This window comes from Pseudomonas sp. ACN5 (assembly GCF_002303975.1).
GTDB lineage: Bacteria > Pseudomonadota > Gammaproteobacteria > Pseudomonadales > Pseudomonadaceae > Aquipseudomonas > Aquipseudomonas laurylsulfatiphila.
The window spans coordinates 173,014-230,684 of record NZ_MRCP01000004.1; the positions used below are offsets into that span (position 1 = coordinate 173,014).

The 57,671-nt window shown below is 57.2% G+C and carries 42 protein-coding genes, 1 tRNA gene and 6 pseudogenes (1 of these 49 running past the window's edge); 27 read left to right on the top strand and 22 right to left on the bottom strand.

Annotation, left to right across the window (positions count from 1 at the left end):
• The 3 genes from BSF40_RS09435 to BSF40_RS09445 all read left to right on the top strand — a co-directional run.
• Positions 1–306 carry the 3' portion of a YoaK family protein gene (locus BSF40_RS09435; RefSeq protein WP_095964915.1) on the top strand. Its footprint begins 456 nt before the window's first position, so the window shows 306 of its 762 coding nt (coding positions 457–762); its start codon lies off the left edge, out of view; the stop codon is at positions 304–306.
• A gap of 208 nt (positions 307–514) precedes the next feature.
• Positions 515–1,345 (top strand): universal stress protein, encoded by an 831-nt coding sequence (locus BSF40_RS09440; RefSeq protein ID WP_095964916.1) that lies wholly within the window; start codon positions 515–517, stop codon positions 1,343–1,345.
• A gap of 369 nt (positions 1,346–1,714) precedes the next feature.
• Positions 1,715–2,725 carry an isocitrate dehydrogenase gene (locus BSF40_RS09445; RefSeq protein ID WP_095964917.1) on the top strand — a complete coding sequence of 337 codons (1,011 nt, stop codon included), beginning with the start codon at positions 1,715–1,717 and terminating at the stop codon, positions 2,723–2,725.
• Between the two features lie 103 nt (positions 2,726–2,828).
• Here BSF40_RS09445 and map read toward each other — a convergent pair whose 3' ends face one another.
• The 10 genes and pseudogenes from map to BSF40_RS09505 all read right to left on the bottom strand — a co-directional run.
• Positions 2,829–3,617 carry a type I methionyl aminopeptidase gene (gene map, locus BSF40_RS09450; RefSeq protein ID WP_095964918.1) on the bottom strand — a complete coding sequence of 263 codons (789 nt, stop codon included), beginning with the start codon at positions 3,615–3,617 and terminating at the stop codon, positions 2,829–2,831.
• Between the two features lie 388 nt (positions 3,618–4,005).
• Positions 4,006–4,236, bottom strand: a complete 231-nt coding sequence (locus BSF40_RS09455) for a hypothetical protein (RefSeq protein WP_046031598.1) — start codon at positions 4,234–4,236, stop codon at positions 4,006–4,008.
• 1,687 nt (positions 4,237–5,923) lie between these two features.
• Positions 5,924–7,207 carry a C4-dicarboxylate TRAP transporter large permease protein DctM gene (dctM, locus tag BSF40_RS09460; RefSeq protein WP_095964919.1) on the bottom strand — a complete coding sequence of 428 codons (1,284 nt, stop codon included), beginning with the start codon at positions 7,205–7,207 and terminating at the stop codon, positions 5,924–5,926.
• On the bottom strand, positions 7,204–7,836 hold the full coding sequence (locus tag BSF40_RS09465; protein WP_095964920.1) for a TRAP transporter small permease: 633 nt from the start codon (positions 7,834–7,836) through the stop codon (positions 7,204–7,206). Before BSF40_RS09465 ends, dctM begins: the two co-directional genes overlap by 4 nt.
• A 59-nt stretch (positions 7,837–7,895) precedes the next feature.
• The gene (dctP, locus tag BSF40_RS09470; RefSeq protein WP_256589458.1) at positions 7,896–8,828 is read right to left on the bottom strand and encodes a C4-dicarboxylate TRAP substrate-binding protein DctP; all 933 of its coding nucleotides are present in this window, start codon (positions 8,826–8,828) and stop codon (positions 7,896–7,898) included.
• Positions 8,829–9,229: 401 nt separating this feature from the next.
• Positions 9,230–10,204 carry a TerC family protein gene (locus BSF40_RS09475; RefSeq protein ID WP_095964922.1) on the bottom strand — a complete coding sequence of 325 codons (975 nt, stop codon included), beginning with the start codon at positions 10,202–10,204 and terminating at the stop codon, positions 9,230–9,232.
• A 773-nt stretch (positions 10,205–10,977) separates the two neighbouring features.
• Positions 10,978–11,205 (bottom strand): hypothetical protein, encoded by a 228-nt coding sequence (locus BSF40_RS31740; RefSeq protein WP_141249722.1) that lies wholly within the window; start codon positions 11,203–11,205, stop codon positions 10,978–10,980.
• A gap of 657 nt (positions 11,206–11,862) precedes the next feature.
• Positions 11,863–13,236, bottom strand: coding sequence for a Na+/H+ antiporter NhaA (gene nhaA / locus BSF40_RS09485; RefSeq protein ID WP_095964924.1), 1,374 nt, complete (start codon positions 13,234–13,236; stop codon positions 11,863–11,865).
• 993 nt (positions 13,237–14,229) lie between these two features.
• Positions 14,230–15,312, bottom strand: a complete 1,083-nt coding sequence (locus tag BSF40_RS09500; RefSeq protein ID WP_095964926.1) for a 2OG-Fe(II) oxygenase — start codon at positions 15,310–15,312, stop codon at positions 14,230–14,232.
• A 513-nt stretch (positions 15,313–15,825) separates the two neighbouring features.
• A pseudogene (locus tag BSF40_RS09505) lies at positions 15,826–16,810 on the bottom strand (IS110 family transposase); the annotation flags it as partial.
• Positions 16,811–17,079: 269 nt separating this feature from the next.
• On the opposite strand from BSF40_RS09505, the gene BSF40_RS09510 reads away from it, so the two are divergent.
• Positions 17,080–17,406 carry an ArsR/SmtB family transcription factor gene (locus BSF40_RS09510; protein ID WP_371918073.1) on the top strand — a complete coding sequence of 109 codons (327 nt, stop codon included), beginning with the start codon at positions 17,080–17,082 and terminating at the stop codon, positions 17,404–17,406.
• A gap of 38 nt (positions 17,407–17,444) precedes the next feature.
• Positions 17,445–18,515, top strand: coding sequence for an NAD(P)/FAD-dependent oxidoreductase (locus BSF40_RS09515; protein ID WP_095964928.1), 1,071 nt, complete (start codon positions 17,445–17,447; stop codon positions 18,513–18,515).
• Between the two features lie 53 nt (positions 18,516–18,568).
• Here the strand turns inward: BSF40_RS09515 and BSF40_RS09520 are convergent, their stop codons facing one another.
• Positions 18,569–19,786: an MFS transporter gene (locus tag BSF40_RS09520; protein ID WP_256589447.1), complete on the bottom strand. Its 1,218-nt coding sequence runs from the start codon at positions 19,784–19,786 to the stop codon at positions 18,569–18,571.
• A gap of 122 nt (positions 19,787–19,908) precedes the next feature.
• Between BSF40_RS09520 and BSF40_RS09525 the strand changes: the two genes are divergently transcribed.
• The 11 genes from BSF40_RS09525 (at position 19,909) to arsJ (ending at position 28,549) form a co-directional block, all read left to right on the top strand.
• Positions 19,909–20,406, top strand: coding sequence for a MarR family winged helix-turn-helix transcriptional regulator (locus BSF40_RS09525; protein ID WP_095964929.1), 498 nt, complete (start codon positions 19,909–19,911; stop codon positions 20,404–20,406).
• 64 nt (positions 20,407–20,470) lie between these two features.
• Entirely contained in the window at positions 20,471–20,974 is a 504-nt protein-coding gene (locus tag BSF40_RS09530; protein WP_095964930.1) for an arsinothricin resistance N-acetyltransferase ArsN1 family A, read from the top strand.
• 14 nt (positions 20,975–20,988) lie between these two features.
• A complete protein-coding gene (locus BSF40_RS09535) occupies positions 20,989–22,344 on the top strand; it encodes an FAD-dependent oxidoreductase (protein ID WP_095964931.1) in 1,356 nt (451 codons plus the stop codon).
• Between the two features lie 329 nt (positions 22,345–22,673).
• The gene (locus BSF40_RS09540) at positions 22,674–23,087 is read left to right on the top strand and encodes an arsenate reductase ArsC (RefSeq protein ID WP_095964932.1); all 414 of its coding nucleotides are present in this window, start codon (positions 22,674–22,676) and stop codon (positions 23,085–23,087) included.
• Positions 23,088–23,096: 9 nt separating this feature from the next.
• Entirely contained in the window at positions 23,097–23,459 is a 363-nt protein-coding gene (locus BSF40_RS09545) for a metalloregulator ArsR/SmtB family transcription factor (RefSeq protein WP_095964933.1), read from the top strand.
• A gap of 36 nt (positions 23,460–23,495) precedes the next feature.
• Positions 23,496–23,966 carry an arsenate reductase ArsC gene (locus BSF40_RS09550; protein ID WP_095964934.1) on the top strand — a complete coding sequence of 157 codons (471 nt, stop codon included), beginning with the start codon at positions 23,496–23,498 and terminating at the stop codon, positions 23,964–23,966.
• 17 nt (positions 23,967–23,983) lie between these two features.
• Positions 23,984–25,057 carry an ACR3 family arsenite efflux transporter gene (gene arsB / locus BSF40_RS09555; protein ID WP_095964935.1) on the top strand — a complete coding sequence of 358 codons (1,074 nt, stop codon included), beginning with the start codon at positions 23,984–23,986 and terminating at the stop codon, positions 25,055–25,057.
• Complete coding sequence (gene arsH, locus BSF40_RS09560; RefSeq protein WP_095964936.1) at positions 25,050–25,766, top strand: arsenical resistance protein ArsH; 717 nt, start codon at positions 25,050–25,052, stop codon at positions 25,764–25,766. The genes arsB and arsH overlap by 8 nt, the downstream gene beginning before the upstream one ends.
• Before the next feature lie 12 nt (positions 25,767–25,778).
• A complete protein-coding gene (locus BSF40_RS09565) occupies positions 25,779–26,291 on the top strand; it encodes a cyclin-dependent kinase inhibitor 3 family protein (protein ID WP_095964937.1) in 513 nt (170 codons plus the stop codon).
• A 23-nt stretch (positions 26,292–26,314) separates the two neighbouring features.
• Positions 26,315–27,319 (top strand): ArsJ-associated glyceraldehyde-3-phosphate dehydrogenase, encoded by a 1,005-nt coding sequence (locus BSF40_RS09570; protein ID WP_095964938.1) that lies wholly within the window; start codon positions 26,315–26,317, stop codon positions 27,317–27,319.
• A gap of 9 nt (positions 27,320–27,328) precedes the next feature.
• On the top strand, positions 27,329–28,549 hold the full coding sequence (gene arsJ, locus BSF40_RS09575; protein WP_095964939.1) for an organoarsenical effux MFS transporter ArsJ: 1,221 nt from the start codon (positions 27,329–27,331) through the stop codon (positions 28,547–28,549).
• Between the two features lie 14 nt (positions 28,550–28,563).
• Here arsJ and BSF40_RS09580 read toward each other — a convergent pair.
• From BSF40_RS09580 to BSF40_RS09615, 6 genes are all read right to left on the bottom strand, one after another.
• Positions 28,564–29,726, bottom strand: a protein-coding gene (locus tag BSF40_RS09580; protein ID WP_095964940.1) for an IS3 family transposase whose coding sequence is annotated in 2 segments (ribosomal slippage) — positions 28,564–29,471 and positions 29,471–29,726 — 1,164 coding nt in all. Because the reading frame shifts where the segments join, the coding sequence is not laid out codon by codon here.
• A 260-nt stretch (positions 29,727–29,986) separates the two neighbouring features.
• A complete protein-coding gene (locus BSF40_RS09585; RefSeq protein WP_095964941.1) occupies positions 29,987–32,482 on the bottom strand; it encodes an arsenate reductase (azurin) large subunit in 2,496 nt (831 codons plus the stop codon).
• Positions 32,483–32,497: 15 nt separating this feature from the next.
• The gene (locus BSF40_RS09590; protein WP_095964942.1) at positions 32,498–33,016 is read right to left on the bottom strand and encodes an arsenate reductase (azurin) small subunit; all 519 of its coding nucleotides are present in this window, start codon (positions 33,014–33,016) and stop codon (positions 32,498–32,500) included.
• An 875-nt stretch (positions 33,017–33,891) separates the two neighbouring features.
• A complete protein-coding gene (locus tag BSF40_RS09600) occupies positions 33,892–34,251 on the bottom strand; it encodes a helix-turn-helix transcriptional regulator (protein WP_095964944.1) in 360 nt (119 codons plus the stop codon).
• A 174-nt stretch (positions 34,252–34,425) separates the two neighbouring features.
• A complete protein-coding gene (locus BSF40_RS09605; protein WP_095964945.1) occupies positions 34,426–34,917 on the bottom strand; it encodes an antitoxin Xre/MbcA/ParS toxin-binding domain-containing protein in 492 nt (163 codons plus the stop codon).
• 483 nt (positions 34,918–35,400) lie between these two features.
• On the bottom strand, positions 35,401–36,051 hold the full coding sequence (locus BSF40_RS09615; protein WP_095964947.1) for a hypothetical protein: 651 nt from the start codon (positions 36,049–36,051) through the stop codon (positions 35,401–35,403).
• Between the two features lie 815 nt (positions 36,052–36,866).
• Between BSF40_RS09615 and BSF40_RS09620 the strand changes: the two genes are divergently transcribed.
• The 6 genes and pseudogenes from BSF40_RS09620 to BSF40_RS09640 all read left to right on the top strand — a co-directional run.
• Positions 36,867–38,018, top strand: coding sequence for an efflux RND transporter periplasmic adaptor subunit (locus BSF40_RS09620; RefSeq protein ID WP_172435684.1), 1,152 nt, complete (start codon positions 36,867–36,869; stop codon positions 38,016–38,018).
• Positions 38,015–38,701 (top strand): ABC transporter ATP-binding protein, encoded by a 687-nt coding sequence (locus tag BSF40_RS09625; RefSeq protein WP_095964949.1) that lies wholly within the window; start codon positions 38,015–38,017, stop codon positions 38,699–38,701. The genes BSF40_RS09620 and BSF40_RS09625 overlap by 4 nt, the downstream gene beginning before the upstream one ends.
• Positions 38,701–39,912 (top strand): ABC transporter permease, encoded by a 1,212-nt coding sequence (locus BSF40_RS09630; RefSeq protein ID WP_095964950.1) that lies wholly within the window; start codon positions 38,701–38,703, stop codon positions 39,910–39,912. The genes BSF40_RS09625 and BSF40_RS09630 overlap by 1 nt, the downstream gene beginning before the upstream one ends.
• Positions 39,912–41,108 (top strand): ABC transporter permease, encoded by a 1,197-nt coding sequence (locus tag BSF40_RS09635; protein ID WP_095964951.1) that lies wholly within the window; start codon positions 39,912–39,914, stop codon positions 41,106–41,108. The genes BSF40_RS09630 and BSF40_RS09635 overlap by 1 nt, the downstream gene beginning before the upstream one ends.
• Before the next feature lie 140 nt (positions 41,109–41,248).
• Positions 41,249–41,353, top strand: a pseudogene (locus BSF40_RS31750) (helix-turn-helix domain-containing protein); the annotation flags it as partial.
• Positions 41,354–41,484: 131 nt separating this feature from the next.
• Positions 41,485–41,817, top strand: a pseudogene (locus tag BSF40_RS09640) (Presumed portal vertex protein); the annotation flags it as partial.
• A 76-nt stretch (positions 41,818–41,893) separates the two neighbouring features.
• Here BSF40_RS09640 and BSF40_RS09645 read toward each other — a convergent pair.
• On the bottom strand, positions 41,894–42,271 hold the full coding sequence (locus BSF40_RS09645) for a hypothetical protein (RefSeq protein ID WP_095964952.1): 378 nt from the start codon (positions 42,269–42,271) through the stop codon (positions 41,894–41,896).
• A 1,386-nt stretch (positions 42,272–43,657) separates the two neighbouring features.
• Here BSF40_RS09645 and BSF40_RS32640 point away from each other — a divergent pair.
• A tRNA-Arg gene (locus BSF40_RS32640) sits at positions 43,658–43,760 on the top strand.
• 86 nt (positions 43,761–43,846) lie between these two features.
• On the opposite strand, the pseudogene BSF40_RS09650 reads toward BSF40_RS32640, so the two are convergent.
• The 3 pseudogenes from BSF40_RS09650 to BSF40_RS09660 form a co-directional block, all read right to left on the bottom strand.
• Positions 43,847–44,080 (bottom strand): annotated as a pseudogene (locus tag BSF40_RS09650) (serine recombinase); the annotation flags it as partial.
• Positions 44,081–44,153: 73 nt separating this feature from the next.
• Positions 44,154–44,327 (bottom strand): annotated as a pseudogene (locus BSF40_RS09655) (arsenical resistance protein ArsH); the annotation flags it as partial.
• 4 nt (positions 44,328–44,331) lie between these two features.
• Positions 44,332–44,577, bottom strand: a pseudogene (locus BSF40_RS09660) (arsenic resistance protein); the annotation flags it as partial.
• Positions 44,578–44,614: 37 nt separating this feature from the next.
• Between BSF40_RS09660 and BSF40_RS09665 the strand changes: the two are divergent.
• Positions 44,615–44,908: a hypothetical protein gene (locus BSF40_RS09665; protein WP_095964953.1), complete on the top strand. Its 294-nt coding sequence runs from the start codon at positions 44,615–44,617 to the stop codon at positions 44,906–44,908.
• Positions 44,909–45,586: 678 nt separating this feature from the next.
• Entirely contained in the window at positions 45,587–56,038 is a 10,452-nt protein-coding gene (locus BSF40_RS09670) for a peroxidase family protein (RefSeq protein WP_095964954.1), read from the top strand.
• Between the two features lie 366 nt (positions 56,039–56,404).
• Here the strand turns inward: BSF40_RS09670 and BSF40_RS09675 are convergent, their stop codons facing one another.
• Positions 56,405–56,947: an alpha/beta hydrolase gene (locus tag BSF40_RS09675; protein WP_095964955.1), complete on the bottom strand. Its 543-nt coding sequence runs from the start codon at positions 56,945–56,947 to the stop codon at positions 56,405–56,407.
• On the opposite strand from BSF40_RS09675, the gene BSF40_RS09680 reads away from it, so the two are divergent.
• Together BSF40_RS09680 and BSF40_RS32690 are read left to right on the top strand one after the other, a co-directional pair.
• A complete protein-coding gene (locus BSF40_RS09680; protein ID WP_095964956.1) occupies positions 56,946–57,347 on the top strand; it encodes a hypothetical protein in 402 nt (133 codons plus the stop codon). The genes BSF40_RS09675 and BSF40_RS09680 overlap by 2 nt on opposite strands.
• Positions 57,347–57,484, top strand: coding sequence for a hypothetical protein (locus tag BSF40_RS32690; RefSeq protein ID WP_172435685.1), 138 nt, complete (start codon positions 57,347–57,349; stop codon positions 57,482–57,484). The genes BSF40_RS09680 and BSF40_RS32690 overlap by 1 nt, the downstream gene beginning before the upstream one ends.
• Positions 57,485–57,671 lie beyond the last annotated feature (187 nt).

Below are 57,671 nucleotides of genomic sequence, written 5' to 3' on the forward strand. Positions count from 1 at the left end.
GCCGAAATCCGAACGACGCACATCACCGGCATCATCACGGATATCGGCATTGAGTTTGGAAAACTGTTTTATTGGAATGCCGTCAGCACATCGACACATCCAAAAGTACTCGCCAATCGGACCCGGCTCAAAATACTGATACTACTCGCGCTGAATTTCTTCTTCGGCGGCGTAGTGGGGGCATTTGGGTTCAAGAACATTGGTTACATCTCTACGGTACCGCTCGCGCTGGTTCTGGTGACGCTGGCGATCGTGCCGGCCTTTGACGATGTCAGGCTGCTTGTCCGCCGTGTCATGCGAAAGTGAGCCAATGACTTTTGATGAGTGTGCCGGCAGAGGGCATTCTAGGCGTTGCTATACTGGAATTTAACTACGTCGCAGCGGACTTGGTGCACAGCGGGTAAACCCATTCGTAGGCACGCTAATAGCGATTCTCTCGCTCGAACCAGGCACCTTCGGTTATAGCCTGTGCAATCTTGGTCGATTCTTCAAGATCGCCGAGAAGAGGGTATAGATGACCCACATATTGGCCTGTATCGACAGCGCAGATACTTCTCCGGCGGTTTGCGATTACGCCGCCTGGGCCAGTCTCAACTTTGTATTGCCATTAACCCTCCTGAATGTTGTGGACCGCCCCGCGGGCGAAGAGATACGGCCCGCAAGCCTGGCGCACGTGCTGGAAGCTCTGTCGATGGACGAAAAACGCCATGATCTGGCGTTGAAGCAAGGCTTGATCATGCTGCAAAACGCTCGAGAAAGAGCAATCGCCGATGGCGTAAAGCAGCCAGAACTTCGTCAAAACGACGGAGAACTATTGAGTCGGTTACTCGAGATGGAAACTGACATGCGCTGGATAGTCATGGGAAGACACAGCTCAATCTGTCCCCGACTCAACCAGCTCGAAACCATCATCCATGCCCTGCACAAGCCGATCCTGGTTACCCCTTCCTCCTTCAACCCGCCCCGAAGCCTGATGCTAGCTTATGACGGGAGCGAGGAGACGCACATGGGGGTGGAAATGCTGGCGGCGAGTCCCGCTCTCACAAAACTGCCCGTGCACCTAGTCATGATCGCCGCCAAGACGTCGAAGAATCTGGAGCGACTGGATGCGGCAGAAGCCATTCTGCAATCAGCCGGGTGTGATGTGCGGACCGCTATCCGTGGCGGAAGAGTGGAGCTCGCCTTACAGTCCTATCAGACCGAACACGATATCGGTCTGATGATCATGGGCGCTTTTGGTCATTCGCGAGTCCGCCGATTTTGGCTTGGTAGTACGACTTCAAGAATGATCCGAGCCGCAACTCGTCCGCTTTTATTCCTGCCTAAAAGCTACCTCAACATGTAGCGCAGACGTTCGAACACCTTACCGTCATCAAGATGAAAAACGTTCCTTGCCACCACATATGATTAACATTCTATGTTAATGTCATTCGCATCTTCGACGGAGCAAATGACAGCACGCTTGATCCGGTAGCTCGTCCCGTAACAGCCACACCCTTGAGTAGTTTTGTGCGGTGCGAGATCTGACACCCACTCAGGTCGCTCGTCAATTGATCCGCGATGACCCGTGCAGTCACGGCGCGGAGGATGAAACACAGCACACTGCCGCGGTGAACGCCGTCAGACAGTCAATGCCAATCAGCAGACTCGTGACACCAGTCTCAATGACCCAATCAATACAGCAGGCTGACAACGCGCTGTTAAGGAAGAGACCATGAGAACCATCGCAATTATCAAGGGTGACGGAATCGGCCCCGAAATCATGCAAGCGACACTACGCGTACTCGATGCCCTTGACTGCAATCTTCAGTACGACTTCGTTGAGGCCGGTTTGGAGGCCTTGCAGCAGCATGGGCAACTGATGCCTCCCGTGTCCATCGAGACGATTGCCAAACATGGCGTCGCACTCAAAGGCCCTCTGACAACGCCGATTGGTCGCGGTTTCTCATCGATCAATGTCCACCTTCGCCGCCATTTCGATCTCTACGCCAATGTCCGACCAGCGATCAGTTTCCCAGGGACCCGTTCGCGCTTCGAAGATATCGACATCATCACGGTGCGCGAAAATACCGAAGGAGCGTACCTACCAGAAGGACAAAGTATCTCGGAGGACGGCGAAGTCGCTCTGGCAAGCATTCGTGTCACACGCACCGCTTCCGAACGCATCGTGCGGTACGCGTTCGAGCTGGCTCGTAGCAAAGGTCGTAAAAAAGTTACCGCGGTGCACAAGGCCAATATCATCAAGTCTTGCTCCGGTTTGTTCCTTGAGGTTGCGCGAGAGGTTGCCGCAAGTTATCCGGAAATCGAATTCCACGAGATGATCGTCGATAACGCTTGTATGCAGTTGGTGATGAATCCCCATCAATTCGATGTCATTGTCACCACCAACCTGTTTGGCGACATCCTTTCAGACTTGTGTGCAGGCCTGGTGGGTGGATTGGGCTTGGCGCCTGGCTCCAACATCGGCGCCGATGCGGCCATCTTCGAAGCGGTCCACGGCTCGGCACCGGACATCGCCGGCAAGAACATCGCGAACCCATGTGCATTGTTGTTGGCTGCCGCAGACATGCTTGATTACCTGGGCATGGTGGACAAAGGGACACGCATTCGTACAGCTATCCGCGTTGTGCTGAAAAGCTCCTGTGATCAAGTGACACCCGATATGGGAGGAACCGGTACAACGGAGTCCTTCGCTGACGCCTTGGTTGCCTACCTGCGTGACTAGATAGTGGAGTAATGAAACACACGCTCCACCCGCGTCGCCAGCTCAGTACGAGCTGGCGATTTTCTACCTGTGCTCCAACCTACCAGTAGGACAGTCTGCTGGATTAAATCTTCATACACTCCAAGGGCTGATCCGGCCACGCAGTCAACACCTCAAAGCCATCGCGGGTGACCAAGACCATATGCTTCCACTGGGCCGAGAGCGAAAGATCCTTGGTGATCACGGTCCAGCCATCCCCCAGCGTTCTTACACCGTGCTTTCCAGCATTGAGCATTGGCTCGATTGTGAAGATCATGCCCGGTTTCAGTCTCACGCCTTCACCGGGGTTGCCATAATGACGGACCTGTGGCTCATCGTGGTAAACCATGCCAATGCCATGTCCACAGTAGTCACGTACTACGCTATACCCTTCACGGTGCGCCACGGTTTGAATGGCGTGACCGACATCACCGAGCGGGGCACCAGGGCCTACTGCATGAATGCCGGCACACATCGCCTCATAGGTCGTGTCCACCAGCCGACGAGCCTCTGTGCTTGGCTCGCCGACAAAATACATGCGGCTTGTATCACCGAACCAACCATCCTTGAGCACCGCAACATCAATATTGAGGATATCGCCATCCGAGAGTTCTTTATCTGACGGGATTCCATGGCATACGACATGATTGATGGAGGTGCACAAGGTTTTGGGGAAGCCGTGATAACCGATATTGGCTGGAGTGGCCTTCTGCACATTGACAATATAGTCATGGCAGAGCTTATCAAGCTTATTGGTCGAAACCCCGGGTCTGACATGAGGCGCAATCATGCTCAGAACCTCCGCAGCCAACTTTCCCGCAGTTCGTGACATAGAAATTAGTGCAGGCTTCATAGTGTTACCTTTTACCCTCATTATGAACACCAGAGACTGGTTGGGCGGGTGCTCATTCGCCGAACGCTGTGCAATTGCTGGAACGCAACATGAAAACTAATTGGAATTACCAAGTTCCACAGTACTCTACGGAAGAAAAACAATATTTTGTTATCGTAACTTTAGCGCTAATAGAAAGTCATTAAGTATTATTACTTGTTGCAACCGCGCGTGTAGGCGGACGGCAATGCACGAGGGTATGAGTGCGGAGCTTCAATACGCTCTTTTAGCTTTGCTGCGTAATCTTTTGCACCCTGCTCATCGCGGAATTGAATGCGCCTGGTTCCAATACACACGGACCATAGTTCTTCACTCTGACTAGACAGATACTCGATTCTGACTGACATGACGACACTCCAAGGAAAAAAATTCAAAAATGAATTTCAGCAACCTTGATACCGATTTCTCGCAGCTCATGAATCAAATCATCAAGGTACCGAAAGGGTTCGATTTCTTCGTTGTCATTGACCAAGAAGAAGCTTCTTCCTGCATCCTTTTTAAAAAAGACAATCCACTCCTGGGTATTGGCCGGGTTGGCAATCAAATGGGTATCAAACTGAATGCCTTCAGCGTGTTTGGTTTTTACGTCCTCACGTTTCATACGGGTCTCCAAGCGCTCACAGTATTGCTGTTCTCATGCATGAATTTGCCTCCCGGCAATCGATCAAAAGACCTCGCCCGTGCCTGAAACAAGGGCGGGTGATTGCCTTTCAATTATCACTGGATGATAATATTATGCACATATGACCCCTTGGAGGCTAGTCATGCGCAGGACTGTCGAAGTACCTGAGCCACGTGGGTCCGAGTAGGTCCACCCAATGCCGTGGCTTTGAAGGCGTGCGAGCATGCGGTCGGTTTCCGGCGATAACAGGATTTGCCGGCCAGATAGAGACGACCAAGGGGTACTGATAATAAGTAGCGAGCTATCAATTCTAGGCCTATTGTCTGCGCAGGCTCCGAAATGGCTTACTGGATCGTGATGATTGCCACCTTGAAGAACACATTATTGGCGTCATGCGCAAAGGCATCAGATGAGTACCTCACAGACACGGATCCTCCTTGCTTTTTAATTCAACGCGTACGATTTCTGAATTTTAAGGACCACAATCATCATGCGGAAAACAGAAATTGAGAAGTGCCTCCCGCTTAATGCTCCGACCCTGGAGCCTGGGCAACGACTGTTGGTTTGCCTTGAGCAATGCGTCGTCGTACAACAGCGAGAAACGAAAATTTATCAAGTTGTATTCGACTGCAAATCACCCAAAACAATTCGGATTTTTTGGGCAGAAGATGAGTGGATTTTCATCGGCAGGCATAAGCAAGATGCTGAGAAAAATCTTTCACTGGAGACCTTTGTATCAACGCTAAGAACTGGACTAAAGACTGTCTGACGATAAATACGGTTTTGATTTATTGAGGTAAATCAAGACGCATGCAGTTGACCGTTCACTACTGATTTTTCTTCGCCTGCCCAAGTAGCACAACGATGGGGCTCGAAAGCGCCTGCTCCAATTCGGCAACATGATTCTGGCATTAGGGCTGGCAAGGTATCGTGGTTCTGCACAACCACTCCCATTCGTTCCCGGAAGCTGCGGTTCTTTTTACGAGCTGTAACTCTGACCTGATGAGCGGATTCCGGTCGAACATAAAGATGGGTTTCTACATACTTCGGAGTTTCAGCGATGAGAGTGGGGAAGCGAGATTTTTAACACTGATGGATCGCCTACTACCTCCTTGCTCTGACTGACTTGGGTGCCCTTCGGCAAGCGATCGGGCTCATTATTTTTTAGGCACACAATGCGGCGCGGTAGAGATCACCATATTTTTTTGGTTGAGGTGATACGTCATCTATCGCTGGTCAGCTCGAATACAAACAAGTGGTCAATGGGAATGCAAACGACTGGTCAAGTCGAATGCAAATAGGTGGGCAAGTCTGTGCAATTACCCAGGTGATCGTAACGCCAGTCTTTTGGAGGTATTGATCTACTTTTTTTGAGTCACTAGTAGGGCGTCTACTAGACCGAAGCAACCAGGCTTCGCAAAGCATCTGTGTCGATGTACCGTTTGCCTTAACCAAAGATATTGTTTTGCCCAGATTGTCGGGTTCTGCAGTCGACCGGATGGTTTGCCTTGATACCGTGGTTATTGCTAGGCAAACTGGACAAGGACCAAAGGATTTGGTTCCCCTTCGACAAAAAGCCCGCCAAGTGCGGGCTTTTTGTTTTCTGGAAAATTGTTTAGCTCATGGCAAAAAATGCGTTCGTGAAATGTGGGGCTGAGGCAGAAAGTCAGCTCATGCCCAGCCACTCAGGCAGCACCAGCGAAATCCAGGGCACATAGGTAATCAGCACCAGGAACAGCAGCAGGATCATCAGCCAGGGCATCGCGGCCCTTATGGTTGCGGGCAATGTCATACCGGTCACCGCCGAGGTGACGAACAGGTTCAGGCCCACCGGCGGCGTGATCAGACCGATCTCAAGATTGACCACCATGATGATGCCAAGGTGAATCGGGTCGATGCCCAGTTTCATGGCGATGGGGAAGAGGATCGGCGCCAGGATCAGGATGATGGCCGACGGTTCCATAAAGGCGCCGGCAATCAATAGCACGATGTTCACCACCAGCAGAAACATGACGGGCGTCAGGCCAGCCTCGATGACCCAGGCAGTGATCTGCTGCGGGAGCTGTTCGGTGGTCAGGACGTGGGCGAAGAGCATGGCGTTGGCGATGATAAACATCAGCATGATGCTCAGCTTGGCAGAGTCCAGCAGGACTTTGGGCGTTTCACGAAAGGTCAAGTCCTTGTAGACGAACAAGGCAATGAAGGCCGAGTAAACCGCTGCCACGGCCGCCGCCTCAGTCGGGGTGAACATCCCAGAATAGATACCGCCCAGGATGATGAGCATCAGCAACAGGCCCCACATGGCTTGGCGTGCGGTACCCATCAACTCCCGAAATGTCGCGCGCGGCAAGGCGGGCAGGTTTTTTTTAACGGCGACAATATAGATCGCCACCATCAGCGCTGTTCCCAGCAACAGACCTGGCACCACGCCGGCCATGAACAGCTTGCCGACGGAGGTTTCAGTGGCGGCGGCATAGACCACCATCACGATCGAAGGGGGAATCAGGATGCCCAGGGTCCCGGCATTGCAGATGATCCCCGCGCCAAAGGCTTGCGGATAACCGGAGCGGACCATGCCGGCAATGGCGATTGAACCTACTGCGGCCACAGTCGCCGGACTGGAGCCGGAGAGGGCGGCGAACAGCATGCAGGCCAACACCGCGGCGATGGCCAGGCCTCCGCGAATATGCCCGACACAGGCATTGGCAAAGTCAATCAAGCGACGGGCAACACCACCGGTGGTCATGAAGGCGCCGGCGAGCAGGAAAAACGGAATGGCCAGCAGCGTGTAATGCTCCGAGGTCTCGAACAGCTTGATCGCCAGCGAGCGCACCGAATCGGGACTGAAGAACATGATGGTCAAGGAACCGGCCAGACCGAGGGAAATGGCGATGGGAACGCCGATGAACATCAGGACGAACAGGGCCACGAACAAGAAAGCAATGGTCATGACTTGTCATCCTCGTGCTCGGCGAGTTTCAACGCGTCAGCGGCTTCGTCGGCCAGGCCTAAGCCCGTCTGGCGGTTCTGCAGGATGCGCAGGAGAATTTCAGCGAAGCGGATGAAGACCAAGGCAAAACCCAAAGGGACGATCAATCCGATGTGCCATTGCATGATGCCAAAATGGCCAAGGTCCTCGGCGCCGATGCCTGCATTCATCAGGGTCTGAATCCATTCGAAGCTGGCTACGCTGAGCAGCCCTGCATAGGCCAAGCAGCACAGGCAGGCCATAATGCCTATGTACTTTTGCACCGATCGGCTGGTCAGCCTGACGAGTGCGTCAACACCGATATGCCCGGCCGTGCGCACGCCATAGGCCAGCCCGAAAAAAATCAGCCAGCCAAACAGGGCCTTGGTCAGGGCTGTGCTCCAGGTCATCGCCTGAGCCATCCCCATGATTTCGTCGCCAATGGCGAACAGCGGGACGCTTGCACCTGGCCAACGATCGGCAAGCCAGTAGAAAAGGCTGTAGAAATTGTTGAGGATCACGTAAACGAACGTGATCAAGGTCATGGCGGCCAGAAGGAAGACGATAAAGCCTTCCTCGAAGTGTTCCCAGATTCGCCGAAGCGCTTTCATGGATGGCATCTCACGTCGAGTGACGACTGGCAGGCGCCCCGGCAGCACCTGCCTTGCGATCATTGAGCCTTGTTGGCGGTTTCGGCTGCGGAGATCAGCTCAGGGCCAATATCGCCTTCAAACTTCTTCCATACCGGTTTCATCGCTTCTCGCCATTGCTCGCGTTCTTCCGGTGTCAGGGTGATGATTTCAGTAGTTTTGGCCGCGATTATGCGCTGCTTGTCACCCTCATTGAGTAGTTCCGCTTCCTTGTTCACCTGAGCAGTGACCTCAACAACAATCTTGTCCAGTTCGCTGCGAACGTCCGGTGGCAAGCCGTTCCAGAATTTGGTGTTGGTGATCAGCATGTAATCCAGTACACCGTGGTTGGATTCGGTGATGTACTTCTGCACCTCATGCATTTTCTGGCTGTAGATGTTCGAGTAGGGGTTCTCCGCACCGTTGACCACACCGGTCTGTAGCCCCTGATAAACCTCGGCAAAACTCATTTTGCGTGGATTGGCGCGCACCGCCTTGAACTGTTCTTCAAGCACGGCAGACGCCTGCACCCGGAACTTCAGGCCACGGGCATCGGCGGGGACACGCAGTGGCTTGTTGGCCGATAGTTGCTTCATCCCGTTGTGCCAGTAGGCCAGGCCGGTGATGTTTTTACTTTCCATGGACTTGAGCAGTCCCTGACCCTGCGGGCTCAACTGGAAGCGGTTGACGGCGGCAATGTCATTGAATAGGAAGGGCAGATCGAATAGCTGGAGGGTCTTTGTGTACTGTTCGAACTTGGCCAGGGACGGCGCAATCATCTGCACATCTCCCAGCAACAGCGCTTCCATCTCCTTGCCATCACCAAATAGCGAGGAGTTGGGATAGACCTCGACCTTGACCTTGCCAGGCAAGCGTTCCTCTGCCAGTTTCTTGAACAGCAGGGCACCTTGGCCTTTGGGTGTCTGTTCAGCGACCACGTGCGAGAACTTGATAATTATTGGGTCGGCGGCCATCGCGGTGCTCAGGGATCCGAGGACAAGGGTAAAGGCGAGTGTTTTGCATATTGACTTGAACATTTGGGGGGACTCCTCTTGTTTTTGTTATTCATATGGCTCGATGCATTGAGCACATTTTTAAGTCGGGACAGGAGCAAGTCTAGGCAGTAAATTGTCGTTTGGAGGGTAATAACCAAGAAGATGAATAGTCTTGCTGGGAGATGGTCAGATTGTTGCCGCCGACGAATTTTTCACCCACATTCCGGAATTTCATTGACCTAGTTTCGAGCTCCGAACTCGTTGTTGAGTTTCGCCTTCAGACTGCTAGGTTGGGTCAGAGTAGCGTCGGCACCTGGGTCAAAAATGAATTGGCGGTAACAGCGTCGGTGCCGGCATCGCCCGTTCTTGTCTCAAATTCATCATTGTTCTCCCGTAACCCGTGTTTTGCTCTTCGTCAAAGTCAGGCTCAACAGTACTGAAATCAAGATGATGCCGCCGACTGTGGTCAGCGACCATTGGATCGGCATGTGCCACCACGGCGCGACCAGCATCTTGCCGCCGATGAACACCAGTACGATGGCCAGACCATATTTGAGTAAGTGGAAGCGGTAGGCCATGTCGGCAAGCAGAAAATACAGAGCGCGCATGCCCATGATGGCGAAGATGTTGGAGGTGAACACGATGAAGGGGTCGGTGGTGACGGCGAAGATAGCCGGGATGCTGTCGACCGCGAACACCAGGTCGCTGGCCTCGATCAGTACCAGCACCAGGAACATCGGCGTCGCCCAGCGCAGGCCGTTCTGGCGCACGAAGAAGCGCTCGCCGTGAAAACCGTCGGTGATGCGAAGATGGCTACGCAGCCAGTGCAGCAAAGGGTTCTTTTCGAGGTCTGGCTGCTGGTTGGCGAAGATCAGCATCTTGATGCCGGTGATGACGAGGAAAGCGCCAAAGACATAGAGCAGCCAGGCAAACTCCTGCACCAGCCAGACACCGGCGAAAATCATACCGGCGCGCATGATGATGGCGCCGAGCACGCCATAGAGCAGAACGCGGCGCTGCAACTCTGGCGGCACGGCGAAATAGCCGAAGATCATCACGAAAACGAACATGTTGTCGATCGACAGCGACTGCTCGATCAGGTAGCCCGTCAGGAATTCGAGCGTTGTACGCTGGGCCACTTCGGCGCCGAACATGCTACGCAGATACCACCAGAGCAGGACGGAGAAGACCAACGCCAAGCTGGTCCAGGCGATGACCCAAGCCAGCGCTTCGTGTACCGAAACACGATGCGCCTTGCGCCCGCCGAAGACGAAAAGATCCAGTGCCAGCATGGCGAGGACGAACCCGATGAAGGCAGCCCACATCCAAGATTGGCCGACGCTAATGGCGATCATTTAACTATCCAAGGTTGGCCGATACTCATGTAGCGCCGCACGATCACCCGCCCCAATGCGGGCGGCGCCGTGAGTTAAGCTGTAGGCTAGGCGCTTGCTGAGGTAATCGTGCAAACCGTCGGTTAGCTCGAAACCGCGGCATTGGATGGCCATCTGCATGACTGTCTCCGCATGGCGCAGCAATGGGCTGGAAGAAGTCATGCTAGCGGGCATGTTGCATCAATAAAAATCGTTTATTCGTTGCGAATTGTTCGCTTTTTACGAAGTGTTGATGCAGGTGCTCAACTACCGGCAATTGCATTAGTTCTGCTCCGTGGCCAAGGCGGGTGGAATGGCGCGCGCCGCCGAACAGTCGTACCTTACGCCGCAGACCTGTTGGTGCTGATGCGGTTTTGACCCAAACTGCCGACTTTAGTTATCCCTTAGGTGGTCTGTGAAGACACGCATAAGACCATCAATTACCGAGTATTCAGGTAGTTCAACGATTTCCGGCAGCCTGGGTCAAAACCGCATCAGCACCAACACCAAGGGTAACTGGAGAGCCACCATTGCTTGTATACGAATGGAGGGTAGGCAAAGCCGCGAAGGTTGGAGTGCTAGCACTAGTCCAGCCACCCTTACGAGTGCCCGACGCGACCCCGCCCATAACGTATGAACCGAGGATTGCATGGTCGTATAGACCCAAATATGACTCACTCAGGGGCCTCCTGAGTAACGGTTTCAGATTAGCCCGTATTACCGTTCTGTCGACAGCGAATTTGATTCAAAAAATATCATGCCCTGATTGGCAGGGTGTCTTTTTTGGGATTGGTAAGAGTTAATCCAAAGAGATAAAAAACTGGGCTTTTTATCTCCGTTACGCGATTACATAGGCCAGTTTCTTGTTGACCGATTTTTAATGGAAGTTGCTCGACATCCAACTCGACTTCGGAGCCATGCTCCACACCGGGCCAGCCTTTGCTGCAGACGCCTAGCGGCAAGCCAGATTCCCACGCCATCATGCGCCCATGTCTCCATACGGAGGCGCGGCGGTTTGCAAAACGAGAATCATGTCCAGGGCTCGGTGGCGAGCCAGATGAAGTCGATGTGAATCATTGCAGCAAGTCTCTCAGGAAAGCAGCTTAAGCCGCTGCATTGTCTGCCGACCAACTCACAGCAACCTCACCTTTTGAATGCGGTACTTTGGTTCAATTCGGGGCAGGTGGAGCTTGCTGCGCCGTCGTCGTCGGTGCTGCCCTTGCTTGGATGAAAGCGTTTGAATGTCAGAGTTTTCTGCGCATGTACCCAGAGTCACTTATGAACGGGATCAGCGTGAGGTTGTGGGTTAAGGCGACCTTGGGGATGGCAGTGTCAGGCTGGGCGCACTCGGCAATGACCTGGGCCTTGAACGACTCGGATAGGAACGGCGTTCTGGTGGCATGGGCGTCCGATTTAAAGTTGTAAAAAATGGTGTCCACGTAATTTGAGGTGGACACCATTGCCTCAAGCGACGGCGTCAGAGACGGTATGTTGTAATGCCGATTGTAGAGTTTGTAGGGGAGTGGCAGGTGTAACAATGCCTCGCCCCTTACTCTGCTGTCAGCAAAATAAAAGGCTAAGGCAAAGGGTATAACAAGGAATCAATAGAGTTACACCTATAATGCTTTTTGTACCTGAGTTCATTCGCTGTTTTCCTCTGGCTGCTCGCGCTTGGGTAATCGCCGTATCCAAACCCAACTCAGGCCTAATACTGCAGCAACACTGGAAGCGCATAACACGCTCAACTTTGAGGCGGCTAGCAGGGCCGCATCGTCAAATGCTAGCGACGCAATGAAGATTGACATGGTAAAGCCAATTCCCGCGAGTAGGCCAACGAGGACTATCCCAAACCAGCTTACTCCGGTAGGGAACTCGCACCATTTGAATTTGACGAGTAGATAGGAGGCAAAAATCACGCCTAATGGCTTGCCTACAACCAACGCCAACATCACCGCTATAAATACCTGCTGGGATAGTGCGTTTGCGAGGTCGGCGCCTGTGAAGCTCACACCAGCGTTAGCTAAGGCGAAAAGCGGCATAATACCGAATGCGACCCATGGGTGAAGTGTCGCTTGAATACGCTGCACCGGGGAAAGCATCTCCCTCTGAGCTTGAAGTATTTCCTTCAAAGGCTTAGTAACTGACTGATCTGGAGTGTCATTTGAGGAAAATCTGTCTAATAATTCATGAAAATTTCTCTGAATAATATCTAACGGTCGTTCTGTCATTGGCATTGAGCGCACTGGACTTAAGAGCCCGAGCAGCACGCCAGCCAATGTCGGATGCACACCCGTTTTAAGCAATCCGTACCAGATGATCGCGCCCGGTAATACATAGGGAGCCATCTTGCCAACCCCCATCCGCTGGAACATCAGAATCATCAGCATACCGCCCGAGGCGATTGCTATCCCCATGTAGTCCAAGTTAGAAGTATAGAATACCGCAATTATCAGAATAGCCACGATGTCATCAATGATCGCTAATGCTAGCAGTAATACCCTTACGCCTCCTGGTATTGACTTACCTAGCAATGCAAGTACACCTACAGCAAATGCGATATCTGTTGCAGTTGGCACAGCCCAGCCGTCACTGGCTTCTGTACCATGGTTGATCGCGATGTATATCAACGCCGGAACCAACACTCCGCCCAGTGCTGCCCCCATTGGGAGCAAAGCCATTTTAAGACTCGCCAAGGCCCCATCATGGATTTCATGACGTATCTCCGCACCGACGACTAAAAAAAATATCGTCATCAACCCATCATTCACAAAAAAATGAAGGGACTGGGATACGGTGGCATCACCAAAACTAATGAAGATTTTGGTATGCCAAAGGTGTTCGTAGCTCCCAGCAAAAGAACTGTTTGCCCAAGCTAAGGCCGCAATAGCTGCTATTAGAAGAGCAATCCCGCTGACGGCTTCAATGTGCGAAAAACGTTCAAGAGCAGCAAGTGCTTTTTCGGTGAGCACTTGAGGGCGGGGGATAGACGGAGAAGAGGGATTATTTTCGGGCACTGAGGTTCTCCGATGGCGGCCCGACCAACGCGTAAGATTAACCTGCCCTGCGCTATATACAGCAGGGCACCCTATGTGATGGTATGAATGTATGGGCCTCGGCGCAAATTGTTTGCGCTAATGCCTAGGTGAGTCGTCAGCAGCTAAGCTACTCCATCTCCCATGTCACCCTACGTATCGCAGGACGCCCATGTTCTGTGGGGCGACGTTGGTATAGCCGCCCTGAACGTGGAACCAGGTAATCATTTCTTCCACGTTTTCTGGCCCGTAGAGCGTGTGCCCCACTTGCATGGCGCTGCGTCGGGCCGAGAGTGCGGACTGGCCTTTCGCTCTTCTGCAGAAAAGCCCCGACGGCTACCAGAAAGGCCGTCAGATCAAACGTGCTAAGGAGCTCGACCCTTTGGATCGGAAAGATCGCCATCACTGCGAATATGCCGATGATGAACGCGATGATCAGCAGCGTCAGCCAAGGGAATAGCCACATGCGCACCTCTAGACGCTTTTCCAATGGCCACAAGCTTACGGCGCATGAACAGCAGAGAGACGGCGATCACCAGGTACTTAAGCAGCGCGAGCGCGCCGCTGGTAGCTAGCAGAAACTGGAACACTTGAAGGCTCACCACTGGTTGGTTTCATATAATGACTGTCTGCTTTTGACTGTGGGCAGTTCTCTACCGATCATGGTTACGAAGCTTGCGGGCCAAACCCAATGCATTCGGAGGACGGATGCCAGGATGGTTTATAAACAAGACATTTTGGTTTTTTTACCATTCACGCGTCGTAATCAGCAAAAAATTCTAAATTTCTAGCTTTATGCGCAATTATGAGAAAATTCATAATTTAACGTGGAAGCACGTCTGGGTTGGGTAATTGCACAGACTTGCCCACCCATTTGCATTCGACCTGACCAATCATAGGGTTGCAGTACTGCACTGACATCGAACTGGCATTCAAGACCATCCGTAATGACAGCTGAATTGTGTTAAGCACGAGTCAGCTGTCAAGAAATGGGCGATTTTCTTCTCGAATGGCGCGAGCAGCATCATCGTATAGAAACGGGAGAAACATATATCGACGACCTTGGGTTACAGGAGTGGCTTCGTGTAAAAGTGAACACGAAAACACCACAGCACCTCCTGTTGGCGCGCTGTAAAGCACTTTTCCAAACTCTGGAAAATGTAGAAAACCGCCTTCGTACTCTCCCGAATTAAGAAACAAGGAAACGGCGAAACGGCGATGCGCTGTGCCCTTTGTGGTGTTATCCCTATGGGGTCGGAAATGCCCGCCTTCCTCGCTGTTGTAGCAGGCCACCAGATATCGCTCCATTCGAGTGGCGTAGAACTGGAACGCTTTGTGTAGCTCTGGAACCAGGCGGTTAGCTATACGCAACGAACATGCTTTGGATAGAGCCTTGTCTTCAATAAAGCAGTCACGACGTCGTTTGTGGCTATGGTCGGTGATTTGGACAGTTTTACCCGACTGCTCCACCATAAATCCAGACTCTTCTCCGCCACGTTCGTCGTAATAACTTATCAGTGTTTTACACAGCGAGGGCTCAAATATACGGGGAATCACCAAGACTGGTGCGTGTGGAGTGGCGATATGTTGCGGAGCCAGTGCGGGTAATCTATCCAGATAGCGCATTAACGAGGGTATATGGTTATCAACCGGTGTCTCTATCGGGACGATGGCCAAGACACGTAGCGCAGGATCCAGCACATAGGTCATTTGTCTGATGCTGCCGTCTAGCTGCAACGTACCGTAGAGCTTACTAACTGACCGATCGAAGTCCCAGATGAAGTGCACGCCAGGTATCGAGCTTTCTACCCGCTTCAGCTTTTCATCCTCTGGATCTACGGAAACACCTAAGAAGCAGACGTGATCGTCATTGAACCGCTGGCGATGGGCCCGAACACCTTCCAGAACTTTAATTGATGCGGGATCAGCTGCAGAACCAAAAAAAGAAAGCACTACATACCGACCGGCAATAGTGTCGAAACAAAAGCGCTCTCTTTGTTGAGTTCGGCAATAGAACCAAGGGGCAGGTCCACCGATTGAAAACGCTGTGGCGCGCATCACATCTCCTTACCGGCAGGCAGTGGATCGCTATCAGGAATAAAGCCAGGAAACTCATGCTGAGCACTGCCTCTTCCCCCAAAAGTGCCATGTGTGAATTGGCTTACGGTGCCGTTCACTGCGATGCGATAGGAAGAAGAGCTCCAAGCACTCGAAGTTTTTAGGTAAGGCTAGTTCAGTCTTATTGAAACTGCCCATTGAATCGTCTCTAGTTTCCTAGAAGCCTCCGTATGACCGTATATGGACTCCTCCTCGTTGCAAGCCCCCTTCGCTTTGGCGCCCGTGCCGACTGCACACGTATATTCGGCCTCTGATTTCAGCATCGATTCGATGCAGGGTCATGATGGGCTATTCGCGCGTCGGCTCCCAATTGCTTCTACGTGCTTTACGCACTTGGTCATTAGAGGATTTTTCCGACGCCGGTTCGACCGGTTTGCCATTGTTCGGGTTGCTTCGCAATCGTGGTGTAGAGGTGCTTCTCCTTGGATATATGGGGCAGGCCGCTGCCCGATCCGCTTGGTAATCATTGCCGGTGCGTAGCATCGCCCAAGCCATGCGCGCAGTTTTGTTGGCTAGCGCAATAGCCGCCACATTAGGATGCGAGCGCTCAGCTAAACGGACAGCCCACTGGCTGAGCCGGTCATCTTTAAATTTGGCCGAGTGTAGTGCCGAGCGTGCACCATGGATCATCAGCGTTCGCAGATAAGCATCGCCACGTTTGCTGATGCCCAGCAGTCGATCCTTGCCGCCGGAGCTGTGTTGCCTCGGCGTCAGCCCTAACGAGGCGGCCAACTGCCGGCCATTGGCAAACTGTCGGGCATCACCAATGGCAGCAACGAGTGCGGTGGCTATCATCAGGCCGACCCCGCGCAGCTGCTGCAAGCGAACGGCCGTTGGTTCACTTGCCGCGATTGCTGATATCTCGCTGTCGAGTTCGCCCACGCGTTCATCCAGTGTGCGAAGGTCGCCCCACAAGCCATCCGTTATCCGCCTCTTCCAACCAGCACGGTATGGCGCGACGCAGCATCAGCAACTCCTTCGGAGCAACGAGGCCGTACTCGGCGATCAGCCCACGAATCTGATTGGCTTTGGCCGTCCGCTGTTAGATTAAGCCGGCCCGGATGCGATGCGTCGCCTGGATATCCTGCTGTTCGATGGTCTTGACGGCGACGAAGCGCATGCTGGGGCGGCTCATTGCCTCACAGATTGCTTCGGCATCGTTGGTGTCATTCTTGTTGCTCTTGACGTATGGTTTGACGAACTGCGGCGCGATCAGTCTCACCCGAAATCCGCGTGCCTGTAGTTGTCGCGCCCAATGATGGGCTCCACCGCAACTCTCCATACCGATTTCACAGCCGGGTTCGATTTTCTCCAGCACCGTTTGCAGCCAGCGATCACGCGGTAGGCATTGCCGCCAGATGGGTTGTTCATGACAATCCACGCCGTGGATCTGAAACACGTTCTTGGCCAGTTCGAACCCAATGCGCATAAGCTTCATGTGTGGACTCCTTCTCACGGTTGACTGTGGTTCGCACCTTCAGTCTGGCACTCAAGATGCCGAGGTGAGGAGGAGTCCATCCCATTGCTTTTGGCCGTTTACTGCCCGTCGCGACAGGCAGCAACCGACCCATTATAGATAGACCGTCCCGCTTTCACCGATACTGGTAACGGTTGGCAGGTAGCTGTTATTCATATTTATCAGTGAATTGACGCGTGCATAGATGCGCACATATAGTCATCGGCATGACAAATGGAAACCTTACACGTATGCGCGCAATTGATGCCGCAATCGACTCTCTCGATGGAGCCTTCTTCAAAGCTCTTTGTGAGCCGTCGCGGGTAGCTGTGCTCAAGCGAGTCCTGCAACTAGGGCGTGCGGATATCAGCGAGATTGCCGAAGGGCTACCTCAAGAACGCTCGGTGGTGTCCCGCCATTTGCAGGTTCTGTTGGAGGCGGGGATTGTCTGCGCTACCAAGGTCAGTAGGCAGATGTTCTACGAGGTGGATGGGCCGGCTGTGGTGGCACGGCTCGAAGCTATGCTTCAGCACATGAAGAGTCTGGCTCCGTTTTGCTGCCCTGGTGTATCTGAGTAGTTTTTTTATCATTTCAATATATGCATGAGTGCGCATACATGAACATAATTAATGAGCCCATGGATGTCATCGTTATTGGTGCTGGCCAAGCTGGGCTCGCGTGCGGTTGGCATCTGCGGCAGCAGAATCTCAGGTTTCTCATTTTGGATGCCGAGAGCCAGCCAGGTGGAAACTGGCGCAATTACTACGACAACCTGAGATTGTTTTCTCCTGCTGCTTACTCGTCGTTACCTGGGATGCCCTTTCCAGCTGGAGCTAAGCACTATCCGCTACGCGATGAAGTCGTACGTTATTTGGAGCAGTACGCGGACGCTTTCCAGCTACCCATTCTGCAGAACATACAAGTCCAGAAAGTGCTTAGGGAGGATGGACTCTTTTTGCTTCAGGCATCTGATGGTCAGCGTTTCTGCTCAAAAGCATTGATCGTTTGCACTGGCGGGTTCAATCAGCCGTTCATCCCTGACATTCAGGGGCTGGAGAGTTTTCGCGGGCAACGTTTACACAGTGCTGATTACCGAAATGTCGACGGCTTCAGTGATCAACGAGTAGTGGTCATAGGTGCGGCCAACTCAGCTGTACAAATTGCCCATGAGTTGGCTCAAGTCAGCAGCGTCGTATTGGCGACAAGGGAATCGATTCGAATTTTTCCGCAAAAGATCCTCGGTGTGGATTTTCATGCTTGGCTCAAGTGGACGGGGATGGAGAAGACTCGTTGGCTGAATGATCAAAGTACCCCCGTACTGGATGACGGCACCTATCGTCGAGCCATGAAGCAGGGACTTTTTGAGCGTAAGCCAATGTTCACGCAGGTAACGTCAACGGGTGTGATCTGGGCCGATGGGCAGCACTCCGAAGTGGACAGTTTGGTTTTTGCGACCGGATTTCGTCCAAATCTTGGTTTTTTGGCAGGTCTACACATGGGGGCCAATGGGAGCCTGGCTCAGCACAATGGGCAGGCGGAGCACGTACCGGGTTTGTATTTTGTGGGATTACCGAAGCAGCGCAACTTTGCTTCGGCAACCCTTAGAGGCGTTGGGCCAGATGCTTCTCACATCATCCCTAGCTTGATGCGTTTCATTCACGATGTATCCCACCCAGTGTTCGCTTGATGCCGGGCATCGAGTTTTTTCTGATCAACACTGCGTCTACCGGAACATCGTACTTACTTGCCTTTTTGCGTATTTGGCAGGCGCCAAGTGGCAATGAAGCACAGCAACAATAACCCACACATCACGCTAAGCAGTACCGATGCTCCGAAGCTGTCCAAAACATAAGCGGCGGCGATGGGGCCGCAGGCTTGGGCTACAAGGACGGGCCTCGCGAGCAGTCCCATTCGTGCGCCATATCCTTGAGACCCGAACAGCGCCAATGGAAGAGTACCGCGAGCGATGGTGAGGATGCCGTTACCGGCTCCGTAAAGTGCTATCGCTACGAAGGCCAGCCAAGGCAGGCCTGAGATCAGCACTCCAAGCCCGATCAAACAAAGCAACACACCGGTTCGTGCGGACCAAGTTGGATGGAGGTTCCTGCCTATGGAAAACTCAGCCACCCGTGCCAGGACTTGCGAGGGACCAATCACCATGCCGATGGCCAAGGCCACGGCAGTCGCGATTCCCAATTGCTTGAGGACATTGAGCAGGTGTACTGAGATACCTGATACGACCAACGCCAGAACCGTCAGCATGGCGGCAATCAACAAGAACAGCTGGCTGGTGGCCCTAGGGCGAAGCTCGGACGCATTGGGTGATTCTACTGTTACGGGATGGGGCGGTTGCTTTGTGCTTCCAGGAATCAACAGCGCATGAATGGGCAATCCGATTAGCAGATGAGCTGCGGCGATGGTAAAGCAGGCGTTTCTCCAGCCGATCCAACTCTCCAGTCCCGCTATCACCGGCCAACCTATGGTGCTGGCGAAGCCACCCAACAATGTCAGCCCGGTGATTGACGTTCGAGCCTCCTCCCCGAAAAGTCGTCCCAGGGTTGAGAAGGCAGCGTCGTATAAGCCTGCCGCCATGGCAACGCCGATTAGGGTCCAGGCGACATAGTAGGTGGCAACGTTTTCCGCGAGTCCCATCAATAGCATGCCGAGAACCAGCAGCAGTGAACTGGCGGCCAGGACAGAACGTCCACCACGGCGATCAATCTGACGACCAACTGCCGGCGAGGACGCTCCCGCTACCAGCAGCCCCCAGGACAGGCCGCCCACCACACTGGTAATGGACCATCCCGTCTCTTTGGCTATCGGAGACGCAAGTACTGCGGGCAAGTAGTAGGTCGAACCCCAGGCAAGAATCTGGGTGAAACCCATGGCCCATACGAGCTTGGAGCGATTGATCGGGGGATGAATCTGCTCTGGAAGTGTCACAACCGGTTCGTCCATTTTTTGTTGTCAGTAACAACAAGCTATCGCCTTCCTTTGGTCATCGTCAACCGAGAGATCGGTATTGACGATTCCGAGATACCAGGATTATTGTTGCAGCTAACAACTAATTTGTGACGGTTATGACGAAGCGTAAAAACGATCAGCTGATTCAGGATTCCGAGGACCTATACGAAGCGTTGAATCAGTTGGTTCGCGTCCATCAGTTCCGTGATCGTGATCGGATCTGCTGTTATGACGTATCGGTAACCCAGTGCTATGCCGTCGAGACGCTGGTAAAAAAGGGTGCACTGCGTCTTCAGGTCTTGGCGGAAGAAATGTTCTTGGACAAGAGCACGGCGAGTCGAGTGATCGATACCCTGGAACGCAAAGGATATGTTTCCCGCGTTGAGGATGATGAAGATCGGCGTGCAGTACGGATCCAGGCAACGGATGCTGGACGTGAGCTATACGCGAAAATCAGAGCTGATCTGATTGCTGAAGAGCGAGCGATGATCGAGAACCTCTCGACGGAAGCCAGGCAGGGAGCGCTGAGTTTGCTCAGGCAGATTACGCGGGCCACGGAGATTCGCTGCGGACTTGTAAGTGAATGCTGCCCAGCCGTGAAGAGCAAGGAATGAAAGGGAAGAATTTCCCTTTTTTTGCCAATAATGTTGTTACTACCAACGTAATGGGGCGCCAACAATGCGAGTTCGTTTAGCTGAACCCAGCGACACTATTTCTATAGCTGCCATCTACAACCAGGGGATCGAGGAACGTAGCTCTACGTTTGAAACGACTCCTCGAAGCCCGGCAGACATGCTTGATGGCATCAACTCCATGGAGCGCTATCCAGTGTTGGTCATGGTCGATGAGACGAACCGGGTGGTTGGATGGGCTGGACTCAGTAGTTATCGCGCTCGTGCCTGTTACGACGGCATTGCGGATTTTTCCATTTACCTGGATCGCCGTGTGCGCGGCCAGGGGCTCGGCAAGCAGTTACTTCAGTCACTGCTGGCGGAAGCCGAAGCGCGCGGGTTCTGGAAAGTCCTGTCACGCATTTTTACCTTCAATCACGCCAGCCTCGCATTGTGCGAAGCCTGTGGTTTCCGCCAGGTAGGGGTGTATGAAAAACATTCCTGCCTGGAAGGACGCTGGCTCGACTGCGCGATTGTCGAACGCCTGTTCCCGAACAATCAGCCGGCCTGAACAAGGAGTCGATCATGGAAAACACTCAGCTTCCTGTCGCCATCATCGGAGCGGGTCCAGTGGGCCTGGCGGCAGCCGCTCACCTGCTGGCCCGAGGTCTCACGCCGCTGATCCTGGAAGCTGGTCCGAAAGCGGGGGCCAGCATTGAAGAATGGGCGCATGTGAAGATGTTCTCTCCGTGGCAGTTCAATGTGGACAAGGAGGCGGTCAAACTTCTGCTGGCCGATGGTTGGACTCCACCACCGGAGAACGAGTATCCAACGGGGCGTGAACTGCTGGATCGGTTTGTTCGACCTCTCGCAGACCTCGAACAGATCAAGCGTCACTTGCAGCTCAATACCCGTGTTCTGGCAGCCACTCGTGTCGGTCAGGATGTGATGAAGAGCCAGAGCAGATCGGCAGCTCCTTTTTTACTGCGTGTCGCAGGGCCAACGGGTGAACAGGATGTGCTGGCCACTGCTGTCATTGATGCCTCGGGCACCTACCTGACACCAAACTGGATGGGCGCCCATGGCATCCCTGCCTTGGGCGAGATCGAGCATGCGGCGCATATTGCGTACGGCATTCCGGAGGTACTGGGCCGTGCGCGGAATCGCTATGCCAACATAAGAGTGCTGGTGGTGGGTGGTGGTCACTCCGCGTTTAACGCCCTCCAGGATCTGGTGCGGCTGACGCAGGAAGCGCCGCAAACTAAAGTGCTCTGGGCGATCCGAGGTAATTCTCTTGAGCGCATTCTGGGTGGTGGTGCGAATGACCAATTGGAAGAGCGCGGAAAGCTCGGCCTGAGGATTCGCCAGTTGCTGAATGACGGCGTGATCGAGTTGTTCAAAAACGTCGCCATCGATCAAGTCGCAGGCAATGGCCAAGGGCTGGTTGTGAAAGCGGGAGAGCGGATACTCCCTCCAGTGGACGAACTCATTGTGGCGACTGGATTCCGCCCAGACCTGAGTTTGCTCGCCGAGCTGCGTATCGCACTTGATCCTGCTACCCAAAGCGCAGTGTTGCTCGCTCCAATGATTGATCCCAACGAGCACAGCTGCGGTACGGTCAGGCCCCATGGCGCGGTAGAGCTGGCCCATCCTGAGGAAGGTTTGTTCATTGTGGGAATGAAGAGCTATGGCCGAGCGCCCACGTTCTTGTTGATGACGGGGTATGAGCAGGTACGGTCTGTTGTCGCGGCATTGGCGGGCGAATGGGATGCAGCCAAAAGGGTTGAGCTGGTCCTCCCGGAGACTGGCATTTGCAACTCGGATTTCGATGAAGTCGATGATCGCTTGAAGGCTTCGGCAAGTCAGGGGGCTTGTTGCGGCACTGGAGGGACAATCCCTGGGGTCGCACCTCGTACCTCGCCGGGTTGTTGCAAAGCCTAGTGCACAGCCAGTGAGCCCGCCCTCGTTGACCGGGGCGGGTTAGGGGGCGACCTTCTTGTTTCTTTTGCATATCCAGGTAGTCCTTGAGCCAGGGAGCGACCTGTTTCTGCGTGAGTGACAGACTCATTACAGAAACCATATATACGATCCCGCAGATGTTTGAAGAAGCTCGGTAAGCTATTGACGTAGCTTAAGCCTTGGTACATTGCCTTCATTGAAGGTGAGCTGCGGAGTCCAATCGCTTTGATGGAATGGTCTGCCGTTGACCCTTTACATGACATGCGGAAAATCATATATTCGTTAAGCCGTATATGATCTGGGGCTTAAAAATGACCAGCAAAGCCCGTGTCCTGTTCGTCTGTACCGCCAACGCTGCCCGCTCTCAGCTGGCCCAAGCGTTGCTGAGGCATACCGATTCGGGGCATTTCGAGGCGTTCAGCGCCGGCACAACTCCGACTCAGGTAGATCCGCGCACCTTTGAGGCGCTTTCACACATTGGTGTGAGCACCGAAGGATTACGTAGCAAGTCGATAGACGAGTTCCGTGGTGAGCGTTTCGATTACGTCATCACCTTGTGTGATAAAGCCGCAGCGGAATGTCTGTCTTTACCTGGAGCCGGTGAGGCATTGGCCAGGAGTTTTGAGGACCCGGTCACCAGCACCAAACCCGATGCCTTCCGTCACACCCTTCACGAAACTCATGAGCGCATCAAGATGTTCGTCTTGGTCAAAAACAAACACTGAGAAAACGATATGGCTGACCATCTGACACCGACCACTGTTTTCAAATGCCTGGCTGACGACACTCGGATCCGCACGATGATGCTCATCACCCGTGAAGGAGAGCTTTGTGTTTGCGAACTGACCTGCGCGTTGAATGAGAGTCAGCCAAAAGTCTCCAGGCACCTGGCGCAGCTGCGCAGTTGCGGTTTGCTGTCGGACCGTCGGCAAGGCCAATGGGTGTATTACCGACTGCACCCAAATCTCCCCGATTGGGTCCATCAAGTGCTAACCGCTGTGCTGGAAAGCAACAAGCATTGGTTGAGCCCTGACGCCAAACGGCTCGATGAAATGGGCGACCGTCCTGAACGGGCACTCGCCTGCTGTGAAAGCTAAATCGCCTGATTCCGCCTTCGACTACGAGATCGCTCGATGAAAATCCTGTTTCTCTGCACTGCCAATAGCTGCCGCAGCATTCTCTGTGAAGCGGTCCTCAATCACTTGGCACCGGAAGGCTACAGAGCCTACAGCGCGGGCAGTCAGCCCAAAGGTGAAGTGCATCCGCTGAGTCTCAAGACGTTGGAAAACGCTGGTATTTCGACGGACGGGTTGTTCAGTAAGTCCAGCGATGTCCATGTGAACTTGGCTCCTGATTTCGTCATCACTGTGTGCGACAAGGCTGCCGGTGAAGCCTGTCCGGTATTTTTCGGACCGGCCACCAAGGCCCATTGGGGGTTGGCTGATCCATCGGAATACCACGGGACTCAAGAAGAGATCGAGGCGGCCTTTGAAGCCACTTTGGAGCAGATCAAAACCCGCATCGAAGCCTTCCTGGCATTACCGCTTTCCCAACTGAGTGCTGAACAGCTCAAGGCAGAGCTGGCCCTGATTGGCACGCTGTAACCACAAGAGCAATGATCATGAGTAAAAGCCGCCTTTCCTTTCTGGACCGTTACCTGACCCTGTGGATTTTTCTCGCCATGGCCTTGGGCATCGGTTTGGGGAGCCTGTTCGAAGGCTGGCCGCAGTGGCTCAACAGTCTTTCTGTGGGCACAACCAACATCCCCATTGCTATTGGCTTGATCGTGATGATGTATCCGCCCCTGGCCAAGGTTCGTTATGAAGAACTGCCGGAAGTCTTCAAGGACAAGCGCATCCTTATCTTGTCACTGATCCAGAACTGGGTTATCGGACCGGTGTTGATGTTCGCGCTGGCGATCATCTTCCTGCGAGACCAGCCGGAATACATGACGGGCCTGATCCTGATCGGTCTGGCTCGTTGCATTGCGATGGTGCTGGTCTGGAATCAGATTGCGGGTGGCAACAATCAGTACGTCGCCGGACTGGTGGCGTTCAACAGCATCTTCCAGATCCTGTTTTTCAGCGTGTATGCCTGGGTCTTCCTGGGGCTGTTGCCACCGCTGTTCGGGCTGGAAGGCAGTGTGATTGAGACCAGCTTTGTCAGCATTGCCGAGTCGGTCCTGATCTACCTGGGAGCGCCGTTCCTGGCAGGCTTCCTGACTCGCAGGATCCTCATCGCCCGTAAAGGTGGCGCCTGGTTCCAGGAGCGTTTCATTCCAAAGATCAGCCCGCTCACGCTGGTGGCACTGCTGTTGACCATCGTGGCCATGTTCAGCCTCAAGGGTGATGTGGTGCTGCAATTGCCGCTGGATGTATTGCGTATCGCGATCCCCCTGACGATCTACTTCGTCGTGATGTTCTTCATCAGCTTCTGGATGGGCAAGCTGCTCAAGGCTGATTACCCACGCACCACCGCATTGGCTTTCACCGCCGCGAGCAACAACTTCGAACTGGCGATTGCCGTGGCCATTGCCACCTTCGGCCTGGCTTCCCCGGTTGCCTTCGCCACAGTGATTGGCCCGTTAGTGGAAGTGCCGGTACTGATTTCCCTGGTCGGTGTTGCCCTTTGGTTAAAACGCCGTTGGTTCGATGAATCCAAGAGCGCCGTTGCGCAGGACAAAGACTATGTTTGATGACCACATCCCCCAACTCGAAACTGACCTCATTGATCTTCCTACGACTGACAAGCTCGGTATCGAAAAGACCTCCATCCATAAGCCGCGCATTTTGCTGCTGTACGGATCGACCCGTGAGCGCTCCTTCAGTCGTCTGCTGGTAGAGGAAGCCGCTCGGTTGTTGGAGCACTTCGGTGCCGAGACGCGGATCTTCAATCCGTCAGGTTTGCCGCTACCAGACGATGCCCCCGACGATCATCCACGTGTGAAGGAACTGCGCGACTTGGTGTTGTGGTCCGAGGGACAGGTCTGGTGCTCTCCAGAGCGTCACGGAAATATGAGCGCAGTGTTCAAAGCGCAGATCGATTGGGTGCCACTGACCATGGGCGCAGTGCGTCCGACCCAAGGCAAAACCCTCGCGGTGATGCAGGTATGCGGCGGTTCGCAGTCGTTCAACGTGGTCAATCAGCTGCGGGTGCTGGGACGTTGGATGCGCATGTTCACCATCCCCAACCAATCCTCCGTACCGAAGGCCTATATGGAATTTGACGACAACGGCCGGATGAAACCTTCTCCGTTCTACGACCGTGTCGTTGATGTGATGGAAGAGTTGGTGAAATTCACGCTGCTGCTTCGCGACCGCCAGGAATATCTGGTGGATCGTTATTCCGAGCGCAAAGAGTCGGCGGAAGAACTCATGAAACGTGTCAATCAGCGCTCCATCTGAGGATTTTTAACCGTGCAACAACACCCATATTCCGTACTGCCCCTGGCACAGTTCAATGGCCAATTGATCTTCACCCCGTGTCCAGGCACGAAGGGCACCAAGCCTTTCGAGGCGCTGCAAACCCTCAAGGACGCGGGGGCATCGGCGCTGTTGACGCTGATGCCGACCGAAGAGTTGCTTCAGAACGAGATCGACCTGTTGCCCGAAGAGTGCCAAATGCTCGGCATCGAATGGTTTCACCTGCCCGTAGAAGACGATCAAGCGCCTGGCGAAGCATTTAAAGCCGCATGGGCGCAGCACAATCCTCGACTCAAACACCTGTTGGCTGAAGGGAAAACCATTGCCATCCATTGCAAGGGCGGCTCGGGCCGTACCGGTTTGGTCGCCTCTCAACTGTTGATCGAAAGCGGTGTGCCCTTCAGCGATGCCATCCGCGATGTTCAGTCGTTGCGTCCACGCGCCATTCAGCATCCTGCCCATGTTGAATACATCGGCCAGTTCGACACCCCGACGAACTCTCACTGACAACAGATACAGAGCACAACAACATGACTATCAAAGTTGGCATCAATGGTTTTGGCCGGATCGGTCGCCTCGCTCTGCGAGCAGCCTGGAGCTGGCCAGAGTTTGAATTCGTACAGATCAACGATCCAGCAGGTGACGCGGTGACTCATGCGCACCTGATCAACTTCGACTCGGTGCATGGCCGTTGGAACAATGAAGCCAGCGCTGAAGGCGATCAGGTGGTGATTGGCGGCAAGCGCATCAAGGTAAGCGCGAACAAAGCGATTGCCGACACCGACTGGTCGGGTTGCGATCTGGTGATCGAGGCCAGCGGCAAGATGAAAACCGTCGCTGTGCTTCAGGCTTACCTCGACCAAGGCGTTAAACGTGTGGTGGTCTGTGCTCCGGTGAAGGAAAAAGGCGCGTTGAACATCGTCATGGGCGTCAACCATCAGCTGTTCAATCCGACTGAGCATCGCATCGTCACCGCTGCTTCGTGCACCACCAACTGTCTGGCGCCAGTGGTGAAAGTGATCCACGAGAAGCTGGGCATTCGACACGGTTCGATCACCACCATCCACGACTTGACCAACACCCAGAGCATTCTCGATCAGCCACACAAGGATTTGCGCCGTGCGCGTGCTTCCGGCATGAGCCTGATTCCAACCAGTACCGGCTCGGCCACGGCCATCGCCGAAATTTTCCCGGAGCTGCGTGGACGCCTGAATGGTCACGCCGTACGCGTGCCACTGGCCAACGCTTCGCTGACCGATTGTGTCTTTGAGGTCGAGCGGGCCACCACTGTCGAAGAAGTGAATCAACTCCTCAAGGACGCCTCCGAAAACGAGCTGAAAGATATCCTCGGTTTCGAGGAGCGTCCATTGGTGTCCATCGACTACCGTACCGACCCGCGCTCATCGATCATCGATGCGCTGTCGACCATGGTCATCAATGGCACCCAGGTCAAACTCTATGCGTGGTACGACAACGAGTGGGGCTATGCCAACCGCACCGTCGAGCTGGCCAAGATGGTCGGTCTGGCAGTCTAAGGAGCGGTCATGAAAGCGTTGTCAGCCCTCGCGCCGGAAGTGCGGCAGTATCTGCTCGTTACGGGCAACTACTGGGCCTTCACCCTCACCGACGGCGCCCTGCGCATGTTGGTGGTGCTGCACTTTCATGCGTTGGGCTACAGCCCACTGCAAATCGCGGCGTTGTTTCTGTTCTACGAACTCTTTGGCGTGATCACCAACCTGGTAGGTGGCTACCTCGGCGCACGGCTGGGTCTGAACCGAACCATGAACATCGGGCTGGGCCTTCAGGTCGCGGCGCTACTGATGCTGACGGTTCCTGTCGCCTGGCTAACCATTCCATGGGTGATGGGCGCTCAGGCACTGTCGGGGATTGCCAAAGACCTGAACAAGATGAGCGCCAAAAGCTCCATCAAGCTTCTGGTTTCGGATGGGCAACAGGGAAAGCTCTACAAGTGGGTGGCAATCCTCACCGGCTCGAAGAACGCGCTCAAGGGTGTCGGCTTCTTTCTTGGTGGAGCCTTGCTGGCACTCATCGGCTTCAAAGGCGCCTTGCTGGCCATGGCGGGTGTCCTGGCACTGATCTGGATCAGCAGCTTGATCCTGTTGAAGAAGGACCTGGGCAAGGCCAAAGCCAAGCCAAAATTTCGCGACATCCTCTCCAAGAGCCGGGCGATCAATATCCTCTCAGCGGCGCGGATGTTTCTGTTCGGTGCCCGCGATGTCTGGTTTGTGGTGGCCTTGCCGGTGTACCTGAGTAGTGTCTTCGGCTGGGACTTCTGGAAGGTTGGTGGCTTCCTCGCGGCCTGGGTGATCGGTTACGGCATCGTGCAGTCCTTCGCGCCTAACATCACCGGTAAGAAACGTGGACACGTACCGGATGGTCGTGCGGCCTTTCTGTGGGCACTTGCGATGGCGGGTCTGCCTGCGGCCATTGCTCTTGGGCTGAGCACCGGGTGGTCACAACAGGTGGTGTTGCTCGGCGGACTGATGATCTTTGGCGCGCTATTCGCGGTGAATTCGTCGTTGCACAGTTACCTGATCGTGTCCTACGCCAAGGAAGACGGTGTGTCGCTGGATGTCGGTTTCTATTACATGTCCAACGCCATGGGACGGCTGATAGGTACGGTGCTGTCCGGTTGGGTTTATCAGGTGTATGGGCTGGAAGCGTGCTTGTGGATATCGAGCGCATTCGTGCTGCTTGCAGCGTTGATTTCAATTGCATTGCCTCGTCATGCGTCTAGTGAATGACCCCTTTGTAGTGGTCAACTAATCCCGGACACGACGTTAAGTTTTTCTTCGGCCCGAGCTGGCGCCAGCCCACCGTTGAATTGATGGGGTCGAACCCAGTTGTACCGATGCATCAAGAAGTGACTGATATCGCGCTGGGCTTCTTGGGCAGTTCTGTAACCCAAAGTCGGTATCCATTCGGTTTTCAAGCTGCGGAACACGCGCTCCATCGGCGCGTTGTCCCAGCAATTTCCCCGGCGACTCATGCTCTGGTGCATGCGATAACGCCACAACCGCTGGCGAAATAGACGACTCGCATACTGCGACCCTTGATCCGAGTGAAATAGCAGGCCCTGAGGTCTTCCGCGTTGCTCATAAGCCACATCCAGCGCCTTGATAACCAGATCAGCGTCCGGCTTTTCCGACAGCGCCCAGCCCACCACCCGGCGCGTACAAAGATCCAGCACGACAGCCAGGTAATGCCATTTCCCCTGGGCCCAGATGTAGGTGATGTCGCCGCACCACACCTGGTTGGGTGCCGGAACATCGAACTCCCGATTCAAGATGTTCGGGATATCCAAACGTTCAACCGTCGCTCGTTTATAGGCATGTGATCCGGGCTGTTTACTGACGAGGTCAAGTTCGCGCATCAGGCTGCGCACTTTGAATCGACCGAGCTGTTCACCGCCCTCACGCATCAGCGACAGGATACTGCGGCTGCCCGCAGCACTGCGACTTTCTGAAAATAACTCGCTCACCCGGCTGCGCAACCGAAGCCGTTCGACATCCGGTCTTCGGCGCTTGAGGCGATGGGCGTAGTAGCTTGAACGGTTGATTTCAAACACTTTACACAGCCAGTCAACCGGCTCATGGGCACTCAGCTGATGTATCAGCGCGTACGCTCGTGATCTTCCGACATCAAGAGCGCGGTTGCCTTTTTTAATATTGATTTTTCCCGTTCAAGACGGGCGATCCGGGCTTCCAGTTCCTGGATTTTTTGTTGTTCAGGTGTCAGCGCTTTGCTCTGCGGGGTAACGCCTTGGCGCTCCTGCTGAACCTGGCTGACCCAGCGGCGCAGTAACGACTCACCGACTCCGAGTGAACGGCTGGCTTCGATGCAACTGTAGTCTTGCTTCAGTACGAGTTCGGCAGCCTCGCGCTTGAACTCAGCAGAAAAGGTACGGCGTTGTTTGGTCATCTGACACCTCTATTCGGCGAGCATTCTCGCCTAAATGAGTGTCCGGTTTCATTAGACCACTACACTTCGACTCAAGGTGTATGGAAATTAGCGAAATTATGTCCGGAGCATAAACTCGCTAATTTCGATACACATGCCTGGTTGGGACGGAGATTGCTCCTCGGCGTCCATTAAAAAGTGAAGTAACCACGAGAGGTCTAGCCTCCCTCCCACACGATTAGGTGGGAAGGGGGCTGGGAGTCTATTCAACGATTTTATTGTTAACCAACCGCGATCACGTTAAACCGGCGCGACTTGAAGCTGATCGTCTCTTTGAATTCCTCCACCTGACCAATGCGCCGGATACTCGCCCATGTCCCTTTGTAATAGGGCACCACGTTGCGGTCGGTCCATGGCGTAGTCAAATCTCCCATCACACCGTTGAAATGGCCGAACTGCATGAAGGTTTGATTCCGTTTGATGTCAGGCTCCAGATAGGCCAGTGCGTAGGACGAACCGTAATCGTTGAACACCTCGACCACGTCTCCGGACTTAATAGCCAACGCTTGGGCATCGTCGGGGTTGATTTCCAGATAAGCCATTGGCACGCGACGCTGTACGAAATCGTTGTATTGGTCGTGGTAGAGCGTTTGCCACACTTCGTTGATGCGTCCATTGTTGACCCAGAACTGGTGTTTCGCCTTCTGTTCTGCCACCGGTTTCGGTAATCCGGGCCATGTTGCTGGCTTGAACTCTGCTTTGCCGTCCGGCGTGTCGAATTTGTAATCGGTGTAGAGCATTTCGGTGCCGATCAGTTTGCCGTCTCGGTATTCTTTTGCGGGTAACTGGACACCATTGTTGCCCATGGCTTTCAGCCGCTCGTAGGTGACAAGATTGCCTGTGGTCCCGCCCTGACTGTCGATTGGGCCAGCGCCGGGTTGGCCAGCCATACGGAAGCCGTCATTGAAGGCGTCCTCCTCGCTATTCCAGTCGAACCCTCCAAAGCGCGCCGCCATGTCCTGTTTACCTTCGTCCGTATACATCTGCCGAAGGGTGTTAGCGATAGCCGCTGCGATCAGGCAATCGGCTTTCGCCGAACCGGGGGCATCCATGAACTTTTGTGACAGGCGCATCCGGCGTTCCCCGTTCATCGAGGTGAGATTCATTTCACCCGGATGGGTTGCCGGCAGCATCACATGGGCGGCTTCTGCCAGCTTGGTGGGGTAGAGGTTGATATTGGCGAGGAAAAGCCCGCCTTTGTTTTTCACCGCGTCGTAGACCGCGTCCACCATCTGTGCGGTTGTACCGCCGTGAACGTTGGCCATGGCCTCCCTGACAATGCTGGCGCGTTTCAGGATGACCGCACGATGCTGCTCAGCATTTAGTGTGGTCTGGAACGGGTTGGCCCCCCACGCCGTGTACATCATTCCCTTGCCGTTGATGATCTCCTGATCCACATAGATCTTGGAATTCCCAGGATAAGGGGGGCGTGTGTAACCCTCTTGATGCCCACCCATGCGCACCACCCCCGTACCTCGTCGCCCGACGTTGTGGGTGGCAAGCACCAAATCGACCAAGGCAGACTGGATGAGGTAGTTGTCGTTGCCCCAGATGATCCCTTTTTCGTAGGCGTGCATGGCATGGGGACGATGACCAGAGGCCTTGGGTTTGTAAGCCCATTCGGCTGCTTGCTTGAGCTTGTCCACCGAGACCCCGGTAACGCGACTGGTCTCTTCAAGCGACATTCGATTGGCTTGAATTGCCTGTTCAAACGCTTTGGTATGGGCCGCGATAAATTCCTCGTCATGCCATTTTTGGTCAACCACGTAGGTCAGCAGACCATTGAACAGGGCGATATCCGTTCCCGGTTCGATATCCACGTGAAGCACGTTGTCTTTGCCCGCCGCTTGCTCGGCCACAGCAATGGTGGGTGTCCTGCGGGGGTCGACAAAAATCACCTTGGCTGGAGCAACGGTTTCCCCAGGAAAGCGCTGCTTACGTTTATCGACTGTCTGCCCCTGCAAGTTGGGAAGCCAGTGCGCCAGGAAATAGTTGGTCTGGGTTTCGTATGAGTTGCAACCGATGGCAACAATAACGTCAGCCAACTCGGCGTCTTCGTAGCTGTTGTTGAGTTCGCCAATGCCCATCTCGCGGGTAGCGTGGCACTCGGAGTTATAGGCGGGGCGATTGTGGATACGTACCAATGGTGTTTGCAGTGCCGTGAACATCAGCTTGCCGGTGCCCCAGGTATTCTCGAATCCGCCTCCGGCACCTCCGTGATCGAAGCAGTCAAAGGCGAGCGAGGCAGGCCCATCATTATCAAGAATCTTCTTGGTCACCCCGGCGTAAAGCGCCAACGCATCATCCCAACTGGTGTCCACCCACTGATCAGCCACATAAACGCGTGGACTGCGTAACCGCTCCTTGCCTACGCCATCGGGGTTGTACATGACCTTAGCCAGTTGCCCGCCTCTGGTGGACGAGAGTCCTTTATTAACTTCGCACTGTTTGTCCGGCACGATCATGATGTTGTAGCGCTTACCATCCTTGTCGGTAATCGTGTTCTGCATTGCCGGCGTCATGATGATGGCCATGGGGGGTAGCTGTTTGCGGAAGTCGAGCCCTAGCGCGTTCTCATCGGGTGCCCGTCCACCTTCCTGATTTTCCGGCCATTTGTACACGTGATAGCCACAACCCACGATGCAGAAGTGGCATGTCAGGTTGGTCTTTTGGGCATCTGTCGGAGGCAGTGCCATACGATCTTTGTTGGTTGCCATTTTTTAATCTCCTTATCAAAGGAGGTTGGACTGACGTCCGTAGATCAACCCTTCGACGGCAACTGCACGTACCGAATCGTCATTGGGGTTGTACTCAAGCACTATGCTCGGCAAGTTCTCGGTGGCTTGGCCGGAAACCATTTGGCCAATATTCTCAGGGTCGAAGATGCTGAAATGGCAGGGACATTTGAACAACTTCTGTCCCGCGTCATAGGCGACCGGACAACCCATGTGCGTGCATAGCGTGCTGTAGGCGACAATGTCACGTTCCGGGCCGACACCACCCGGAACGGGAGCGCCCATCTTGATCAATGCACAAGGTGAAGCCGCGTCGGGATAGGAAAACAGGACTGGCGTGTTGACCTGCAATTTCTGAGCTTTGGTGAGCGCTTTCATTTGGTAGGGGAGATTGACTCGCCCCTCTGCCGTTGGCTTTGGTGTCGCGGCCCGCGTGAGTTCGGGCAAACCTATCGCCACGCTTGCAGCAACCCCACCTCCCACTTTCAGGAAGAGTCTTCTGGATATCGATGCCATCTCTGCCTCCGCATTACGCTTGCGATGCAGTCGGCCCCCACCTCTGTCGTAAGCGACGTTTACTTCAACCCATTGAGCATAGTAGACAGGCCGTTTTTGTGGCCCAAATGGCTTTCATCACGCGCTATCCGCTTAATTTCGTCGACATTTCCGACTGGCGGTTTGCAGAGGTATCTGCTTGTTGGCGCGGTGGAGTTTCTGCAAGTCAGTTTGGCTTTTTCAAGATGAGCGATTGGTATGACGCACGAAAAAGGACAGGCATTGCAGATTTGCGGCCTCCGATGATCACGAAGTTAAGTTCGGCAGTTAGCCTGGTCATGTGCTCTCCCGAGATGCGGGCATGATAGACATGGTATTCCTACTGCGAGTGGCTGCTATTGGCCGATTCTGTTGAAAAAGTCGGTCTACCCAAACTGCCTGATCATTGATTGGTGAAAACGCCTTTTTTGCACGCTGCTACGTGAAATCCGAGTCCGGATGCTTCTGCCAAAAGTAAAGATTTCAATCTCGGACGCGTACTTTTTTGATGCGCAAACCATGGCCGACTTTTTCAACAGAATCGGCCGATTGTTGCCTGCCTCGAATAGCCGCAATCGACAAAAGCAGTCATTCGATGTGTTTGCGAAAACTGGGGTGATTCAGTACAGAAGGCGAAGATCGGTTGGCACGGACGTCTGCTGTCTGTCAGAAAGGGGCGGCTGAAAGCGGAAAAATGTACGTCTCCAATATTCCTAGATATGGGTCACATCCGACGCAAATGGCTGGCCAGGTCGAATGCATATGAGTGGGCAACTCTGTGCAATTACCCAACTTGGCCGTTCGACTGGCCGCGAATGGTCATCAGGTTCTGATCGACTTGATCTACGCACGCTTGGTTACCAGTCACTGCTTCTTTTCAGGTTAGGACCAATGGGTGTTGGCTTCGTGGAAACGTCCCGCCGGCCTGATGCACGCTGGCGTTTTTTGCCTTCCATACGAATGACCTGCAGTGGGCTGGGTCGAACCTCTTCCAACAAAGAACTTAAGCGCTCGAGCTCACCGACCGCCCGAAGAACAGCTACTAGGTTTATCAAGGTACCCTTTCCCTGATTTAGCAACGCATGCAGCGTTTGACGGCTCATTCCAGCATTCTTGGCCACATCCTCCAAGCTCATGTTCTTCTTCAGCCGTATGGCTTGAACATGCGCCACTATGGCGCCAGCAATAGCTTGATCAGATTGTGCTGTAAGTCGCATAGCGTCAGCATTCCTAGGCGTTAAGTAGATAAACTGGTCTTTGTGTAATTAATTCTGGACGTTGCATGTCGGCGAATTGGGGCGCTCCTGAGAGAGCTTTACGCATAGCTGTGAGCAGCAATTGTTGGTTTGAGTTAAATCAGCGCCAGATCTCGCATGGCAAGGTGGTGTGTTTTAAGTCGCCACTCCATCTGTAGAGCGCGGATGCCCCATAGGGTAAAATGAGCGGCCCTCTGCTACCTGAAGCAGCAACTCCTCAACTGCGCGAGTGCCTGGGTAGGTGGAGAGCATGGTAATTGGGCAACGGCCGGAAAAGCTCTCCTTGGGTTTCAAGAGCCAATGCTTAGCCTTCGCATTATCTCCGAGAAGCGTTTCAGCCATGGCAGTGACGTGCGTGACTCGAAATAAGCGATCACTCTCGTTAAGAGTTAATTGCTGACCTCGTGCCAACCTTGAATTGAGCGTTTTGAGTGGGATGATCAGGTTGCGCCCTGATGGGCTTATTGCACCCATGGCACAAAGAGCGTTGACGCTGCTGGCCGAGAATCCAGCTTCGATCAATTCATGGATGTCTTGATCTGAAGCGTCCGTTGGAATTTGCAGTAGCGTTTCCAGTCGGATGCGGTAGGTACGGTAAGCATCGTCGCGCATAACCTCAGCAAACATAACCACCTCTTTAATTCGGCAGTTGCCAGCAAAGTTTCGGCGTTTTTAGTCAGCCCGCCAATCTTCCTATGGGCTCACACTCCGGACCTGATTGCAGTGCAGCGTTGAGGAACCGTTGAGCAGCGTCAGTTCGGCTTGCAAGCAGACTCTGTGCTTCGAGCTCGAATCGAGCTTTCATACACCATTTAGACGGTTTAGCTTTACGTTTTCCCTTCATGATCTGGGCTCTCGCAAAAAATCTCGATTCTATGGAGCGGCTTATACACCTAAGCCACGAGCACCAGGTTACAAGAAATGCATCGCCGGCGTGGTTCAGTCGCGCTATGGAAAAGCATGTGAGGCTTTGAGGTTCGCGGTGCGACCTCAGCTCAATGTATTTCGAGCAACGCTTGCCTTCCCTACGAAGTGCGCAATTAGTGGGGCTGACATCGTTCACCCCAACGACCTGCATATTGACCAAACACCTTCGGTGCAATCTCAATGCTAGCCATGTAGTACCCCCGAGACCTCATCTTCAGCAGCGGAGAGCACGCTCTCCGGTGCTGACCGAAGCAGGTCTTTCGGAAGTCTTCCTCCTAGGTAGCTATTGCTAGTGGCGAACCAGAACGCTATCCCCCAGCCGTCCTTTTTCTTGCTCAGCACTTTGACCACGGCACTTAATTCGTGGAGGGGCCGAAATTCTGTTGAGTGGTCAAACGCGAACACTGGAAAGTACTCATGACCTCTGTAGTTAAAGCTAGTCATAAGGCCATCGCGGAGCCAGGTACTTAAGCATTCCTTAAGCGTTCCAGGCTTCACCTTGAGGTGCGTGGATAGGTCAGCGGTGGTAGCCCAGTCGCCGTCTTGCAGTATCCTCTGTCGAGCATCAGCAAGCATTGCAGCTTCTCTGAATAAGGATCGTGGGGGCTGCGTGCTAGGAACGCTACGTCCTGATGCGACTACCTCTGAACTTTCTGCTGTGGAGGGCAAAGCCCCTAGAAAAACGCTGTTCAAGACCTCAAGGCAATCGAGGTACACATCTGTCGCGTGTGCGCACATTGGAGGTAGCTCGATTCTTAGGAACCCGTCAGGACATTCAGACTCATGTGGGTTCTGGTCTGCGACGCGGTAGACCTTGATTTTCTCCACTGACATGCTGTCTCCTTGAAGGCCTGCGTTTAGGCCAGCCCACCTATATCGAGCGACAGAAGCTTCAGGGGGCATGGGGCTTTTTCGCTGACGCAATGCTGAACCAGCGAATGGGTAGCTGCCACATGGAACCTGACCCAGACGGCGTAGAGTGGATATGATCCCAACGCTGACGCGACCACCGATGGCTCGCGCGTTTGAATGACCATATTCCAACGAGACAAGCGTCCGTCGACCTCCCGCAATTTCACTCAGAAACCGTGTATAGATGCTACTGCAATAGCAGCGTCTATGGCGCTATTTTCCTAACCGTCCGGCTAACGCATCTACGATAAGTGTGGGCATTGGAAGCAGTTGCCCCGAGATGAATCGCCCCTCGTTTTGTAGACACCTCCGAACGACCGCTCCTGGGCGAGGCTGTGTAAAAACATTTTAAGGCAGACGCGGCAATGAAAATCGGTGCGAAAAACACGCACCTACGCAAAATCCAGGTCTGCTAACTAACCGGACGTTTGCAGATTCAACGTAGAAGCGAGGACTTCAAAACGGCGTCTGCGTTTTTACACAGCCTGGGCCGCTTGAAGACGTTCGGGTATGGGCAAAGCGTGGCAGAGTTTCCGGGGATATTTCGACGTCGTAGCGTCGCCGCGGCAAGGAATTTTATTGAGTTGGCATGGCTGGGGAATAGCAGTTGCGAGAGAAATAAATCTCATTCGCCATTTATCTGACGCTCGTCTGAAAATCGTCGGATAAATGGCGTTTCGCGTTGAGCTTTTACCCTCCTGACCTAGGCTCAAGCCATGCGGGAGGAGGTGCAGTCCATGCGCAAATTATTGATTGGCTCGTCGATGCTGGCCTGTCTGGTGGTGCTGGGCGGCTGGTTGAGTCGACCACAGCCGTTGCCGGTCAGGCTGCTAGAGGTTGAGCGGGGGCCGGTGGAGACGCTGGTAGCCAACACTCGCGCTGGTACGCTGAAGTCCTGTCGACGCTCGCATCTGTCCTTCAATGTCGGCGGCCAGGTTGCCGAGTTGCTGATCGGCGAGGGCCAGCGGGTCCAGCCGGGTCAGGTGCTCATGCGCCTGCGGCAGGACGAGCAACAGGCCCGGCTGCAGGAGGCCGAGGCGCGGCTGGAGGCCCAACGCAACGCCCGCGAACAGCGCTGCCAGCAGGCTCATCTGGACCGGCGCGACCTCGATCGCCTGGGCCATCTTGCCGACCGCAAGTTGGTTGCCGCCGATCGCCTCGATCAGGCCGAGACCAAGGCTCACCTGGCGAAGCTGATGTGCAGTGCCAGTGCCGTGCTGATTCGCGAGGCCGACGCCAGCCTGCAGTTGCAGCGTTCACTGCTGGAGCAGACGACCCTGCGTGCGCCATTCGCCGGCATAGTCGCAGAAATCAACGGCGAACTCGGCGAGTTCGTCACCCCTTCACCGCCGGGTATTCCCACGCCGCCGGCGGTCGACCTGATCGACGACAGCTGCCTGTATGTCGAGGCGCCGATCGATGAGGTGGACGCTGCCCGGGTTCGCCCAGGAACCGCCGTGCGGATCAGCCTGGATGCCTTCCGTGGCCAGCATTTCGCCGGCCGCGTCAGCCGCATCGCGCCCTATGTGCGTGAACTGGAGAAGCAGGCGCGCACCGTCGATGTCGAGGTGCGCTTCGACCAGCCCCCAGCCGATCTGGTCCTGCTCACCGGCTATAGCGCCGATGTCGAGATCCTCTTGGAGCAGCGCGCACGTGCTTTGCGCATCCCCACCGAAACCCTGCTGGAGGGGCAGCGCGTGCTGCAATATGACCCGAGCGCCCGGGTGTTGCGCGAGGTGGAGGTGCAAACCGGGTTGAGCAACTGGCGCTGGACCGAGGTGCTCGCAGGGCTGGACGAGGACGCGCGTATAGTCGCCAGCCTCGAACAGGAAGGGCTCAAGGACACCGCGGCGGTGATCCCGGTGGATGCGGCGGAGACTGAGCAATGATCCGCCTGCGCGGCGGCAGCCGCAGCTTCCAGTTGGGCGAGCAGCAGGTGATGGGGCTGGACGGCCTGGATCTGGACATCGCCGCCGGTGACTACATGGCGGTGATGGGCCCGTCGGGCTCGGGCAAGTCGACCCTGCTGAACATCCTCGGTTTGCTCGATGCGCCGAGCGCCGGCGAATACTGGCTGCAGGGCGAGGCCACGGCGACGCTGAGCGAGGCGCGGCGCGCCCAATTGCGCAGCCAACTGATAGGTTTCGTGTTCCAGTCCTACCACCTGATCGCACGGCTGACGGTGTTGGAAAACATCGAGCTGCCGATGGTCCTCGCCGGCATCGGCGCGGCGCAACGGCACAAGCGCAGCAGCCAATTGGTGGCGCGCCTGGGGCTGGGCGAGCGCATTGCCCACCGCCCGGCCGAGTTGTCCGGTGGTCAGCGCCAGCGCGTCGCCATCGCCCGGGCGATGGTCATGCAACCGGCGCTGTTGTTGGCCGACGAGCCCACCGGCAATCTCGATAGCCAGGCCGGTGCCGAGGTCTTCAGCCTGCTGGAGGAGCTCAACGGCGAGGGCCTGACCCTGATAGTGGTGACTCACGACGCCAGCCTGGGCGCCCGCGCGCAGCGCCAGTTACACATGCGTGACGGGCGGATCCACAGTGCTGCGCCGCAGCGGGCGCTTACCTGATGCGCGCTGCCGATGCCCTGGCCTTCTGGCTCGGCGCCTTGCGTGGGCATCGCTCGCGCAGCCTGATGCTGCTGCTGGCCATCGCTATCGGGGTGGTTGCGGTCAATCTGCTCACCGGTCTCGGCGCGGGGGCGCGGGCCTTCGTCCTGAACGAGTTCTCGCTGCTCGGGCGCGACATCCTGATCGTTTTCCCGGGCCGCAAGGAAACCACGGGGCGCATGCCGCCGCTCACCGGCCTGACGCCGCACGAGTTGACCTTGCAGGACGTCCAGGCCATCACCCAGTTGCCGGGCATCCGCCGGGTCGCGCCGCTGCAGGCCGGGCAGATGGAGGTGATAGTCGGCAACCGCAATCGTGAGGTGCTGACCCTGGGCACCACCCGGGACTTCTTCGCCATTCGCCAACTGACGGTCGTCCAGGGCCAACCCCTGCCGGCGCTGGACCCTGAGCAGGCCGAGGCCGTCTGCGTGATTGGCGGCAAACTCCGGCGCGAGCTATTCGGTGCGCGCCCGGCCCTGGGTGAATGGTTGCGCGCCGGCGACCGGCGCTTCCGGGTGGTCGGCATCCTCGGTGAGCGGGGCGAATCCCTGGGGATGGATTTCGCCGAGATGTTGATCATCCCGGTGGCCAGTGCCCAGGCCTTGTTCAATCGCGAGGGGTTGTTGCGGGTGTTTGTCGAGGTGCGTGGTCCGAGCTTTCTCGACCGTAGCAAGCGGCTGATACTCGCCGCGCTCAAGGAGCGCCACGAGGGTGAGGAAGACATCACCCTGATCAGCCAGGACAGCCTGCTCAGCGCCTTCGACGAGATACTCACGGTGCTGACCCTGGCGGTGGCCGGGATTGCCGCGATCAGCCTGCTGGTGGCAGGCATCCTTATCATGAACGTGACCTGGATTGCGGTGAGCCAGCGCAGCGCCGAGATCGGCCTGCTCAAAGCCATAGGTGTGACGGCGGCGCAGCTGCACTTGCTGTTCCTCGGCGAGGCGGCGCTGCTCGCCCTGACGGGGGCGCTGGCGGGGCTACTTCTGTCCGAAACCTTGCTCTGGCTGGGGCGCCTGGCGTTCGATCTGCCGCTCTATGCACCCTGGTGGGCGCGGGCTAGCGCGGTGCTGCTGGCACTCGGCACGGCGCTGCTGTTCGCCTGGCTGCCGGCCGCTCGGGCCTCGGCGCTGGAGCCGGTGGCGGCGCTACGCCCGCCGGGAGCGCACTGATGCGCTGGCAAGATGGTTTCCGGCTGACCAGCTCGGCGCTGACCTGTCGACCCTTGCGCAGCCTGCTGACCCTGCTCGGGGTAGCGATCGGGATAGCCGCCGTGGCGCTGCTCACGGCCATAGGCGAAGGCGTGCGCGGCTATGTGCTGGAGAACTTCTCGCAGTTTGGTACACGGATCATCACCGTGCGCCCGGGCAAGACCCAGACCAGCGGCCTCGGTGGTCTGCTCGGCAGCGTACGGCCACTGACTATCAGTGATACCGACGCCCTGCGGGGCTTGCCGCATGTCGAGGCGGCGGTGCCGATCATTCAGGGCAGCGGGGATATCCAGTTCGGTCAACTGAGCCGGCGCAGCGACATTCTCGGTGGCGGCCATCAGCTGGCGCAGGCCTGGCGCATGCCGCTGAGTCTGGGCGAGTTCCTGCCCGTGGCCCGTGACGGTCGTTCGCCGCCCTATGTGGTGCTCGGCCATCAACTGCGTGTCGAGCTGTTCGGTGCACGCAATCCGCTGGGCGAGCTGATCCGCGTCGGCGGTGTGCGTTTCCGGGTGATCGGCGTGATGGCGCAGAAGGGCCAGTTGCTCGGCTTCACCCTCGACGATATCGCCTACATCCCGGTGGATTGGGCCGAAAGCCTGTTCAACCACACCGGGGTGGTCAAAGTCCATGTGGTGTTCGGCGCCGGCACCACTTCGCGGGCGTTGAGTCGGCATATTCGCCAGGTGCTCGGCGAACGGCACGGCGTGGAGGACTTCAGTCTGAGTACCCAGGACGACATGCTGCGTAGCTTCAACCGCGTTCTCGGCACCCTGAGCCTGGCCATCGGTGCCTTGGGGGGCATTTCCCTGTTAGTCGGCGCCGTCGGCATTCTCACCATCATGACTACCACTGTGGGCGAGCGCACGGCGGAAATCGGCCTGTTGCGGGCGATTGGTGCCAGTCCGCGGCAGGTGCTCGGGCTGTTTCTCGCCGAAGCGACGCTGCTGTCCCTGGCCGGTGGTCTGCTTGGTCTGCTGTTGATGGGCCTCCTGCTCGGGCTACTGCACCTGGTCATGCCGAGCCTGCCCTTGGCGCTGCAACCGCTGTTTCTGCTGCTGGCGCTGCTGCTGGCGGCGGTGCTCGGCATTCTCGCCGGCCTGGCTCCGGCACTGCGGGCGGCCCGCCTGCATCCGGTGGCGGCTCTGCGCAGTGAATAGCGGCCAGGCCAATGAGCCTGACGGGCTAGCTGTACGCTGTGTGACGATAATGATAACTCCGGCGCTGGGCCGGTGATTTCAGTTGGTTGGCGGCGGCAAAAACTGAGTGCAACACCTGACTGCTTCGGTAGGGTGTTGCCATGTCTTATCACGAACTCAGCGTTGAAGAGCGCGTCACGATCCAGATCGGCCAACTGCACGACATGAGCCAGAGCGAGATCGTCCGTCTGTTGAACTTTGGCCCCGACTGGCGGGGCTTTCGTTAACCTGGGCGACATTTCCTATTGGTTTGCCTTGTGGTTCGCTTCTTCGCGCCAGTTGCTTTCAGCGCTAGCCTTGGTGGAACCACGGACATCTATTAGGCCACCGCGAAATTCCGCATAACTTTCGCAACCTGTTCATGTATGCACCAGGTGGAAAGAAGGACGGCATCCAGCTGATCCCCGTCAGTGAGGTGGCGGCGAAGGATGAGTTCGGCTCAATCAAAAACATCAGCCGCGACGACATGCTGGCCGCCTTGCGGATCCCGCCGCAGTTGATGGGCATCGTTCCCCAGAACGCCGGTGGCTTTGGATCGATCAAGGAAGCTGCCCAGGTCTGGGCGATGAATGAGCTGGAGCCGATTCAGGCTCGTCTGCAGCAGGTCAATGACTGGCTTGGCGAAGAGGTTGTTCGCTTCAAACCGTTTGAGTTTGAAGAGGGTAAGTAAATCTCACGCAGTGAATAAACGAGGCGTCGATCTGGTGCGTCAATAAGCGCATCCAAGGTTTCTTATTGGATGGTTTTTATGGCTCATCCCACTGGAATGCGGCGATCTTTTCCATCACACCGAAGACTGTGTTCATCGTCGAGTGATAGCCGCAGCTGACGCACTCCAGCAGCATAACGGTCAGGTAGGCTGCCATGAAATCGATCTCATTCTGCTGATCTCTGGCTTCGTTCATTTGCGAAACGATGGGAACCATGTAATTGACTTTTCCGTCAACCGACAACGCCATAAACCCAGGCAGTCCACCTGTGTCATTTTCCAAGGCCCGTCGATACTTCCGCAGCTTCTGAGACGTCATCAGCTTGGTGGCGGTACTGAGGGGGTTGAGACGGAGCATGAGTCCTTGGAGGTCTCGTTCAAGCTCTCGTTGTCGCTTTGATTTGAAAAACAGCATGCCGAACTCTCTTTCTGATTTGCGTGTTCACTCTTAAGCCGCAAATGTATGTGCTGGCGCACCAGAAGTTGGGGGCTTGGGTCGCCATCAGTGGCGCAGTTTTCAACCAGCAGCGCCTTTTCTGTACCGGGCAATTGAATATAACCCCCGTTAGTCGTAACGCGCGGGCTACCTTTTTGCCACGGCCTCCGCTTCAGTGTTTTGCACCGCCCCTTGAACATAGCCATACAGCCCCACGCAGGCATCGTAATACGCCTGGAGTGCCTTATCGGCCGCTTCAAGGGCGGCGGGCAAGTCTTCGGGAGTGGCCATTTGCGGGCCTTCAATGCCGTATACCAAGCCGCATCGGCTATCTGTACCGGTCGTAGGCCGGGCTTGAGGTGTTCGCTTTCGATCATCGGCATGGCGGGGTTCCTTTCAGTTCGTTTTCGTAGCGCGGTGGTGCTCGCTTGCGCAACCCCTGAACTGTCTCCCTGCCTAAGCATCATCCGTGCCCATTCGTTGTTCACGTCGCCACCCACTGCGTCGTTTCCTCGGCACTGACTTCCCCGACTAGGCATTCTTTTCTTGTATCAGATGGCGCGTCTTGGCGTATTTGGGGGGGGGAAGGAGGGATTTTAGGCTGGTGCGCGCCGTCGTCCCCCCGCCACGCCTGCGGGCTAAATGGGTCGTTTTTTCTGCAAGCCTGCACTCGGCCCAAACCCTCCAAAGCTGGGGGCTGTGTGCGCGAATGTGGGGGTGGAAAAAGCCTGCGGATCCCTGCACGAGTGGGGTAAATGCAAAGGCTTGTCATAGCGGTCTCAGGCGGCGATTTTGGGAGATGGCTCGGGAAAATGGTTAGTTTTTAAAAATGGGGCAGGAGAGGTACTGTAGGCCCTGTATTTACTGGGGTTGAGGGCTAACTTTGTGGGGTTAGTTATGGTTAGGCTGAAGGTTATAAATTTCTAACATACTGATTTATAAGTAAATTATTTATTGGTTTTTTAACGTGTATAAAGGTTAGGAAATAACCCGGTGCTAACCAAAACCTAACCCTACGGCAGCCGCCGCAAAGCCACGCAGCACAAGGCTTTCAGGGCAGTCAGTCAAAAACTAACCTTCCTAACCTTTTTCCGATGGGTCAACATGAAAAGCCTGATGCACCTAGGGGGAGGGTGCAGGCTAGGGGCCATCGGTTGTTTGTGCGTGCAATACAGCCCCCAACTGGTTGCAGTCACGTACATGCACCGCTGGAGGCCTTGAAAATAGTGGAGCGGGTGAAGGGAATCGAAGCGTATAGTAAATACTGGGTCTTTGTGGTGATTAATGGTTAAGGCATACATGTAGGCATACAAAGTGCTGCCTGCTGTGTACTGGTATCGAGTAGCAGACCCCGCAATTCAATAGGTCCTAAGCGTGGTAACTACCCGGCCAAAAACAAGTAACTATGACAGATAACTGCCCTCTCCTAAGGGGAAGGTTGGTGGTTCGAACCCACTCTGGGACGCCATATATTCCGCGGCTTACAGCCCGATCAGATACCAGCATTCCCCACGCTTACCAGCAGGCTACCAGCAGAAATCCGGGCGGCACCCGTCACGCGAGCGAGTCACGGATGCGTAGAGCGGTGGTGGTGCTGCAATCGGCGTGGCGAGCTGTCGCCCGGATGCCCAGGCCGGCCTTCAGCAGTTCAGCGACTCGCTTGTATAGGTCGGCGTCGACCGGGCGCCCCTTGTACTTCCCTTCATCCTTGGCCTTCTTGATGCCCTGGGCCTGGCGCTTGCGGCGCTGCTCGTAGTCCATACGGTCGATGGCAACCATCATTTCCATACTGATCACCCTGTGTTCTCCTGCTCAAAAATTGAGCAGAAGCAGTTGAACACCTGGGTCAGTTTTCAGTCGGCAGAACAGCTGCCGCCTCTTCCGTCAGCAGGCGGCTGAAGGAACGCTCGCGGGTCGATCCGTAGAGCAGCAGGATGCGCGGCTTGTGGGGCGCCGAAGGCGTGCTGCCCAGCTTGTCCAGCGTAGGCAGGTCAACCAGATCGGCTTCGAGATTGGGAGTGTGGTCGTCGGTCATGGATCTACTCCTCAGCAAGCGCGCCCTTCGGCTGATCGAACCAGCGACGCTTCAGCCACCAGGCCACGCCCACCAGCGAGATCAGTACCGGCACCTCCACCAGCGGCCTGATCATGGTGGCAAAAGCCACCGGGGACGATAGGCCGAAGGTCGCGATGGCCACCGCAATGGCCAGTTCGAAATTGTTGCTGGCGGCGGTAAAGGCTAGCGCAGTGGTACGCGGATTATAGGCCTCCAGCAGCATGCCCAGGTTTTGTCGGACCTCAACCCCACACAGGAACCGTGCAATGAAAAAACTCACCTTGAGCGCGCTGCTGGTGACCAGCCTGTTTGCCGGCACGACTTTCGCCAGCCAGTTCGATAAACCTGGTTTCGTGACCGAAGTGGAAGATGGCCGCCTCTGGGTGTTCCGCGAAGGCCCCCAGGAACTGAAAGACTTCAAGGCGAACGGCGAGCCGGCTAAGCAGTTCACCGATGTCGGAACTGGCCCGGAAGGTATGACTGTGAAAGCTGCGGACGAGCAAACGCTGAAGGACTACTTGAGCATCCTCAAGAAGTGTGCGACCAACTCACTCAGGTGAGAAATTGCAAGAGTTATTTTAGTGACATGTCGCGCCAGAAGGCTCTTGATTTCTGAGCACCCTTCCGGACGGCGCCAAATTGTCGATCAGCGGTTAGGCGGCCTCTGGAGGCGTCTATTTCGCTGCTTTCAGGGTTGTCGGCCGATCTTTTCTCGCTTCCTGAAAGCGTTTCTCGCGACACTTGGCAGGTTTATTTTTTGTAAAATCTAAATAAATCAAATGGTTATTGTATTTATTGATTTTTTTTTCCTGATGAGGCGATTTATTGACAGTGCTTTGGGGCGAGTCTTTAATGGCAAATGTAACTATTTATTTCGCCTGTCAGGCGGCTCGATTGCTGAGTTCACTGTGGCCCCGGCGAAGCAATAATTAAAGCTAGGGTGCAGATCATGGGTACCTTCTCGCGAGTCTTCTTCCATAGGGCGAATCCGCCCACCTCGTTGCACCTAACCGAACTTCACGGTCCGCCGGGCCGATGACCCCGGCGCCGGCATCACTCTGCCGGCGCCGTCAGGGATAGAACCGCCTGCTGAAGAGCATGGATCACGCTAGCACCAGCGTGCTTCAAGGTGGGCGTCATCTAGTCCCCCAAATCCCGAAGTCAAGTCGAAAGCGTGGAGCCCTGTCCTTGCTGCCATGGCGCACGCCCCTACTCAGTCGGAATCGAGGAATCAGCAAATGGCCAACTTCAACCTGTCGGACCTGGATTTCATCCTCCAGCAAATCTTCATCGCCGAAGCCCACGCTTCCGGTGAAGACCTACGTGACCTACTGCCCAACGTGCAGGTGCCTTTCGGTCTGCGCACCATCGACGGCTCCTTCAACAACCTGTTCGCCGGCCAGACCGAGTTCGGCGCCGCAGACAATATCTTCCCGCGCCTGCTCGACCCGGCCTTCCGCCCAGCGGAGGCGGGGACCTCCTATACCCAGACCACCGGCACGGTGATCGACAGCCAGCCGCGCACCATCAGCAACCTGCTGGTCGACATGACCGACAACAACCCGGCGGCCGTGGCCGCCGCCGCACAGACCCCGGGTTCGGCCACAGTGGTCAGCCCCGGCCTCGATGGCCTGTTCGGAACCGCTGACGACACCCCGACCCTGTACATTCCGAACACTTCGCCGGACGCCGGGCTGTCCGCGCCCTTCAATGCCTGGATGACCTTCTTCGGACAATTCTTCGACCATGGTCTGGACCTGGTGACCAAGGGCGGCAACGACATCATCTTCATCCCGCTGCAGTCGGACGATCCACGCTTCGTGGACGACAGCCCGACCAACTTCATGGTCCTGACCCGCGCCACCCAGTTTGGCGGCCCCGGGTTGAACCAGAACACCACCTCGCCCTTCGTCGACCAGAACCAGACCTACAGCTCGCATCCCTCGCACCAGGTGTTCCTGCGCGCCTATGAGCTGAACGCCAACGGCGAACCCGTGGCTACCGGTACATTGATCACCAATCGCAACTTGGGCGCCGATGGCGATTTCGGCACCGCCGACGACGTGGAAATCGGTGGCATGGCTACCTGGGCGGTGGTCAAGGCGCAGGCCCGCGACATCCTCGGGATCAACCTGACCGACGCCAATGTGTTCGATGTGCCACTGCTGGCCACCGACCCCTATGGCAACTTCATCAAGGGGCCCAACGGCTTCCCGCAAGTGGTGATGAAAGGGGCGGACGGCTTGGTCGGCACCGCCGACGACTTCCTGGTGGAAGGCAACCCGCTGGCCCCCGTCGACCTGACCAACGCGGTCGGCACAGGCCACCAGTTCCTGATCGACATCGCCCACAGCGCAGACCCCACCGGTGGCCTGACGGCAGACGCCGACGCCATCATCAACATCGGCACTCCGCCTGCGGCGGGCACCTACGACAACGAACTGCTGGATGCCCACTTCATAGCCGGTGACGGCCGGGTCAACGAAAACATCGGCCTGACCACCGTGCATCACGTGTTCCACTCCGAGCACAACCGCCTGGTGGAACAGGCCAAGAGCACCCTGCTGGCCTCGGGCAACCTGGCCGAACTGACGCCCTGGCTGATGCCCGGCACCGCGCCGGGCGCGTTCCCGACCACCCAAGCCGCGATCGACACCCTGCAGTGGAACGGCGAGCGGCTGTTCCAGGCTGCCAAGTTCGGCACCGAGATGCAGTACCAGCACCTGGTGTTCGAGGAGTTCGCCCGCACTATTCAGCCCCAGGTGGACGAGTTCCTGGCGCCTACCGGCTATGACACCACCATTGACGCGTCGATCGTCGCCGAGTTCGCCCACACGGTTTACCGCTTCGGCCACTCGATGCTGACCGAGACGGTCGATCGCTTCGACCCGAACTTCAATCCGGTAACGGCAGACCCGCTGCACCCGACCAACGACCAGCAGATGGGCCTGATCGCCGCCTTCCTCAACCCCCTGGCGTTCGCGGCCAGCGGGCCGAGCGCCGAGGCAGCCGCGGGCGCCATCGTGCGTGGCCTGACCCGCACCGTGGGTAACGAAATCGACGAGTTCGTCACCGAGGCCCTGCGCAACAACTTAGTGGGCCTGCCGCTCGACCTGGCCGCCATCAACATCGCTCGTGGCCGCGACGCCGGCATTCCGTCCCTGAACGCCGCGCGCCGTGAGTTCTTCCACATGACCGGCGACGGACAGCTGACCCCATACAGCAGCTGGGTGGACTTCGCCGACCACCTGAAACACCCGGAGTCGCTGATCAACTTCATTGCCGCCTACGGCACCCACGCCAGCATCACCGGCGCTGACACCATGGCCGCCAAGCGAGCCGCTGCCACCCTGTTGGTACTCGGCGGCGCCGGAGAACCGGGCGACCGCCTGGACTTCCTGCACAGCACCGGCATCTGGGCCAGTGATGCTAACGGGGTGACTATCACCGGCCTTGACCTGGTGGACTTCTGGATCGGCGGCCTGGCCGAAGAGAAGATGCCCTTCGGCGGCATGCTCGGCTCCAGCTTCAACTTCGTCTTCGAGACCCAGTTGGAGGCACTACAGAACGGCGACCGCTTCTACTACCTGTCGCGCACGGCGGGGATGAACTTCGGTACCGAGCTGGAGAACAACTCCTTCGCCAAGCTGGTGATGAACAACACCGACGCCATTCACCTGCCCAATTTGATCTTCGTCACCCCGAGCTTGACCCTGGAGGTCAACCAGGGCATCCAGCACACCGGCTTAGGCGCAACCGGCCGCGACGACCCCACCGGCGGCATCCTCATCAACGGCGTGGAGATCACCCCGCTGGTGATCCGCGACAACCCGGACACCACCGGGCCTGATACCAACTACCTGCGCTACACCGGTGCGGATCATGTGGTTCTCGGCGGCACCGCCGGCAACGACATCATCGTGTCCAGCGAAGGCGACGACAATCTCTACGGCGACGGTGGCAATGACCGTCTCGAGGGCGGCTACGGCAACGACACCCTGCTGGGCGGCGATGGCGACGACATCCTCACCGATGCCGGCGGCGACAACCGCATGGAGGGCGGTGCCGGCAATGACGTGATCCACGCGGGCAGCATGATGGCCGGCAGCGTTGCCGGCCATCTGCTCCTCGGCGGCGATGGCAAGGACTTCATCGTCTCGGTCGAGGATATCGCCATCATCTTCGGTGGCCAGGGCGACGACTTCATCTACAGCGCCAAGACCAGCCTGCCGCCCACCGGCAACGAGGGTGACGACTGGATCGAAAAGGGCACCCAGGACGGCGCGCCGGGGGACAACTTCGCCCCCCTGCTGGAAGACAACATCATCGGTAATGACATCTTCGTCGGTGGCGGCGGCTTCGACGAGATGATCGGGGAGGGCGGCGACGACATCTTCGTCGGCAGCGATGCCCAGGACAAGATGGACGGCATGTCCGGCTATGACTGGGTCACCTACAAGAGCGACAGAATCGGTGTGACCGCCGATCTGTCCCTGGCGGCCTTCCTCGGTATCGGCGAGGTGGGGCAGCACATCGCCCTGCCGGTGGCGCAGTCGCCGGCTTCGATCTTCGACCGCTTCGCCGAAGTGGAAGGCCTCTCGGGGTCCGACTTCGCCGATATCCTACGCGGCGACGACGTAAACCCGAGCAATATAGTTAACCATGGCGGGGCCACCGGCAGCGCGCTGACCAACCTCGATCTGATCGCAGGTCTGCGAGCGTTTGTCGGTACCGCCGCGGCGGGCGCCGACGGCAACACCGGTACCGCGGACGACGTGTTCGACGGCGGCAACATCATCCTCGGCGGCAGCGGCAGCGACCTCCTCGAAGGGCGCGGTGGCAATGACCTGATCGATGGCGACTTGTGGCTGAACGTGCGCATCAGCATTCGTGATGCTGCTGGCAACGAGATCGGCAGCACCGACAGCATGGTCGGCGTGATCGAGAACAAGTCGGGCATCCTTGCCGGTACCGCGGCCAATCTGACCCTGATGTCGGCCGTGCTGAACGGCACCATCAACCCCGGCCAATTGGTGGCCGTGCGCGAACTGTTGACCGGTGACGCGGACTTCGACACCGCCATCTTCTCGGGCAACCGCGCCGACTACAGCATCGCCATCGACGACAACGGCACCGCGGGCGACCTCACCGATGACATAGTCACGGTCATTGACGATGTCGGCGACGACGGCACTGATCGCCTGACCCATATCGAACGGCTGCAGTTCGCCGACCAGTCGGTGGTCCTGGCCCCCGGCCTGAACGCCGAACCCAGCGGCTCGCTGAGCATCACCGACAATAACGGCGGCGAGCTGCAGGTGGGCGACTTCCTCACCGTCTCGGCCCTGGACGTCAACGACACCGACAATCCCGGTGGCGCCATCTCCGATGTCAACTACATCTGGCAGGTGGAGCGTGTGCCCGCCTCGGGCATCTTCGAGGACATCATCGAAGTGCCGGCTGGCGACCTGGCCTTCATCAGCGCCAACGGCATCCGTTACCGCGTCACCCCGGACGTGGCGGGCCTGTCGATTCGGGTGAAAGGCGTCTACCAGGATGCCAACGGGGTGACCGAACAGGTGTTCTCGGTACCCACCGTCGCCGTGGCGCCCTTCACCCCGCCGACGCCGACCACGGCAGTGGAGCCGGGCCCGGCGATCACCGCTGGCGGTCCCGGCGTGCAGCTGGTGCGTGGCGACCTGGACTTCATCCTCGACCAGATCCGCATCGCCGAAGCTCATGCCGCCGGCGCCGACCTGCTGTCCCTGGTACCCAACCTGCGCATCGCGGCCGGCTTGCGCACGGTCACCGGCGAGCTCAACAACCTGCTGAACTTCTCCGGCATCGACCAGAGCCAGTTCGGCGCCGCCGACAACGTCTTCCCGCGGCTGCTGCCGCCAGAGTTCCGCGACGAGCAGGACGAGGCGCCCTTCCTCGGGCAGACCAACACCAACTACAACTCCTCCACCAATGTGGTCGACAGCGACCCACGTACCATCTCCAACCTCATCGTCGACCAGACCAACAACAACCCGGCGGCCGTAGCCGCGGCGTCGGGCACCGACGGCGCCACCCTGGTGACCAGCCCGGGTCTGGATGGCCTGTTCGGCACGGCCGATGACCAGCAGGTGAACTTTATCCCGAACGCCGCCCCCGACGCCGGGCTGACCGCGCCCTTCAACGCCTGGATGACCTTCTTCGGGCAGTTCTTCGACCATGGCCTGGACCTGGTGACCAAGGGCGGCAACGGCACCGTGTACATCCCGCTGCAGCCGGACGACCCGCGTTTCGTCGCCGGCAGCCCGACCAACTTCATGGTGCTGACCCGCGCCACTCAGGTCGACGGCCAGCCGGGGGTGAACGAGAACACCACCTCGCCCTTCGTCGATCAGAACCAAACCTACAGCTCGCACCCTTCGCACCAGGTGTTCCTGCGCGCGTACGTCTCCACGGCCAATGGTCCCGTGGCAACCGGTGAGCTGATCACCAACCGCAACTTGGGTGTCGATGGCGAGTTCGGCACTGACGACGACGTGGAAATCGGTGGCATGGCCACCTGGGCGGTGGTCAAGGCCCAGGCACGCGACATCCTCGGGATCGACCTGACCGATGCCAACGTGTTCGACGTGCCACTGCTGGCCACCGACGCCTACGGCAATTTCATCAAGGGGCCCAACGGCTTCCCGCAGGTAGTGTTCTCCGGGCTGGACGGGCTGCCGGGTACCGATGATGATGTGCTGGTCGAAGGCAACCCGGCCGCCAACGGCGGCCTGGGTATCAGCCTGGCCGGCGCGGTCGGCACCGGGCATCAGTTCCTCAGCGACATCGCCCATGCCGCCGACCCGTCGGCCGCACCGGGGCTGGTGCGGGATGGCGATGGCTTGATCAACAGCCAGGCCGGAGTCCCGCAGCCGGCCGGTACCTACGACGGCGAACTGCTGGACGCCCACTACATCGCCGGCGACGGCCGGGTCAACGAGAACATCGGCCTGACCTCCGTGCATGCGATCTTCCACTCCGAGCACAACCGCTTGGTGGAGCAGACCAAGAGCACGGTGCTGACCAGCAATGACCTGGCGTTCATCAACGAGTGGCTGCTGACTCCGGTCACTGCCTTCCCGACCACCCCGGCGGAAATCGATGCTCTGCAGTGGAACGGCGAGCGGCTGTTCCAGACCGCCAAGTTCGGTACCGAGATGCAGTACCAGCACTTGGTGTTCGAGGAGTTCGCGCGGACCATCCAGCCGAACATCGACCTGTTCTTCGCGCCGACCCAGGTCTATGACGTCAATCTCGATCCCTCGATCGTCGCCGAGTTCGCCCACACGGTTTACCGCTTCGGCCACTCGATGCTGACCGAGACGGTGGATCGCTTCGACGCAAACTTCAACCCGGTGACGGTGGATCCGCTGCACCCGACCAACGACCAGCAACTGGGCCTGATCGCCGCCTTCCTCAACCCCCTGGCCTACGCCGCCAGCGGGGTGACCCCGGAAGACGCCACCAGCGCCATCGTGCGTGGCCTGACCCGCACGGTGGGCAACGAGATCGACGAGTTCGTCACCGAGGCGCTGCGCAACAACCTAGTGGGCCTGCCGCTGGATCTGGCGGCGTTGAACATCGCCCGCGGTCGCGACGCCGGTGTACCGAGCCTCAACCATGCTCGTGCGCAGTTCTTTGAGGCCACCGGCGACAGCAACCTGAAGCCCTACATCAGTTGGGCCGACATGGTGATGCACCTCAAGCATCCGGAGTCGCTGATCAACTTCATCGCGGCCTATGGCACCCATGACTCCATAGACGTGACGGCCACCACCCTGGCCGAGAAGCGCGTCGCAGCGACCGCCATCGTCCTGGGTGGGGCAGGGGCGCCGGCCGACCGACTGGACTTCCTCAACGGCACGGGTACCTGGGCCGGGGTGGAAACCGGTCTCAACCTGGTGGACTTCTGGATCGGCGGCCTAGCCGAGGAGCAGACCCCCTTCGGCGGCATGCTCGGCTCGACCTTCAATTTCGTGTTCGAGAACCAGCTGGAAAAACTCCAGGACGGTGACCGCTTCTACTACCTGGAGCGCACCGCCGGCCTGAACTTCAACACCGAGCTGGAGGGCAATTCCTTTGCCAAGCTGATCATGGCCAACACTCATGCCACCCACCTGGCGAGCGTGGTCTTCCTGACCCCGGGTTTCACCTTCGAGGTCAACCCGCTGCTGCAACACACTGGCCTTGGCGCCAGCGGGAGGGACGACCCGCTGGGCGACAATCCGCTGCTGCCGCTGGTGACCCGCGACAACCCGGCGACTGTGGGGAGCGACAGCAACTACCTGAAGTACAGCGGAGTGGAGCATGTGGTGCTGGGCGGTAGCGACGTTGCCGACATCCTGATTTCCAGCGAGGGGGATGACACCCTCTATGGCGACGGCGGCAACGATCGGCTGGAGGGGGGCTACGGCAACGACTTCATCAATGGTGGCGACGGCGATGACATCATCACGGACGTAGGTGGCGACGACAACATCAAGGGTGAAAACGGCAACGACGTGATCCAGGGGGGCAATGGCGTCAACTTGCTCTTCGGTGGTTTCGGCAGCGACTTCATCATCACCGGTGAAGACGCCAGCGAAGCCTTTGGCGGCCAGGGCAACGACTTCATCCTGGGCTCCAAGGCCAATGAGCAGGACATGGGCAACGAGGGTGACGACTGGATGGAACTCGGCGCCTTCGACGGCGCGCCGGGGGACAACTTCGACCCCTTCGGCAATGACCCGATCTCCGGCAACGATGTGTATATCGGCGGCGGCGAGAACGACAAGTTCAATGCCGAGGGCGGTGACGACATCATGGAGGGCGGTGCAGGGCAGGGTAACCGCTACATAGGCGCGTCGGGATTCGACTGGGCGATCTTCACGGGCGACCCCCATGGCGTGACCATCGACATCAGCGACCGCTTCTTCGACCAGCCGCCGATGCCGGGCTCGGGAGCTTCGGTGCTGACGCGTTTCGACTTCGTCGAGGGGCTGTCGGGATCGGCCTTGGCTGACGTGCTGCGCGGTGACGACTCCGACGCCACTACCTTGCCGACCGCGGGCGCGAAGGGCAGCGTGCTGACCAACATCGGGCTGATCTCCGGGTTGCAGGAGCTACTGAATACGGCGCTTGGGACGGTCGCAGAGCCCTCGGTCTCGTTCTTCGACGGAGGCAACATCATCCTTGGCGGCAGCGGTAGCGACATCATCGAAGGCCGCGGTGGTGATGATCTGATCGACGGTGACAAGTGGCTGAACGTGCGCATCAGCGTGCACCAGAACCTCGACGGAACCGGTCCGGAAATCGCCAGCTTCAACAGCATGGCCGAGATGGTGCCACTGATGATCAACGGCACCTATAACCCGGGGCAGCTCGTCATCGTCCGTGAGATTCTGACCGGCACTGACAACTTCGATACTGCGTTGTATTCCGGTAATGCGTCGGAGTACACGGTCGCTGTCGAAGGCAACGCCGTCATCGTGACCGACCTGGTGGCCGGGCGTGATGGCGTCGATCGCCTGACGGGCATCGAGCGCCTGCAGTTCGCTGACCAGGCGCAGGCCTCCGGTGTTGGCACCGCCTCGAACAGCGCTCCTGTGGGGCGTCTGGCGATCCTTGATGCTGCCACCGGTGCGCGTATCGATTCGCCTGTCGCCGGCCAGCTGCTGCGTGTCAGCAGCCAGTCGATACGCGATGCGAACAGCGTCAGTGCGGCCAATCCGACCGGCGCGGTTACCGGTCCCGTGGCTTACTACTGGCAGGTTGAAAACATCCCTGGCTCGGGCGTCTATGAAGACATCACCTTTGTCGCCGCCGGCGAGGTTTCGCGGGCGATCGGCGCCTCCTACCTGGTGGCGGACGATGTCGCCGGTCTGAACCTGCGCGTTCGGGCGGTGTATCAGGATGCCAGTGGTACGTTGGAGATCGTCGACTCGTCGGCGAACAACGCACCGACCGCTGGGCCGGGCATCCTCGGGTCTGCGTTTCTGAACCAGGTGTTGACCGCCGACCTGTCGACCATCGTCGACGTCGATGGCCTCAGCAATCCGCAGTTCACCTTCCAGTGGCAGGAGACCAATGGGGTCACCTTCGTCGACATCGTCGGAGCCACCGCTAGTACGTTAACGCTTGGCCAGGCTCAAGTTGGCGATCAAGTGCGCGTGGTGGTCAGTTTCGTGGATGACTTCGGTGTGGCCGAAAGCGTTGCGTCCGACGCCACGGCCCCGGTGGCCGTCGGTGTAGTGTTTGTCGGTACCCCCGGTGTCGACATTTTTATCGGCACGCCAGGCGACGACGTGGCCAGCGGAGGTGATGGCAACGACATCCTGAACGGCCTGGGCGGCAACGACATCCTCAATGGTGACGCGGGCAATGACGTTCTCATCGGCGGTGGTGGTGCCGATACGATGGCCGGCGGTGACGGCAGCGATATCTATGAAGTGACCGACCTTGGGGACGTGGTGAGCGAACTCGCCGGTGCCGGCAGCGACACGATCTGGACCTCGCTCGCGAGCTATACGCTGGGAGCCAATGTCGAGAATCTGTTTTTCGGCGGCAGCGGCAACTTCGTGGGCATCGGCAACGTGCTCGACAACACGCTCGCCGGTGGTGCGGGTAATGACGTCCTCATCGGTGGCGGCGGTGCCGACACGATGATCGGCGGTGCCGGCAGCGATACCTACGAAGTCACCGACCTTGGGGACGTGGTAGGCGAGAACGCCGGTGGCGGCAACGACACGGTCTGGACCTCGCTCGCAAGCTACGCCCTGGATGCCAATGTCGAGAATCTGTTTTTCGGCGGCATCGGCAACTTCGTGGGCAGCGGCAACGCGCTCGCCAACATGATCGTGGGTGGTGCGGGTAATGACGTCATCATCGGTGGTGGAGGTGCCGACCTGATGGCAGGCGGTGACGGCAGCGATATCTTTGAAGCCACCGACCTTGGGGACACGGTGTTCGAGCTCGCCGGTGCTGGCAGCGACACGGTCTGGACCTCGCTCTTGAGCTACACCCTGGATGCCAACGTCGAAAATCTGTTTTTCGGCGGCAGCGGCAACTTCGTGGGCAGCGGCAACGTGCTCGACAACACGCTCGCCGGTGGTGCGGGTAATGACGTCCTCATCGGTGGCGGCGGTGCCGACACGATGATCGGCGGTGCCGGCAGCGATACCTACGAAGTCACCGACCTTGGGGACGTGGTAGGCGAGAACGCCGGTGGCGGCAACGACACGGTCTGGACCTCGCTCGCAAGCTACGCCCTGGATGCCAATGTCGAGAATCTGTTTTTCGGCGGCATCGGCAACTTCGCGAGCACCGGCAATGCGCTCGCCAACGTGATCGTGGGCGGTGCGGATAACGACGTCCTTACCGGTGGCGCAGGGAACGACTCGATGGTCGGTGGACTTGGCAACGATACGTTCGTGTTTGGTGCCGCGGGTTTTGGCAACGACTCTATCCAGGGCTTCGACGTCGATCCTGCCGGAGGACAGGACTTGCTCAACATCGCAGCGCTCGGAGTCACTGCGGCGAACTTTGCTGCCAACGTAATCATCGCTGATGACGGCGCGGACGCCTTGGTGACGGTCGGCGTGGACTCAATCCGCCTGGTTGGTATCGCCGACGCGACCACCGTGACCCAAACCGACTTTATCCTGGCGGGATGAGGAGGCCACCAACGCGTAGCAAGGCATGAGCTGTGGCGGTGTGGGTCGAACCTAGTCGCTCCACACCGCGATTTAAAACCACAGCTACACAGATGATGGTTAGTAGGACTGTGGACTCTGTTCTCCTCAATACGCTCCAACTGCTCCGCTACTTCCCGGAAGATACCGAAGTACCGGATCAGATCGTCGATTTCATGCGGGGCGAGCTCGGCCAGCACAGCAAGGTGAAGCTCGCGTCGTGAGTGAACACCAGCACCTGACGCGTCTCGGACCCACCACCGCAGCGGCGAGGTCGGCGACGAGCAGGACTGAGCCCTTTCACGCGTGGACGTAGCGCCCCGGCGCCGGCTCCAGCGCTGGATAGCGCTAGCTGCCGGTCGCCGCGGGTGCCGGACGCTCAGCCCCGGCACGCTTGATCACCCAGTCCGCCCAGTGCTGGCAGCAGATGCCCGGCTGCTCGCTGGCCTGCGCCAGCCAGTCAGCCGCCGTCATGGTCGGCGCTGGGCCGGTGAAGTGGCGCGCCTTAGGGTTACTCGGCGGATTAACCAGGCCGGCGATGTGCCTGGCGTTGTTCAGCAAGAAACTGCGCTGGCCGCCGAACAGCTGGGCCGTGCGGTAGCAGCCCTGCAAGGGCGTTAGATGGTCGCCCTGGGCCGCCATGAAGTAACTGTCGCAGCGGATCGCTTCGGCACACAGCGGTGAGCCGAGCACACTCAGCCGCCCTCTAAGCAGGGGGTTGTCGCGGAAGATCTCGAGGAACTGGCTGTGCAGCGCCGTCGGCAGTCGGGTGCTGTCGGCGTTCCGGGCGATTAGGTCGATCTCTGGCGGCGCCTCGCCCATCAGGTAGTTGTTGTGCCAGTAGTTCCACACCAGGTCGTTGGGTCGCAGCCAGGCGAAGGCTGCGCCCATGTCGCGGGCACTTAGCACTCCGGCCTTGGCGGCGCGCCAGCGGGCCAGCCTGAGCAGCGGCTTCGGCAAGGCGATACCGACGCGGATCGCACGGGTGGATGGAAGCCTGATGGCGATCGCCTGGCTATGGGAGCACCGGCGCGACGCAGCTGGTGAGGGCTCCTACAGCTTCACGATGCTGACGCTCAACGCCGACGAGCACGCGAGGTTACCCCTGGTGTTCGCCGTGCTGCGCCAGTATTTCACTGATGACGCCGACCGCCAGCAGGTCATCGCCTTGCAGGACAAGTGCCAGCTGAGCGCCTATGGCCTGTCTGGATGGCAGGCGCCGGCCGCCCAGGTGTTTCACCGCTGGATGTGCAGGCCGACCCGCTGGCCGATTTCAAGGCCTTGCAACTGATGCTGCAGGAGTGTCCGCCGCCCAAGGCCGACACCGCGATTCTGGCCAGCTTTGCCGCCATCGGCCTCGGCCTTGGGCAACCCATGGGTTTCACCGCGCTCGATAGCGATACCCGCCGCGGCCTGGAACGCGCCTAGGCCGATGGCCGCGCCAAGGTGATCGCCACCGTCAGGGGCATGCCCGGCAGATTGTCGAGCAACGGTTGGCTGTATCCGCTGAAGCACATCGGCACTTACGGCGACGACTACCTGTACCGCACCGGCATGGCGCTGTTGGGCACCGTGGCGTTGCCGATCGCGGAAACCATCTACCTGATGTACCAGA

Excerpts from the sequence above, each read along its gene's own strand:
- BSF40_RS09515 (WP_095964928.1), top strand. The coding sequence starts at position 17,445 with ATGAACATAATTAATGAGCCCATGGATGTCATCGTTATTGGTGCTGGC.
- BSF40_RS09630 (WP_095964950.1), top strand. The coding sequence starts at position 38,701 with ATGCGCGCTGCCGATGCCCTGGCCTTCTGGCTCGGCGCCTTGCGTGGG.
- BSF40_RS09455 (WP_046031598.1), bottom strand. The coding sequence starts at position 4,236 with ATGAAACGTGAGGACGTAAAAACCAAACACGCTGAAGGCATTCAGTTT.
- BSF40_RS09585 (WP_095964941.1), bottom strand. The coding sequence starts at position 32,482 with ATGGCAACCAACAAAGATCGTATGGCACTGCCTCCGACAGATGCCCAA.
- BSF40_RS09525 (WP_095964929.1), top strand. The coding sequence starts at position 19,909 with ATGACGAAGCGTAAAAACGATCAGCTGATTCAGGATTCCGAGGACCTA.
- BSF40_RS09545 (WP_095964933.1), top strand. The coding sequence starts at position 23,097 with ATGGCTGACCATCTGACACCGACCACTGTTTTCAAATGCCTGGCTGAC.
- BSF40_RS09680 (WP_095964956.1), top strand. The coding sequence starts at position 56,946 with ATGTCGCGGGCACTTAGCACTCCGGCCTTGGCGGCGCGCCAGCGGGCC.
- BSF40_RS09645 (WP_095964952.1), bottom strand. The coding sequence starts at position 42,271 with ATGCTGTTTTTCAAATCAAAGCGACAACGAGAGCTTGAACGAGACCTC.
- BSF40_RS09615 (WP_095964947.1), bottom strand. The coding sequence starts at position 36,051 with ATGTCAGTGGAGAAAATCAAGGTCTACCGCGTCGCAGACCAGAACCCA.
- BSF40_RS09625 (WP_095964949.1), top strand. The coding sequence starts at position 38,015 with ATGATCCGCCTGCGCGGCGGCAGCCGCAGCTTCCAGTTGGGCGAGCAG.
- BSF40_RS09590 (WP_095964942.1), bottom strand. The coding sequence starts at position 33,016 with ATGGCATCGATATCCAGAAGACTCTTCCTGAAAGTGGGAGGTGGGGTT.
- BSF40_RS09675 (WP_095964955.1), bottom strand. The coding sequence starts at position 56,947 with ATGGGCGCAGCCTTCGCCTGGCTGCGACCCAACGACCTGGTGTGGAAC.
- BSF40_RS09520 (WP_256589447.1), bottom strand. The coding sequence starts at position 19,786 with ATGGACGAACCGGTTGTGACACTTCCAGAGCAGATTCATCCCCCGATC.
- BSF40_RS31740 (WP_141249722.1), bottom strand. The coding sequence starts at position 11,205 with ATGATGGCGTGGGAATCTGGCTTGCCGCTAGGCGTCTGCAGCAAAGGC.
- BSF40_RS09535 (WP_095964931.1), top strand. The coding sequence starts at position 20,989 with ATGGAAAACACTCAGCTTCCTGTCGCCATCATCGGAGCGGGTCCAGTG.
- arsB (WP_095964935.1), top strand. The coding sequence starts at position 23,984 with ATGAGTAAAAGCCGCCTTTCCTTTCTGGACCGTTACCTGACCCTGTGG.
- BSF40_RS09550 (WP_095964934.1), top strand. The coding sequence starts at position 23,496 with ATGAAAATCCTGTTTCTCTGCACTGCCAATAGCTGCCGCAGCATTCTC.
- dctM (WP_095964919.1), bottom strand. The coding sequence starts at position 7,207 with ATGACCATTGCTTTCTTGTTCGTGGCCCTGTTCGTCCTGATGTTCATC.
- BSF40_RS09670 (WP_095964954.1), top strand. The coding sequence starts at position 45,587 with ATGGCCAACTTCAACCTGTCGGACCTGGATTTCATCCTCCAGCAAATC.
- BSF40_RS09510 (WP_371918073.1), top strand. The coding sequence starts at position 17,080 with ATGCGCGCAATTGATGCCGCAATCGACTCTCTCGATGGAGCCTTCTTC.
- BSF40_RS09540 (WP_095964932.1), top strand. The coding sequence starts at position 22,674 with ATGACCAGCAAAGCCCGTGTCCTGTTCGTCTGTACCGCCAACGCTGCC.
- BSF40_RS09530 (WP_095964930.1), top strand. The coding sequence starts at position 20,471 with ATGCGAGTTCGTTTAGCTGAACCCAGCGACACTATTTCTATAGCTGCC.
- arsJ (WP_095964939.1), top strand. The coding sequence starts at position 27,329 with ATGAAAGCGTTGTCAGCCCTCGCGCCGGAAGTGCGGCAGTATCTGCTC.
- BSF40_RS09605 (WP_095964945.1), bottom strand. The coding sequence starts at position 34,917 with ATGTTTGCTGAGGTTATGCGCGACGATGCTTACCGTACCTACCGCATC.
- BSF40_RS09445 (WP_095964917.1), top strand. The coding sequence starts at position 1,715 with ATGAGAACCATCGCAATTATCAAGGGTGACGGAATCGGCCCCGAAATC.
- arsH (WP_095964936.1), top strand. The coding sequence starts at position 25,050 with ATGTTTGATGACCACATCCCCCAACTCGAAACTGACCTCATTGATCTT.
- BSF40_RS09665 (WP_095964953.1), top strand. The coding sequence starts at position 44,615 with ATGAAAAAACTCACCTTGAGCGCGCTGCTGGTGACCAGCCTGTTTGCC.
- BSF40_RS09440 (WP_095964916.1), top strand. The coding sequence starts at position 515 with ATGACCCACATATTGGCCTGTATCGACAGCGCAGATACTTCTCCGGCG.
- BSF40_RS09570 (WP_095964938.1), top strand. The coding sequence starts at position 26,315 with ATGACTATCAAAGTTGGCATCAATGGTTTTGGCCGGATCGGTCGCCTC.
- BSF40_RS32690 (WP_172435685.1), top strand. The coding sequence starts at position 57,347 with ATGCTGCAGGAGTGTCCGCCGCCCAAGGCCGACACCGCGATTCTGGCC.
- BSF40_RS09620 (WP_172435684.1), top strand. The coding sequence starts at position 36,867 with ATGCGCAAATTATTGATTGGCTCGTCGATGCTGGCCTGTCTGGTGGTG.
- BSF40_RS09500 (WP_095964926.1), bottom strand. The coding sequence starts at position 15,312 with ATGCGCGCCACAGCGTTTTCAATCGGTGGACCTGCCCCTTGGTTCTAT.
- BSF40_RS09635 (WP_095964951.1), top strand. The coding sequence starts at position 39,912 with ATGCGCTGGCAAGATGGTTTCCGGCTGACCAGCTCGGCGCTGACCTGT.
- dctP (WP_256589458.1), bottom strand. The coding sequence starts at position 8,828 with ATGGCCGCCGACCCAATAATTATCAAGTTCTCGCACGTGGTCGCTGAA.
- BSF40_RS09475 (WP_095964922.1), bottom strand. The coding sequence starts at position 10,204 with ATGATCGCCATTAGCGTCGGCCAATCTTGGATGTGGGCTGCCTTCATC.
- map (WP_095964918.1), bottom strand. The coding sequence starts at position 3,617 with ATGAGGGTAAAAGGTAACACTATGAAGCCTGCACTAATTTCTATGTCA.
- BSF40_RS09600 (WP_095964944.1), bottom strand. The coding sequence starts at position 34,251 with ATGCGACTTACAGCACAATCTGATCAAGCTATTGCTGGCGCCATAGTG.
- BSF40_RS09465 (WP_095964920.1), bottom strand. The coding sequence starts at position 7,836 with ATGAAAGCGCTTCGGCGAATCTGGGAACACTTCGAGGAAGGCTTTATC.